The sequence below is a fragment of the Streptomyces sp. NPDC046900 genome (genome assembly GCF_040644975.1).
Taxonomy (GTDB): Bacteria; Actinomycetota; Actinomycetes; order Streptomycetales; family Streptomycetaceae; genus Streptomyces.
Genome location: NZ_JBEYXD010000019.1, coordinates 74,083 through 131,753 on the forward strand (window position 1 = coordinate 74,083; position 57,671 = coordinate 131,753).

Sequence of the window (57,671 nt, forward strand, 5' to 3'; positions counted from 1 at the left end):
GCCGTTCCCGTTCCCGTTCCCGTTCCCGTTCCCGTTCCCGTTCCCGTTCCCGTTCCCGTTCCCGTTCCCGTTCCCGTTCCCGTTCCCGTTCCCGTTCCCGTTGCCGTTCCCGTCGCCGTTGCCGTTGCCCTTGCTGTCGTTACTGCGGCCGAGCGGAGAGACAGCGGGACCGGCGGAAGTGGCGGCGACCTGCCAGGCCTCCGCACCGCCCCGCGCCGGCTCGGTGGCGGCGTACGTGATACCACTGGCCACGAGGGCCGAACCAGCCGCAACAGCGGCGGTTAGCGCGATGGAACACGTTGGCATGTCACCTCTCCTGTCTCAGACACCTCGGCTGTAAGCCGATGCGAGATTGACGGTACATAAGCGCGAAATAACCGTCATGTCGGACATGCAGACGATAATAAGAACAATCCCATTAGCGTAATGATCGCACTGACGGCGCGTCATGCCGCGCCGGCAACCCACACCAGTCCCCCGTCCCACCCCGCACACACAACCGACCTGACAGGCCGTACGACGTCGCAGCACCGGACGGGAGGTCCCGGGCGAGGGGGCGACGGGCCCGGCCGGGCGGGGCGCCGCCGTAGTCGGAGTGACGGTCGGCATACCCAACGAGCGAGCTCGACTCGCTTACCGCCAACCTCATTTAGGCGTCTCGCTTCCCCAACTCCCCGAGCCTGGCGTCACCTCCTGGCCGATCAGGGCGGCACCGGACATGCGGCGTCCCGCCTCGTCGGCCGGCATGCGGCACGCCGTGACCCGAGCGGCGACGACCACGCCGAGTGCGTCCCGCCGATCAACTCGTCCGGCCGACCGCCATGTCAGACCGAATGCGCACAACTACCGCTTCCTGATGATGGGTTGGGGCTCGAATCGCGCTCGGGACAACGACCCCCGACGAGTTAGTGATGCCCATCTCTCCCGTTCGGTGGGGGAAAGACATGTCTCGAGAGGAACAATTCATCTCCCGTCGTCCGTACTATCTGGACACCAGGGGATTGCCCAATGGTTACGCCCCTGCTACCCGGACACCGGGCACGGGAGCGCACACGCACGGCTCCCCGCATGTGTCACGGGTCCGTCAGCACAGCCAAAGAGGCGAGGAGAGGTCAGCACCATGTCGGAGACCAGCACGACCACCACCACGGAACTGACGTCGCAGTACACCGCCCAGGTGACCAGCGACCTGGAGCGCAACGCCAAGGAACAGGAGCGCGTCGGAGCGGAGATCGCCGCTCTGCAGGAGCAGTTGGCCACCCTCCAGGTCGACTACGCGGTGCTGGTCAACATGCAGCAGGCCCTCGGTGTCGCGCCCGCCCCGGCTCAGCCCGCGGCCGAGCCCGACAGCGCCACCGTGCCCGCTCCGCGCAGGAAGCGGTCCATCGGGGTCGGCACGAGCAAGCGGACGCGAGGGAAGAAGTCCGGTGCCGAGCAGGAGGACACGACGGCCGGGAAGAGGACCGGCGGGAAGGCCGCTGCCAAGAAGGGCGCGGGAAGGTCCGCTTCCGCGAAGGCGTCAGGGCCCACGCTGGTCGAACTGGTCCGCAGCCACCTCACCGGGCAGAGCGAACCGCGCTCCGCCGCAGAAGTCGCCGCCACACTCGGTCAGGCTCACCCCGAGCGCGGTATCAAGACCACCGTCGTGCGCACGACGCTCGAAGGACTCGTGGCCAAGAACCACGCCCACCGCACCAAGCAGGGCACGTCCGTCTTCTACACCGCTCCCGACGGCGCCGATGCGACGGCACGGTCCGAGGACGAGGCACTGCCGGACCAGGCCGGCTGAGGCCCCGGAGGGTCGCGCACTCCTCCGTCAGGCGCAACTCCCGGATGCCGTGGCTCCGGCGGGACGGACGACAGTTCACCCCTCGTGTTCCGCCCACCTCCGCGCCGGGAGACCGAGGAGTCGTGCGATCCCACTCACGTCCGGCAATGGACCGTGATCCCCGTCGCCTTGAGGGCCGAACCGGCGGTCATGGCCGGACCGGAGCGCGTGTCATGGTCTCACCCCCGCAGAAGGCCCGCGAGGAATCGCGCGGCGAAGGCGTCCCATCACCGACGCCACCGTCGTCCGCGGTGCCGGCACCGTGCTGCCGGACCTCCATCTGCTGCTGCGCCTGACCGGCGCGCACGGCGTACTGCCCAGCGAGACCACGTACGGGCGCTATCGCGACGCACACGACATGCGGGCCCTGAACCAGGGTCCGCGCACGCGGGTGTCCGAGGACATCACCGGCACGGACGACTCGGGTGTGCGGCACTGGTCACGGCGCGCCCGCGCAACCGGGGTGCGTCCGTGGCGGCCATGGTCCAGGGGTCGCTCCTCCACGCCGAGTCCGGTCAACGGGTGCTGCCGACGCGCTACAGCGGCAACTCGCTGTGGCTGCCGGCGGGCGAGTCCATAACGCTCACTCTGTCCCGGCCGGCCCATGCCCTCTCCGCGGGCCGGGCGGAACACCGCGCGGAGCGCTGCAACTCGCCCCGGGCCTCCGCCCGCGCGCACATGTGACGGTTCCCGCCAGCGGACGGCGCCGCTGACCGCACCGCGGTCGGGGACGCCGCAGTGCACCACCGGGCCGAGGGTGCGCGGCGGACAACGGCGCGCGTGTCGATGACGGGTCCATCGACGCGTGGCGCAGAGTTGTAACCCCGTCACCTCCTCCAAGGAAGTCAGCCATGGATGTTCGGCATCGGTTCGCGCAGGTGTCGGGGAGTCGGCTCTTCTACCGGGAGGCGGGCCCGGAGGAGGCGCCGGTCGTCGTGCTGCTGCACGGCTATCCCTCGAGTTCGCACATGTACCGCCATCTGATCCCGGCGCTGGCCGACCGATACCGCGTGATCGCTCCCGACCTCCTGGGCTTCGGGCAGTCCGACACCCCGGGCGTCCACGTCTTCGACTACAGCTTCGACGCACTGGGCCGCCTCACCGACGGGCTGCTGACCGAACTCGGCGTGACGGATTACGCGATGCTGGTGCAGGACTACGGCGCGCCCATCGGCTGGCGCCTGGCACTGGCACACCCCGAGCGCATCACCGCGATCATCTCCCAGAGCGGCAACGCCTACGAGGACGGGTTCGTGGAGCAGTTCTGGGCGCCGATCTGGGCGTACGGGGCCGAGCAGACGGCAGGGACGGAGGCGGCGCTGCGCCCGGCACTGGGCCTGGACGCCATCCGCTGGCAGTACCTGCACGGCGTACCCGACCCTGAGCTGGTCAGTCCCGACACCTGGACGCACGACCACGCGCTCATCCAGCGCCCGGGCAACGCGGAGATCCAGCTCGCCCTCTTCAAGGACTACACGACCAACCGGGTTCTCTATCCCAGGCTGCACGAGTACTTCCGGACCACGCAGGTTCCGCTGCTGGCCGTCTGGGGGCGCAACGACGAGATCTTCGCGGCGGCCGGCGCGGAGGCGTTCCGCAGGGATCTGCCCGACGCTCAGATCCATCTCATCAACGGCGGCCACTTCCTGATCGAGAGCCATCTCGACACCGTCGCCGGGTACGTCCGCGGCTTCCTCGGAGAACTGGCGAGCGGCTGAGGCCCGGCCGGAGGCCACGGAACCGGTCTGCCGTTCGGCCGTCCCCGCTGGCGCCACCCTCTCGACGGCGCGGCGAGGCCGGGGCGCGGCCGGTCACTCCTTCGGCGCATCCCGGCGAGCACGGCGCAGTACCGCCTTCGATGCTGGCGTGGGGGGAGACGACCGTCGTCCGCTGATGCCCCGCCGTTCGGGCGGTGCCCCGACGGACCTGGCCGCGGAAGGGGCGTGGCGTCGATGAGACTCGTCGTCGATCTCAACAAGTGCCAGGGATACGCGCAATGCGCGTTCCTCGCGCCGGACGTCTTCACCATGCACGGCGAGGAGTCGCTCGTCTACAACCCACGGGCCGGGGAGGAGCAGCGGGAGAAGGTGGCGCGCGCCGTCGCGGCCTGCCCGGTGCAGGCGATCACCGCCGACGGACTCGGCCACCCGGACGACCGGTCCGCCGTGGGGATGTCCGATGCCCGCTGAAGACTTCCTGGAGTGGCTCAGACGCGCGGGCCGGATCGTGATCGTCGGCGCGTCGCTGGCGGGTCTGCGAGCGGCCGAGACGCTGCGCGCCGAGAGGTTCGCCGGCTCTCTCACCATGATCGGGGACGAGCCGTACGAGCCGTACGACCGGCCCCCGCTGTCCAAGGCCGTCCTGCTGGGCCGGGCGTCCCCGCACGACACCGATCTGCCCAGCGCCGGGAGATCGACGCGAAGTGGCGTCTGGGGGTGGCGGCGACCGGCCTCGACCTGACGGCCAAGCGGGTCCGGCTGGCCGACGGGGACGAGGTGGAGTACGACCGGCTGCTGATCGCGACCGGCGTACGAGCCGCGCTTTCGCGCCTGGGTCGACCCGATCGTCGCCGGTCTGGATCCGGACACGGGCGACGACGGCGACGAACGCCGGCGCGCCGCGCAGGAGGCACGGCTGCAGTTGGGCATGTACCTGGCCGGTCTGGTCGAGCAGCGGAGCAAGAACCCGGGTGAGGACATGTTGTCCCAACTGGTTGGGGGGCCACGGCCCCGACGGCCCCATGACCACGATGGAGGTGCTCACCACCTCCGTACTGCTGCTGATCGCGGGCCATGAGACGACGGTCAACCTGATCACCAACGGCATGCTCACGCTGCTGCGCCACCCGGAGTACCTGCGGAAGCTGCGCGAGGACCCCGGACTGGCCGTCAACATCGTGGAGGAACTACTGCGCTACGAACCGCCCGTGCAACTCGTGCCGCAGCGCACCTGTATCGCGGACATCGAGGTGCGCGGGGTCACCATTCCGAAGGGCTCGCGCATCTGGCTCGTCCTCGCGGCGGGCAACCGGGACCCCGAGCGCTTCCAGGACCCCGACCGGTTCGATCCCTACCGTGGCGACATCCAGCACCTCGGCTTCGGCAGTGGCATCCATGCGTGCTTCGGCGCGCCGCTGGCCCGGCTGGAGGCGCAGATCGCGCTGTCCGAACTGGCCCGCCGGCTGGACAACCCGCGGCTGGCCGAGGATCCGCCGCCCTACCGGCAGAACGCGGTGCTCCGCGGCCCGCGCCATCTGAACGTCGTCTTCGACGGTCTGCGGCCCTAGTACGCAGCGCCCGTGGATCCCCGCGGCCCCGCCAGGGCCGGCCGCTGTGGACCGAGGGGACGCTACAGGCTCGCCGCGTGGTCGGGGACGTAGGTCTGCAGATCGCGGGGCGGGCGCTCGTATCCGGTCGACGGTGGCCGTTCGGGCAGTTCCAGCACCGGGGGCTGCACCTCGTGGTACGGGACCGAGCCGAGCAGATGGGCGATCATGTTGACCCGGGCCCGGCGCTTGTCATCGCTCTCCACGATGTACCACGGGGCATCCGCGATGTCGGTGTGCACCAGCATCTCGTCCTTGGCCCGTGAGTACGCCTCCCAGTGGGTGAGCGACTCCAGGTCCATCGGCGAGAGCTTCCAGCGCCGCAACGGATCCTGCAGCCGGCGCCGGAAACGCGCCTGCTGTACGGCGTCGCTCACCGAGAACCAGTATTTGCGCAGCAGGATCCCGTCCTCCACCAGCATCCGCTCGAAGATCGGGCACTGCCGCAGGAACAACTGGTACTCCTCCGCCGTGCAGAAGCCCATCACGTGCTCGACTCCGGCCCGGTTGTACCAACTGCGGTCGAACAGCACGATCTCCCCGGCCGCGGGAAGATGCTCGACGTACCGCTGGAAGTACCACTGGGTGCGCTCGCGCTCGGTCGGCTTGGGCAGTGCCGCGATCCGCGCCAGCCGCGGATTGAGGTGTTCCGTCACCCGTTTGATGGTGCCGCCCTTGCCCGCCGCGTCCCGGCCCTCGAAGATGACGACCAACCGGGCGCCCTCCGCCCGCACCCATTCCTGCAGCCGCACCAACTCGGTCTGCAGACGCAGCAGTTCCCGCTCGTACGTCTTGCGCGGCAGCGTTTCCGCATTGTTCCCGACCATGCCGCCTCCACCGGTCGATGACGTGCGGGCTCACCTGCCCGAATCCGTGCCCGCAGCCGGGCACCAGCCGCCACCGTACTGACCAGCGCAGTTCCGCGCACGTCCGCCGCCCTCGGCCCTGCCCCGAGTGTCGTGCACGGCGTTACGGTGACGGACCGCCGTACCGCACCGAGTTCAGCGCGCCCCGCCGTCCGTGGTCCCCTGCTGGAATGCCCGTCATGGAAACCGAGCCGATCACCCTGTCCACCCCACGCCCCGTGCGACGGCCCACTCTCGTGCAGGGCTGGCACGAACTGACCTTTGTGCACTGGCCGGTGGCGCCGGAGGAAGTGGCGGGGCTGCTGCCGGCCGGCACCCGGCCCGACACTCTCGACGGGGTCACCTACGTCGGGCTGGTCCCCTTCATGATGCGCGGCGCGGGCCTCGGAGCGGGGCCCGGACTGCCGTATCTCGGCACGTTCTGCGAAACCAATGTGCGCCTGTACTCGGTCGACGGGGAGGGCAGACGCGGCGTGGTGTTCCGGTCGCTCGACGCCGCCCGTCTCCTTCCCGCGCTCGTGGGCCGGCTGGGTGTCCGGCTGCCCTACACCTGGTCGGCGATGCACCTGCGCCGTGAGCACGATGTCATCACCTACGGCTGCCGCCGACGCCGCCCGCCGGAAACGGGGCCGGCCAGCCGGGCCGTGGTGCGCATAGGCCGGCGGATCACGGAACCCACACCGCTGGAGCGGTTCCTGACTGCCCGCTGGGGCCTGCATATGTCGTGGCACGGGCGCACCGTCCATCTGCCCAACGACCACCAGCCGTGGCCGCTGCACCGGGCGGACCTGCTGGACCTCGACGACGGTCTGGTCACCGCCGCGGGACTGCCTCGTATGACGCGTCCGCCGGTCAGCGTGCTCTACTCCCCCGGAGTCGCCGTGCGATTCGGGACCCCTTCCGTGCTGTCGCCGCTGCGCGGCCGGGGCCGGTAGCCCCGGCCCGAAGGGGGCGGACCGGTTGAGCGCCGGGGCCGGCGGTGCTCAGGAGGAGGATCGCCGCCGTGGCGAACACGCCCGCCGACGCGGTCCGCCGCCCCACGGACATGCCCGTCGTGCCGTGCCGTCCGCGGTCCCCTCCGCCCCCGCGGCCTCTGGTGGCACCTGTCCCGTCGGCATCTCTCACGACCGCGGCAGAACCTCCTGCCTCATTCGGCCATCTCCATGAGGGGGGCCTTGACGTCCCCGGGCCGTCCGCAGGAGACAGGAGCCGAAAGGAAGACGCGTGCCCGTCATCAGTCAGCGGGTCCACTTGGTGCTGCTCACCGCCTGGACAGTCGTCTGGTTCGCCGTGGTCGAGCGGCACGGAGGATTCTCCTGGCACTACCTGCGCACCGGCGGGCAGCTGCTCTACGAGGGCACGTCGGGCAGAGGCGACGGCGGTCTGAACCTGTACGCGCATCATCCCGAACTGCAGATGGGTCCGGTGAGCTTCCTGGTGGCGGGTCTCTTCAACCCGTTCGCCGAGGCCGTGGGACAGTTCCTGGCCGCCGCCCTGATGTCGGGGCTCGGCCTGGTGATCGTGGTTCTGGCCGGGCGCAGCGCCGCCTGGCACTTCCTGGGCACCGGTACCAATCACCAGCGGCTGCGGCAGCGTGTGCTGATCGCGGGCCTGGCCTTCATCCCGATGTGGATCGAGGTGTCGGTGCGCTTCGGCCATCTCGACGATGTCCTCGCGCTCTTCTTCACGGCCCTCGCAGTGCAGTCCCTGACCCGCGGCAACGCGGCCGCGACCGGCGTCCTCCTGGGCCTGGCCATGGACTCCAAACCGACCGCGCTGGCCTTTCTGCCCCTCCTGCTCGCACTGCCGAGGCCTCAGTGGTCGCGCGCGGGCCTGTGGTGCGCGGCCCTGGTCGCGGTCGTCTGGCTGCCGTTCTTCGTCGGAGCCCCGCACACGTTCGCCGCGGCCCAGTTCACCATCCCCAACCAACCGGCGTCCGCCCTGCGCTGGCTCGGCGTCGGCGATCCACAGACCCCTCCGTGGGACCGGCCGGCACAGGCCGCGCTCGGCCTCGCTCTCGGCTGTGCCGCCGTGTGGCGCGGCCGCTGGCCGGCGGTCGTCCTGCTCGGAGCCAACGCCCGGATCGTCCTCGACCCGAGCGTCTACACCTACTACACGGCGTCCGTCCTGCTCGGCACCCTGTTGTGGGACGTGATCGGGCAGCGGCGGCTCGTCCCCTGGTGGAGCTGGATCGGACTGCTCACCCTGTACGGCAGTGTCTTCGTCGTCCCCGACGACTCGGCGCGTGGCCTGATCCGCCTGGGCTTCGTGGCCGTGTCCACCGCGTACGTCCTCTTCTGGCCGCTGCGGGACCGGGGCGACCGGCGGCCCCGGTCCTCGGCCCGCCCCCGCGGTCCGGTCATTCCGCCGGCACGGCGAGGCGGGACGGAGTACTCGGCGGAGCGCATGCGCCCCGTACGCGAGCCCGTACAGGTCATGGCCTGAACCTTCGCCCGAGCACCTCGGCGGTGCTCATCTGCGCCTGCTTCCCGTTGATCGACCGCAGCCGCCCGTGGACCCCCGCGTGGATCCCGGCACAGCGCTCCGGGCAACCGGCGGGGAGCTGCTCAGCGCCGTGCTTCGGATCGTCCGGATCAGGCGGTGACGCGGGCGAGCGGTGGCCGCCGGACCGGCGGCGAGGCAGGGTGGAAGGCATGGGTTCCCGGCCGAGCCTTGGCAGCGGGCAGCCGTGGCAGTCGAGTCATGCGTTGCTTCTCCTTCCGATCGCGCTCATCGTGGTCATCACCGTGGTGGACATCCACTCCCCCGAGACCATCCATCTGGGCCCGACACTGGTCATGGCGCCCGCCCTCACCCCGTCGTTCGCCGGGGCGCGGCCGACCGCCCTGATCGGGGCGCTGGCGGTGGCGGCCCAGGCCATCATCGCCGTCCTCCATGGCGGGCTGACCACCACCAACCACATCGTGCAGATCGGCACCCTCGCCCTGCTCTCGGTCCTCTGCGTGATCTACTGCGCCATCCGGGACCGGCGCACCAAGCAGCTCGCCCAGGTCCGGTCCGTGGCCGAGGCGGCGCAGCATGTCCTGCTGTGGCCGCTGCCGGAACAGATCGGCCCTCTGCGGATCGCCTGCCTGTACCTGGCCGCCGAGGACGAGGCGCAGATCGGCGGCGACCTGTACGCGGCCACCCGCACCGAGCACGCGGTACGGATCCTGATCGGCGACGTACGCGGCAAGGGTCTGTCCGCCATCGGCGAGGCCGCGCTGCTGCTCGGTGCCTTCCGGGAGTCCGCGCACCGGCACGACTCCCTGCCGGAACTGGCCGCTTCCCTCGAGGACAGCGTGAGCCGGTATCTGGCCGACTTCGAGCCGGACGAGGAGAAGGGCGAACGCTTCGCCACCGCCTTGCTGGTGGAGATCCCCGACGGGGACGCGACCACGCGGATGACCAGCTGCGGGCATCCTCCCCCGCTGCTGCTCAGCCCCGGAAGCGCCGTCACCGTCCCGAGCCTGCACCCCGCACCCCCGATGGGGATCGGCAGGACGAGCCCGTCCGACTACACCCTGGACGTGTTCTCCTTCGAGCCCGGCGACACCCTGCTGCTCTACACCGACGGCGTCATCGAGGCACGGGACGGCGGAGGTAGTTTCTACCCGTTCACCGAACGCGTCGCCCACTGGACCCAGGCCAGCCCGGAGACGCTGCTGCACCACATCCGGCGCGACCTCTTCGAGCACACCGGGGCGCGCCTGGACGACGACGTCGCCCTCGTCGCCCTCCAGCGCATCCCCGCCGCCCCCCACGTCGTCCACCATCACGGTCGGCTCATCCACGGCAACGGGTTCCGCCACCGGTCCGGGTCCCAGCAGGGAAGCAGATGACGAACCCGCCGCCCCCGGCTCCACCGGCGGCGGGCCGGCGTCAGCCGGCGAGAATCCGGGTGAACCGGTCGGCGCTGATGTTGCCGCCGGAGACGATGACACCGACCCTGCGCGCGAGACGGTCGACACGGTGGGCCAGAAGCGCCGCCAGCGCGCTGGCGCCGCTCGGTTCGACGACGATCTTCATCCGCTCGAAGGCGAACCGCATCGCGTCACGGATCTGGTCGTCGCTGACCAGGGCGATACCGTCCACCAGCCGTCGGTTGACGGAGAAGGTGAGCTCACCGGGTATGTCCGCGGCCTGACCGTCGGCGATGGTCCGCGGCACCGGAACGGAGACGCGCCGGCCGGCCTCCAGGGACCGCTTGGTGTCGTCGCCGGCCTCCGGTTCGACGCCGATGACCCGGGTCCCGGACCGGAGCCCCTTGGCCGCCGTGGCGCTGCCGGCGATCAGGCCGCCGCCCCCGACGGGCACCACCAGGGCGTCCACATCCCCGACCTCTTCCAGCAGTTCGAGGGCCGCGGTGCCCTGCCCTGCGATGACATGCGGATGCTCGTACGGGGGGATGAGCGCCAGACCGCGGTCGGTGGCGAGTGCCTCGCCGATGGCGACCCGGTCGCCGGTGTACCGGTCGTAGGTGACGATCTCCGCGCCGTAGCCGGCGGTCGCCTCCATCTTGGAGCGCGGGGTGTCCTCCGGCATGAGGATCACAGCGGTGGTGCCGAGTTCACGCGCGGCGAGTGCGACGGCCTGCGCGTGGTTGCCCGAGGAGTAGGCCGCGATGCCGTTCGCCATCTGTGCCGCGGACAGCCGGGAGGCGGCGTTGTACGCGCCGCGGAACTTGAAGGCTCCGATCCGCTGGAAGTTCTCGCACTTGACGAAGACCTCGGCGCCGACCAGGGCGTCCAGGGTGCGTGACCGCAGTACGGGGGTGCGGTGCGCCACGCCCTTGATCCGCACGGCGGCGTCGCGGACGTCCTCCAGGGTGACGAACTGCGGGTCGGTCATGTGTGTTCTCCGTCCTGGTAGGTGCCGGCGGGCACGCTGACGTCCGCGCCGGGTGCGTCCGGCGAGGTCCTGGCCTCGGCGAGGGGTGCAGGCTCAGGTCCGTCAGATCCCCGGCCGTTCGGCGACCTGCCGCGCCGCTCCACGGTCGTGGAGGCGGGCTCAGCGCCGCGATGACGGCGTCCCCTCACCCAACCGGCGACTCCGTCCCGCCATCAGCCCCGGCAAGCGCCGGAATCTGTACGGAGAATCTAGATCGCCGGGCAGCAAATCCAAAGCCCCGCGCTCCTGGGTGGCCCGCCGGGGAGCGACGACCGTGCGCCGGACGGCCGAGGCGTGGGGCGGCGGCATTCATGGCCTGTTCATCCAAACGACAGGGAAAGTACCTTCACGAGGCACCCGAAACGCAAGGAAAGGGCCCATCGTCGGATATCGGACATCCGCAACATGAACAGAAAGCCATACCGACATGGGCCAGATACTTGCAGCCGTCGCGATGAAGATCGGTGTGGCGATCGCCGAGGCGATCGCCATGCGTCTTGCCTGGGAGCTGTGGGCCGCCTGCTCGCGCTACCTGCGTACGACCGCCACCCCCGCGGACGCCGTCTGACGTACGGCCGCCACCTGGGCCGCCCCTGACGTGCCGGCGTTCCGACCGCCGGGCGGCACTAGGCCGCCGCGACGACTCCGCCCGGCCCGCCGGGCCACATACCGACACGTCGACGCCCGGCAGTACACCACTGCCGGGCGTCGTGCTGTGCCGCGTCACATCTTGCCGACCGCGGCGGGGGACCCGGCATTACGCTCGGTCGTCTTGTCGCCGGCCTTGCGGGTTCTGCCACCGCGCAGCAGATAGGTGGCCCCGCCGACGGCCAGCGCGACGGGCCACTCCAGAGCCCCCGCGACCGTCATCGCTCCAAGTCCGCCGTAGAACACGAGATCCTTGGTCGACGGCATGCCGCCCGGCACTCGCGACGTCGCCGCCTTGGCCGTATGCGCCATGTCACCCCTGGTGATGTACGGAATCTTCAGCGAAGGGTGCAGGGTGCGCGTGTGCAGGTGCAGGCCCGCTCCCTCGTGGGACTCCCTCATGGACTGGTCCCGGTCTTGTGTGGTCCCCACTGTCTTGGCCATTCCCTGGCCTCCTCTCACGGAGTCGGTGTGGTGTCCCCCTCTTCCACCCTGGTGCGCGCCTTCTGAAATACGGCGTATACCCCCATAGGACCGGGTATCCGCACATAGCGGATTTGAATCGACGTTTTGTGGCTACTGATGCAAGCAAAGCCGAACGTCGGTCCGCCGGGAGCGGGTGATGCGCTGTGGCACTGCCGGGATGCGATCTGCTGCGTGCCGTCGTGTCGACCACCACAGGCGCGTTGTGGAACGGCAGCCGCCGGCGTGTACGGCACTTCGACGGGCGCCTCCATGTCGCCGTACGCGGTCTGCGCCAGGGCGAGATGCCCCACGCGGCCGCGACGAAGCTGGCCGCCGACGTGGAGCGTCGGCTCCGCGACGTGCCCGGGGTGGCGTGGGCCGTGGTGAACACGGCACTCGGGCACGTCTTCGTCGGCACCGACGACGGCACCGACCCCGAGGAGATCGCGTCGGTCCTGATCGACGTGGTCGAGGGGGTCGAGGAGGCGCACGACGTCGAGCACCCGCTGCCCGACCACCCGCTCTCCGGGGGGACGGCCCGGAGAGCGGCGTCGGCCGTGGCCGCGCACCTCGGGGCCATGCCCCTGGCCGCGGCGGTGGGACTGGCCCGGCGTGCCCCGCTGCCCGCCTGGGTCGCCTCCCTGGTCCCGATCGTCGAGTCCGAGCCGCGGCTCAGGTCTCTGGTGGAGAAGGCGGTGGGCCGCGAGACCGCCGGAGTGGTCATGGCCGGGCTCACGGCGCTCGGTCAGGCGGCCTCCGGCGGACTCCTCGGGGCCGGTGCCGACGCCGTGGCACACACCTTGCGGGTCATGGAGGCGAAGGCGGAGAGCGCCGCCTGGGCCGCGGCCGAGCCACGCCTGGCCGGTAGTCCGGAAGCCGGATCGAACGGCCCGGAACCAGCGCCCCCGCCCCGCGCGAAGGCCCTGAAGCGCGGACCGGTCGAGCGCTACGCCGACGAGGCGCCCCTGGTCGCCGCGGCGTCCTTCACCGGATCGCTTCTCATCACCCGGCGTCCCGGAAAGGCCGTCGCCGGCGCGCTGGCGGCCATCCCCAAGGCGCCGCTGCACGCCCGTGAGGGCTTCGCCTGCGCCTTCGGCCGGGGCCTGGCACACAGAGGCGTGCTCGTACCGTGTCCCGACGCCCTGCGCAGGCTGGACCGGATCGGCACCCTGCTCCTGGACACGGACGTCCTGGCCACCGGCTCCCATCTGCTGGCCGATCTGATCGCCCTCGACGAGGACGCGCCCGCGGGAGAGCTCGCGGCGAAGGCGCACCGGCTGTTCGACGGCTCGGAGCCCGAGAGGCTGTCCCGGGACGGCGAGTGGACGCTGGGCCCCATCGAGTCCCTCGCGCAAGGAGACGAGGCGGCCCAGGCCCAGGAGCGCCTTCAGCGAGAAGGCGCCCGGCTCGTGCTCGGGCTCGTGCAGGAGGACCGTCTGGTGGCCGTGATCAGCGCGCTGCCGCAGTTGCACGACGCGGCGGGCGCCTTCGTCCCCGCCGCCCATGCCGCCGGACTGACCGTGGTGGTCGCGGGCACGCACACCGCCGATCCTGCCGTGCGGGAGGCCGACGCGGTGCGCGACGCGGGCGAACGGCTGGTCGACTCGGTACGGGACCTCCAGCGCGGCGGCGACGGTGTGCTGCTCGTCTCACGGGACCGGACGGCGCTCCGGGCCGCGGACGTGGGCGTAGGCGTCGCCGACACGGACGGGATTCCTCCCTGGAACGCCGATCTGTACGTGGATCATGGTCCGGGTGGGGCCGTCCTGATCGTCCAGGCCTGCCGCGGCGCCCGGGAGAGTGCGCGGCGCGGGGTGAGGCTCTCCCAGGCGTCCGCGACGGTGGGCGCGACGGCGGCGGTTGCCGCGGACTCGCGGCAACCCGAGAGACGCGGCACGACGGCGTACAACGCCGCGGCCGCCCTCGGGACCGCCGCCGGGGTCTGGTCGGCGGCCCGGCTGCTGCGCCGGCCGCTGCCGCCGACCGCCGAGTCCCGTCAGCCCTGGCACGCGATGGACCCGGCCACGGCCCTCGCCCGGACGGGCAGCCGTGCCGAGGGGCTGACGAGCGAGGAAGCACAGAACCGGGGCACCATCCCCGAGCAGCGGGGCGGCACGTCCTCGCTCGTCCGTGCCTATCTGATCGAGATGGCCAACCCGCTCACGCCCGTCCTTGCCGCCGGAGCGGCCATGTCCGCCTCGGTGGGCGCCGTCCTCGACGCCATCGTCATCGTGGCGGTCACCGGGCTATCCGGATTCTTCGGCGGTTTCCAACGCCACCGCACCGAACGGGCGGTGGCCAAGCTGCGGCGCGAATCGGCCGTCATGGCCAAGGTGCTGCGGGACCGGAAGGAGACCACCCTGCCCGCGCAGCAGCTGGTGGTGGGCGATGTGGTGAAACTGAACGCGGGTGCCGTGGTGCCGGCCGACGCACGCCTGCTGGAAGCACACAATCTGGAGCTCGACGAGTCGGCGCTCACCGGCGAGTCGCTTCCGGTGGCCAAGGACGTGGCACCCGTACTGGCCTCGGACCTCGCCGACCGTACCTCCATGGTCTACGACGGCACCACCGTCGCGGCCGGGCGTGGCTGCGCGGTCGTCGTGGCGACCGGCAAGGCGACCGAGGCGAGCCGGGCCGCGGCGATCGGCCGGGGTGCCGCCCCCGCCGTCGGTGTGGAGCGCAGGCTGGCCCGGATCACCCGCAGCACCCTGCCCGTGGCCCTCGGTTCGGCCGCTGCCGTGATGGCCGCCGGAGCGTTGCGTGGGCGCCCGGTCCGGGACTCCGTCGGCGCGGGCGTGGGACTGGCCGTGGCCAGCGTCCCGGAAGGTCTGCCTTTCCTGGTCTCGGCGGCCCAACTCGCCTCCGCCAGAAGGCTTTCCGCACGGGGCGCCCTGGTCAGGGATCCTCGCACCATCGAGGCGGCCGGGCGCACCGACGTACTGTGCTTCGACAAGACCGGAACGCTCACCCATGGGCACATCTCCCTGGTCGCCGTGTCCGCCGACGGCGAGAGCCGGCTCCTGGAATCGCTGGGCGACGAGCAGCGCGCCGTACTGGCCGCCGCGCTGCGGGCGACACCGCGTCCGCACGGTGACGCGGGACTCGAGCACGCCACGGACGGCGCCGTCACCGACGGCGCCGAGGAGGCGGGAGTGCGCCGGACCATGGGAGCGCCGGGCTGGCAGCGCGAATCCAGCCTCCCGTTCGAGCCGAGTCGCGGCTTCCACGCCACCCTGAGCGAGTCCGAGGGAACGCACATCCTGTCGGTGAAGGGAGCGCCGGAGGAGGTCGTGGAGCGCTGTGCCACGCGTGAGGGACAGCCGCTGGACGAGGAGGGACGTGCGGACGTCCTCGCGGCCGGCGAGAAGCTGGCGGCCGAGGGCCACCGCATCCTCGCGGTCGCCGAACTCCGGGGCGCCACGGTCGACGAGCTCACCGAGGAGGCCGTGCGCGATCTGGAGTTCCTCGGCTTCCTCGCGTTCGCCGACCGGGTGCGTGGTGAGGCAGCGGACGCGGTGCGCCAACTGGCCGACGCCGGGGTGCACATCGTGATGATCACCGGAGACCACCCGAGCACCGCCGGCACGACCGCCGCCGAACTCGGCGTTCTGGACGGCAGACGCGTGGTGACAGGCGCCGAACTCGACGACCTGGACGACGACGCGCTCGAGCGGTTGCTGCCCGACGTGGGTGTCGTCGCCCGCGGTACCCCCGTGCACAAGGTCCGTGTCGTGCAGGCGTTCCAACGCCTGGGTCGTACGGTCGCGATGACCGGTGACGGCGCCAACGACGCGCCGGCGATCCGGCTCGCGGACATCGGCATCGCGTTCGGCACCCGGGCCACGCCGGCCGCACGTGCGGCGGCCGACCTCGTCGTGACGGACAACCGGTTGGAGACGGTGCTCGCCGCGCTTGTGGAGGGCCGCGCCATGTGGGCCTCGGTGCGGCAGGCCCTGGCGATCCTCGTCGGCGGCAACCTCGGCGAGATCGCCTTCACCCTCATCGGCGCCGCGACGACCGGCACCTCGCCGCTGACGGCTCGTCAACTCCTCTTGGTGAACCTCTTCACGGACCTCGCACCGGCGATGGCGGTGGCCCTGCGGCCGCCCCGTCCCGAAGCCACCGAGCGCATGCTCCACGAGGGACCCGAGGTCTCGCTCGGCACGGCGCTGACCGAGGAGACCGTCGACCGTGCCGTGGCCACCGCCCTCGGCGCCCTGGCCGGCTGGCTCGTCGCCCGGTTCACCGGCCGTGCCGTGCGCGCCCGCACCGTCGCCCTGGTGGCGCTGGTCGGCGCGCAACTCGGCCAGACCTTGCTGGCCGGGGGCCGCAGCATGCCGATCGTGCTGTCCTCCCTGGGCTCGATGGCGGCGCTCGCCGCCGTGGTCCAGACCCCGGTTCTCAGCCAGTTCTTCGGCTGTACGCCCCTCGGCCCCGTCGCCTGGGCGATCGCCCTGTCCGCGGCGGCCGGGGCGACGGTGAGTTCGCTGTTCCTCCCACCGGTCATCGGCCGCATCCGCAGCGCGGTGCTGCGACCGGCCGCCTCCACGGCATAGCGGCGGTCCGTGCTGGGGGCAAGACCTGAGACGCCAAGATGAAAGTCACAATTACGTATCGGACATTTGGCACTCCAACCTTCACGCCAGCCACACAAGTTGGCTAGGTTGTCGGCAGGCCGTACGACTCCCTCCGGCGAACCTCGCCGGGTCCAGCGGCCTCCGCCGAGCCCCGGTGCACCACCAGCACAGCGATGCCGGGGACCCAACCGGCCATGGGGTGAATCGGCCCGACTGCCCACCAGGGCAAGGGTCGTGGGGAACGCCTCCCGGATTCGTCCGCCGGCACCGCACAGGGCCTGAGCGGCCTGGGGGCACCACCCCCGTCGCCAGCTCGGCAGGCGGAGCACGGAAGGAGTACGTCTCCATGGCGCCGGAGCGAACCTCGCGCCCCGGAGGCTTCGGCCTCCCCGGTATGCCCGACTCCGACCGCACCGCCGCCGCATCGTCCCTGACGGGGAATGACGGGCCGAGCCGCGCCGAGGTCCAGCAGCGGATCCGCAACCTCTACGACCGGGCCGAGACCGACAGTGGGACCTTCAACGCCACCCGCGCGATGGCGGCGGGGACACGCAACCGCCCCGCCCCGGCCTTCAACGGGGAGCGCAGACGCGTCGATCCCGTCCTCGACGCCATCGCCAAGGAGTGGTTCGACGCGGCGCGCGAGAGCGTCGGTCCCACCGTCCCGGCAGCGCTCCCGGCCGACAGAATGCCGGACAGCGCGCCCGAGCCGCGGCCCGTGGTCCCGGCGCGGCGTCCGGCGGACGATCTCCCGGCGATCGAGTGGGACAGGAACGACCGCGCCCTCCCGGAGCTCACCGCCGGACCGGCCGGAGCTACCGCCCGGCCCTTGGAGCTCACCGCCGGGCCCGTCGCGGCGCTGCCCGCCGCGCCGCAGTCACGGCGGGAGACCGAGCCGCCCAAGGCCCTGCCCGCGCCCGCCGCCAAGTCCTGGCCCTCCCCGTTGACGGGCTCCAAGGGGCGGCACCAGCAGAAGCTGGCCGCTGCCCGCGAGATGCTGGCCCGGCACGCGGCGGCACTCCGCACGCCACTCGCGGCGATCGAGCCCCCGCGGCCCACAGCGGCGGGACAGACCGATGCCCCGGTCGAGGCGGCATGGCAGCAGCAACCGTCCCTCCCCGGCTTTGGGTCGTCGGCCGCGCCCGTGGGTCCGGGCCCCTCTTATCCCGGCCTTGAGTCGCCGGCCGCGCCTGCCGGAGCGAGCCCCTCCTTCGCGGCCCCGGTCGCCCCGGTCGCGCCACTCGGCAGCGGTGCCTTCGCGGCCACCGCCTCCTACGCCCCCATGGACCCGTACGCCGACGCCCTCGGACCCATGGACCCGTACGCCGACGCCCTCGGTCCCATAGACCTGTACGCCGGCGCCCTCGGTCCCACGGACGCGTACGCCGGTGCCGCCACCACCGACCCGTTGGCCGACACGACCGGCACCGGCACATTCGCCGCGGTGACCGGCATCGACCCCTTCGACGCCGCCACCAGCACCGGCGCATTCACCACGATGCCCCCCACCGACCCGATCGCCGGAGCCACCGCCGCCGACCCGTTCGCCGCCGCCACCAGCACCGGCACATTCGCCGTCGCGCCCGGCACCGGCACCGACTCCTTCGCCGTCGCGCCCGGCGTCGATCCCTACGCCGCCGCCCCCAAGATCGGTCCCCACGCCACCCCGGCAGAGGCTGGCTCCACGCCGGTGAGCGGGCACGACGTGAAGGCCGCGAAGGCCCTCGCCTTCGCCCGTGCGCAGATCGGCAAGCCATGCGTATGGGGTGCGAGCGGACCCGACTCGTATGACGCCGCCGGCCTCACCCAGGCCGCCTGGAGGGCAGCCGGGGTCGTCCTTCCGCGTGCCGCGCAGGAGCAGGCGGCCATGGGTACGGCGATCCCGCTGACCGACCTCCGGCCCGGAGACCTGATCTTCTTCTACGACACCGCCGACCACGTCGGCATCTACGCCGGCGACGCCATGATGGTCCACGCCTCCAGTCCCGGTTCCTTCATCCGCGAGGAGTCGATCTTCTTCGCCGGGAACTCGGCGATCCACGGCGCGGCACGCCCCGCATGACCTGGCATTCCGCCTCGCGTCCTGCGGGGCGGCGTCAGGCTCCCTGATCCTGCCCGGGTGCGCGACACACCTGGCAGCAGATATAGAAGTATCGCCGTGCCCGCGCCGACGTGCGGCGGGTGGCTTCGCGTAGGAATGTGGGGCTGTGCGAAGCATCAGTGCCATTCCGTGGCGCCGGGCAGGGGACCGGCGGGGGTGGCTGCGCGGCGCGCCGCCACCACGGTGGGTGCGGATCCTGCCGATCTTCCTGCTGCTGATCGTCGGCATCGTCACCCTGGTGAGCCCCCAACCACTCAACATCGGCTTCCTGCTCGGCGCTATCCCACCCCTTGCCGTGCTCTCCTACGGACCGGCGGCGACGGCCGTACTCGGCGCCCTGGTCATCGGTCTGCAGCACACAAGGGTCTTCCACCTGGACCAGCCCGGCAGCGCCGACCTGCTCACCATCAGCTTCGTCGCACTGCTGAGCGTGTTCGTGTCGTATGTCCGCAGCCACCGGGACGCCCAGCTCGATCTGGAACGCACCGTGGCCGAAGCCGCCCAGAACGCCCTCGCTCCCCCGCTGCCCGAGCAGGTCGGCCCCGTCCACTGCACCGGGCTGTACCGCGCGGCACAGCGCGGGACGCTCGTCGGCGGCGACTTCTTCGATGTGCGCAAGAGTCCCGGCGGGGTGCGGGCGGTCATGGGCGACGTACAGGGTCACGGGCTGTCTGCCGTGGCGACCGTCGCATCCCTGCTCGGCGCCTTCAGGGAAGCGGTGCTCGATCAGCCGGACCTTCCGTCGGTCGCCGCCCGAATGGACCGCAGGCTGGCCGTGGACTCGACCGAAGAGCGGCGACCGGAACTCTTCGCGACCGCGGTGCTCCTCGAGTTCACCCCCGACGCCCGCACCGTCCGGATCATCGTGTGCGGCAGTCCGCCGCCCCTGCTGCTCCAGGACGGCAAGGCCACCGAAGTGGAGGTCACACCCGGTACGCCGCTGGGGCTCGGCCTGTCTCCGGGAGGTACGTACGACGAGGTCGCCCTGCCGCTGGGGCGCGACGACCGGGTGTTCCTGGCGTCCGACGGCATCTGGGAGGCCAGAGACACCGACGGCACGTTCTACCCGCTGGTCGACCGGCTCCCGCAGCTGGCGGTCGAGGATCCGACCAGGACCGCGGAGAATGTGTGGGCGGATCTCGTCCGTCACTGCGGCACCGTCCGCGACGATGCCACCATGCTCCTCCTCGCCCCCGAGCCCGGAGGCGACGGATGAGCCGGGGCAGGGGCGGCATCGGCAGGTCCGGTCGGCCCGCGAGACGGTCGGCAGGGGAAGGGCACCCCCCGGATTTCAGCTCCCGCCTCTGCACATAACATGGCCTTATGAGGGCATAGACCGGACCCGAGTACCAGGTAAGGTTTGCCTTAGTTTAGGGTTTCCCGACGAGCCGCCTGTCACCGCTCGAAGGGAACCTGATCATGCCCCGCCCCCTGCGGGTAGCCATAGTCGGAGCCGGTCCCGCCGGTATCTACGCCGCCGACGCGCTGCTGAAGTCCGAGGTGGCCGCCGAGCCCGGTGTGTCCATCGACATCTTCGAGCGCATGCCGGCCCCGTTCGGCCTCATCCGGTACGGCGTCGCCCCCGACCACCCGCGGATCAAGGGCATCATCACGGCCCTGCACCAGGTCCTCGACAAACCGCAGATCCGGCTGTTCGGCAACGTCGACTACCCGGCCGACATCAGCCTGGACGACCTGCACACGTTCTACGACGCCGTGCTCTTCTCCACGGGTGCGACGGCCGACCGCGCCCTCGACATCCCCGGCATCGATCTCGACGGCTCCTACGGCGCGGCCGACTTCGTGTCCTGGTACGACGGGCACCCGGACGTGCCGCGGACCTGGCCGCTCACGGCACAGAAGGTCGCCGTCCTCGGCGTCGGCAACGTCGCGCTCGACGTGGCCCGCATCCTGGCCAAGACGGCGGACGAGCTCCTGCCCACCGAGATCCCGCCGAACGTCCACGACGGCCTCAAGGCCAACGAGGCGCTCGAGATCCATGTCTTCGGCCGCCGCGGCCCGGCACAGGCCAAGTTCAGCCCCATGGAGCTGCGGGAGCTGGACCACTCCCCCAGCATCGAGGTCATCGTCGACCCCGAGGACATCGACTACGACGAGGGCTCGATCGCGACGCGGCGCGGCAACAAGCAGGCCGACATGGTCGCCAAGACGCTGGAGAACTGGGCCATCCGGGACGTCGGCGACCGGCCGCACAAGCTGTTCCTGCACTTCTTCGAGTCGCCCGCCGAGATCCTCGGCGAGGACGGCGGGGTCGTCGGCCTGCGCACCGAGCGCACGGCCCTCGACGGCACGGGCAACGTCAGGGGCACGGGCACGTTCCGGGACTGGGACATCACCGCGGTCTACCGTGCCGTCGGATACCTGTCGGACTCCCTGCCCAAGCTGCCGTGGGACATCGAGTCGGGCACGGTGCCCAACGAGGGCGGCCGGGTCATCGAGGAGAGCGGCGCGCATCTGCAGTCCACGTATGTGACGGGCTGGATCCGGCGCGGCCCGGTGGGCCTCATCGGCCACACCAAGGGCGACGCCAACGAGACCGTGGCCTCACTGCTGGACGACCACGCGAACGGCCGCCTGCACACGCCCGCCTCCCCGGCGCCCGAGGCCGTGGACGCCTTTCTCTCCGAGCGAGACGTCCGGTTCACCACGTGGGAGGGCTGGTACCGCCTCGACGCGGCGGAGAAGGCGCTCGGGGAACCGCAGGGGCGGGAGCGAGTGAAGATCGTCGAGCGTGCGGACATGCTCCGGGCGAGCGGCGCCTGAACGCCGGCGCCGCCCGGCCGAGGAGGATCGAGCCACGGCCGGGCGGCGGCCCGCCGAGCAGGATGCCCTGCCCGGCGGTTCCCCCCGGGGGCAGGTCAGGCAAGCTGACCAGGTTCGCAACGTTCGTCGGGGAGTTCGATGGCCCGCCGCGGTCGGTCCCGGCCTGGACGGATGCCGGTTCGATCAGCCGGTGTAGGAGGAGAAGACGCGCGTGTAGTCCCAGGCCTGCTGGCTCACTCCGGAGCAGCTGTCGGCCGGGCCTCCGGTGCAGGGACGGTCGCGGTTGGCGGACCAGAAGGTCAGCCGTGCCAGGTGGTGCTGCTGCGCGTAGCCGAGGATGGTGCGGAAGTCGGCGACGGTGACGGTCTCGTTCTGGTCGGTGATGCCGTTCATCGACGAGATGCCCATGTCACGGTAGGCCTGGTCGTCGCTGTAGCCGTACGCGTTCTTCACCGCCGTCTTGAGGCCTTCGGCGGCCCGCAGGGTGAGCGTGCCCATGTTCTGACCGGCGCCGCCGAAGTCGAACGGCATGATGGTCCAGCTGTCCACGGTGAGGCCCGACGCGGCGGCCCGGTTGATCAGGCTTGTGTCAGGGCCGCTCTGGTCGGTGCCGATGGTGACGTACACCTTCAGGCCCGGGTTGTTCGCCTTCACGGTCTTCAGCGCGTCGACCGTGCGCTGCTGCACGGTCGCGTTGCTGTACGCGTCGGCCTCGATGTCGATGTCGATCGCCTTCAGGCTGTAGGCGTTGATCACCTTCTGGTACGCGGACGCGAGCTCACCCGCGCTGGAGCATGAGCTCTCCAGCTTGTTGCCGCTGTAGCCGCCGAAGGACGGGATCACATCGCCGCCGTTCGCCCGGACCGTGTTGACGGTCTGCTGGTCGACGCCGCCGGTGAGCGGACGGCCGCCGTCCCACTGCGCGTTGCAGTAGCCGTTGCTGAGCACGAAGGCCAGCGTGAACCACTTGACGCCGGTCGCGTTGGTGATGGTGGTCGGGCTCGGCGGGTCGCCCCAGCCGTTGTAGAGGTAGGGGGCCACGGCCATCGGGGCGGCGGGATTCGTGCCGCCGGACGAGGGCGCCGTCCACTTCTGGTTGGCGCCGCCGGTGCAGCTCCAGATCTGGGTCGGGGTGCCGTTGGCCGAGTTGTTGTCCACGACATCGAGGCACTTGTCGGCCTGCGGGTTGACGATGTCGTGCGCGGCGGTCACGGTCCACTTCTGGTTGGTTCCGCCGGTACACGACCACAACTGGATGCGGGCCCCGTTGGCGGTCGATTTGCCGGTCACGTCAAGGCACTTGCCGAGTGCGCGGATGGTGCCGTCGGTGCCGACCGTCCATTGCTGGGCGGCGGTGCCGTTGCAGTCGTAGAGCTGTACGGGGGTGCCGTCGGCGGAGTTGGCGCCGGCGACGTCGAGGCACTTGCCCGCGAGACCGGTGATGGCACCGGTGGCGGCGGCAGCGGGGGACGCGCTGAGCGCGGTGGCGGACAGGGCGAGCAGAGACACCGCGAGGGCGGCGCGAGCGGCGGTCGGGGAGCGCATGAATCTCCCTTTCTCGATGTGGGGGGAGACAGCGAAGTGGTTACTTCAGACCGCGATTTAAGAAGTGAACTAAGGGACTGTCAAGACTTTGGTACAGACCAGTGCCCGTTCTCCTCGAACCGGTCCCGGGCGCCCGCGGACAGCACGGAAAATGAGGGACTACGGCACCAGAACGTCCGCGCTCGCACGCGCCGCGAAGGTGCCGCAAGAAGGGTGCGGTTGGGCCGCGCGCCCTCCGTGCGGAGCAGTCCCGCGCGACAGGGAGGCGGGTGCGTACGAGGGTGGAGGTCATGATTGAGGCCCACTCCCTGACCAAGCGCTACGGAGCACGCACCGCCGTCGACGGCCTCGGGTTCACCGTGCGCCCCGGCATCGTGACCGGGTTCCTCGGGCCCAACGGGGCCGGGAAGTCCACCACGATGCGCATGCTGCTGGGGCTGGACGCGCCCACCTCGGGCCGGGCCGTCGTCAACGGCCGCAGCTATGCCCGGCACAGGGCGCCGCTGCACGAGGTGGGCGCGATGCTGGAGGCACGCTCCGTCCACACCGGGCGCAGCGCGTACCACCATCTGCTGGCACTCGCCGCGACCCACGGCATCTCCAAACGCCGGGTGAACGAGGTGATCGACCTGGTCGGACTGCGTGCGGTGGCGAAGAAACGGGTCGGCGGCTTCTCCCTGGGAATGGGCCAGCGGCTCGGTATCGCCGGCGCACTGCTCGGCGACCCGGCGACGGTGATCCTCGACGAGCCCGTCAACGGCCTGGACCCGGAGGGCATCCTGTGGATCCGCAACCTGCTCAAGGGACTGGCCGCCGAGGGCCGCACGGTACTCGTCTCCTCCCATCTGATGTCGGAGATGGCGCAGACCGCCGAACACCTCATCGTGATCGGGCGCGGGCGGCTGATCGCGGACACCTCGGTGGTGGAGTTCGTCGCGCGGGCCGCGAAGGACGTGGTGCGGGTGCGTACCGACAAGGCGGAGAAGCTGTCCGGACTGCTGGCAGGTCCGGACGTGTCGATCGCCCCGCAGGAGCCTGGCGTGCTGGAGGTGACCGGCCTCGGCAGTGAGCGCATCGGGCGGATCGCGGCCGAGCACGGCATCGCGCTGGCCGAACTGACGCCGCAGCAGGCGTCGTTGGAGGACGCCTTCATGGAACTGACGCGGGACGCAGTGGAGTACCAGGCACCCGCGCCACAACTCATCGGCGCGGGCGGCGGAGGACTGGCGGCATGACGACGGCATCGCCGATCCCCGCCGCGGAGCGGGGCCATGTCACTCAGCTGCGGGTGATCCGCTCCGAGTGGATCAAGTTGTGCTCCCTGCGGTCCACGGTGTTCGCCCTGCTCGCGGCCGTCGTCGCGATGATCGGCCTGGGCTTCCTGTTCAGTTACTTCACCGCCGCGCGCTGGGACCGTCTGCCACCGGAGGAACGGCTCGTCTTCGATCCGACGATGGTGAGTCTGCGCGGCCTCTACCTCGCCCAACTGGCCATCGGCGTGCTCGGCGTACTGGTCGTCAGCGGCGAGTACGCCAGCGGAATGATCCGGGCCTCGCTGTCCGCGGTGCCGCGCCGGCTTCCGGTGCTGTGGGCGAAGGCCCTGGTATACGCCGCAGTCGCTTGGCTGTTGATGACGTGCGCCGCACTGGCGGCGTTCCTGCTCGGCCAGACCGCCCTGGCCGGCCATCATCTCCAGACCTCGCTGAGCAGTCCCGGCGTGCTGCGCGGGGTCCTCGGCACCGGTCTGTATCTGACGGTCGTGGGCCTGATCGGTGTGGCGCTGGGCGCGCTGCTCCGCAGCACCGCGGGCGGCATCACCGCCGTCTTCGCCCTGCTGCTGGTGCTGCCGGTGCTCGCCCAGGCACTGCCGTCGTCCTGGTACGACACGATCAACCCCTATCTGCCGAGCACCGCCGGGCAGAGCCTCATCCACGTCCAGCAGCAGCCGCACACAGCGGCACCGTGGACGGGATTCGCGGTGTTCTGCCTCTACGCGCTGGCGGCGCTGGTGTGTGCCGCGGTGGCACTGAAACGACGGGACGCCTGAGCCGGGGTGACGCCTGCACCCTGCGCCGCACCGGCTGGCGCTCGAAATCCCGTACGGCCGATCCGGGCCACCAATCGGTGCAACGGGGAACGCGCTCAGCAGCCCTGACGGGCAGTCAGCCTCAGGGAGACGCGGACGGCGCCCGCCGACGGCGGGTGCGGCAGGTGCGGCAGGTGCGGCAGGTGCGGCAGGTCCAGGGCATCCCGCCCCGTACGGTGCCCGGGACGGGATGCCCTCACCCTCCGGCCGACCGGGGGCGGATGCCCGGCCTACTGGAAGTCGCAGCCGGGATTCGGCGCGTCCTCGGAGAACGGCGCGCCGTGCGGCAGCGCATAGAGCACGTCCAGGACGACGGGGGTGGTGCCGAGGTTCCGGCCGATGTGGACGTGGCCGGGACCGCTCGGCTCGGTGATCGTGCTCCCGGCCCGGTAGACGCCGTCGGAGGCGCAGGTGGAGTCGAAGTGGCTGAGGGTGCCCTGCTTGACGTATCCGTACAGGGGGCCGTCGTGGTAGTGCCAGCCGGTGCTCTGCCCGGCCGGGACGGTTATCTCGCGCAGGATGTAGTCCGTTCCGCCGACGGTCCTCTGGGCGAGGACGACGCCGGTCACACCGGGACCCGGTGGGGTGGCTCCGGCCGTGCCGGACAGGCCGGCCACGCCCAGGGCCGTGGCGGCGGCTCCCGTCAGCGCTCTTCGGAACATCACATGCATGCGTCCTCCAGGGTCGGGTGACTCGGTGCGCGGCGCGCCCCGGGAGCCTTCCCAGGCCCCTCCCGTTTCACGTCCGCCGCCACGGCCCGCACGGCACCGCTCTCCCTTCACACGCGCGCAATGATCACCTGCGAGAATCGAACACAGAACCGGCGTACGGCAGACACGCCACTGATCCTGGAGGAGCCCCGTGCCCCCGACCTCGAAACCGCTGCAGAAACTGGGCTTCCTGACCATCGGCCTGTTCGACGAGGCGGATCCGCGCCGCGGGCACGAGTCGACGCTGGAGATCATCGAACTCGGTGAGCGGCTCGGCTTCGACAGCGCATGGGTGCGCCACCGACATCTGCAGTACGGCATCTCCTCGCCCGTCGCGGTGCTCGCCGCCGCGTCCCAGCGCACGAGCCGGATCGAACTGGGCACGGCGGTCATCCCGTTGGGCTGGGAGAACCCGCTGCGGCTGGCCGAGGACCTGGCGACCGTAGACGTCCTCTCCGGGGGCCGGCTCAACCCCGGGATCAGCGTCGGCCCGCCGATGCACTACGACCATCTGAAGCAGGCGCTCTATCCCCACACGGCCGATGCGGAGGACTTCGGCTACGACCGCGTCCAGCGGCTGCTGGACTTCGTGCGCGGAAAGCCGGCCACCGACTTCAGCGGGGTCGAGGGCTTCGAGGTGTTCTCACAGCGGGTGCAGCCGCACTCCCCCGGCCTGGGCCGGCGTATGTGGTACGGCGGAGGCAGCCTGCGTTCGGCGCAATGGGCGGGCGAACACGGGATGAACCTGCTGACCAGCAGTGTGGTGAAGGCGGAGGAGTCGGAGGACTTCGCCGAGGTTCAGCTCTCGCACATCCGCAGGTTCCGCGCCCACCACCCCGACGGTGAGCGCGCCCGCGTCTCGCAGGGGCTCGTCGTCATCCCCACGGACAGCGCCTCGTCCGGACAGCGCGCCAAGTACGAGGCGTACGCGGCGCAGCGGATGCCGCGTACCGCGTCGCCGCAGGGCCCGGCGCGGATGATGTTCGCGCCCGACCTCGTCGGCCCGTCCGGGCAGATCGCCGAGCAGCTCCACGCGCACGCCGCGTTCCGCGAGGTCGACGAGGTGGCGTTCGCGCTGCCGTTCACCTTCGAGCACGAGGACTACGTGCAGATCCTCACGGACATCGCCACCGCCCTCGGCCCGGCGCTGGGCTGGCGGCCGGCCGGCTGAACGCCCGCTGACGGAGGGAGACCGTCAGCGGCGCCCGGGCCGTGGCCGGTCGGCGGCGGCCCGGTCCCACACGGCGAGCAGCCCGCGCCCCAGCCAGTCCGAGGCGTCCTTCACACCGGGCAGGGCGAAGAAGTAGCGGCCCCCGGTCGGCGATACGTAGTCGACGAGGGGCTCGTCGATCAGCCGGGTCTGGGTGGCCTCGAACTGGCGTTGCACATCCTGCTGGTAGCAGCAGAACACGAGCCCCATGTCGAGGTTCCCGACGTTGTCGACGCCCCGGTCGTAGTTGTAGCCCCGGCGCAGGATGCGCGAGTTGTCCGTGCCGGCCGTGCGGGGGTTGGCGAGGCGGATGTGGGCGTCGAGCGGGATCGCCGTGCCCTGCGGATCCTTGGCGTAGTGCGGGATGTCGGTCTCCTTGGCGCCGTCCAGCGGGGCGCCGGTGTCCTTGCGGCGGCCGAACATCTTCTCCTGTTCGGTCAGCGAGACCCGGTCCCAGAACTCGACGAGCATGCGGATGATCCGGATGACCTGGTAGCTGCCACCCGTCGTCCAGGCGGGCTCGCCCTGCCCCTCACCGACCCAGATCAGCCGGTTCGTCTCACGGGCCGAGGTCACGTCGGGGTTGGCGATACCGTCCTTGAAGCCGAGCAGATTGCGCTGGGCCCCGGTCGGGCGGGGCGTGTTCTGGAAGCCGTCGATGCGCCACTTGATCTGCATCGCGCCCTGGGTGTGCCGCGTGATGTCGCGCAGCACGTGCAGCACGGTGTCCTGGCGGGCTGCGCAGATCTGCAACGACAGGTCGCCGTGGCACTCGGCGGCCTGGAGGTTGTCGTTGGGGAACGTGCGCATCGGGGTGAGCAGGCGCGGCTTGACCGCGGCGAGGCCGTAGCGGTCGTCGAAGAGGGAGGCGCCGACGCCGACCGTGACGGTGAGTCCGTCGGCGGGCACCTCGGGGCCGAGGATGCCGTTGTCGGCGGGCGGGGCGCCGACGCCCAGGTCCGCGGGGGTACCGCCGGAGGTGAGGAAGCGGGCCCGCTCGGTGATGGTCTTGAAACAGTGCGGCGAGTTCCTCGCGTCCCTCGGCTATCACGTGGAAGGAGACGAAGGTCGCCGCCGCCGGTGCGGGGGCGATGATGCCTGCCTGGTGGATGCCGTGGAAAGCGACCTTCACGGCGTCGGCGGTGTGCTGCCCGGGCCTCGGTGGCGCCGGTCTGGCTGAGGGCGAAGCCGCCGCCGGCCAGGGCCGCGCCCGCGGCTCCGGCACCCAGTGCCGTCTTCACGAACGAGCGGCGGCCGTGGCCGGCGGGGCAACCGCCCTGGGCGGCGGACGTTTCGACGGACGGCATGGGATTCCCTTCGGTGCGCGCGTTCTCGGCGCGCTGTGCGGTCATCACGCGGACTTCCGGATCTCAAGGAGGTCCGGAACGGGTGCGAGGTCCTCGAGGAGCTGTCCGGTGGCTCCGTCGAGGCGGGCCCGGGTGGTCTCGTCGAGCCGCGCCACGGGGGTCCAGGTGCCGCCCTGGTGGGCGGCGTCGAGCAGCTGCTGCAGCCGGGCGATGTCCGTGTCGACGGTGCTGCGCAACTGCGGAGCCCGGGTGGTGAGGAGGGGCTGGAGGACGGTGAGCAGCTCCCGTGTGCCAGCCAGGTTCGCGTCCGCGGTGGCCAGTTCGGTGCCGCTGCCCTGGTCGGCGTCGCCCGTCAGCTCGAACTGAAGGGTGTTCTCGAGGATCTCGTGGGTGCGCAGGGGCAGGTCACCGGGGTCGAAGTCCTGGGTGGGGAAAGCCTTCTGCAGACCGGTGACCGCGTCGGCGAGCTGGGCGGCGGGAGCCTTCAGCGCGTCGGCGGGCTGTCCGTGCCACAGCCCGTACTCGACGCGGTGGAAGCCGGTGAAGTCCTTGTCGTCGACGCCGCCCGGCAGACCGTCGGGCCGGCCGTTGATCTTCTGGTCGAAGTCCTCGAACGTGCCGTAGGCGGCACCCAGCGAGGCATAGGTCCGGTGGGCGGTGAGCCAGTCCGTACGGGCGTCGTCCAGGTGGCCGCCCGCGATGTCGTCACCGAGTTTCCGGGTCTGGGTGACCAGGGTCGTCAGGCCCTGTTCGACATACGCCTTGTACGCCTTCAGGGGTCCGGCGAGGTCGCTCTCGGAGACGGGGGCGACGGGCTTGGCGCCGCTGCCGCCGGTGACGCGGACCGCCCGGGAGGTGACGGCCTTGCCGCCCGTGGGCACACAACGCCAGGCGTAGGAGCCGCCGGAGACGGTGGCGACCAGGTCGCGGGTGGTACCGGGGGCCAGGCCCTCGATCTCGCCGTAGACGGCGTCGGTGGCCGGGTCGACGAGGTACACCTCGGAGGTCTTGTCGCCGGTGTTGTGCATCTGGAAGGTCTGGCGGCCCGTCCTGGGCGCGGTGAATCCCTTGCCGCAGTCGGTCTCGGACACGGCCACGGTCTGGGCACCGGCGGGCTTGGCGCCGCCGAGAGCCACGACCAGCCCGGCGACGACGGCCGGTACGGCGACGACGGCGACGGGGACCACCCAGACCGGGCGGCTGCGCGCGCGGGCCGGCCGCGACTGCGATGCCTTCGGGGCGGGCTCGTCCTTGGCCGCTGGGCTGCGGGTGGCCCGCAGGCCGCGCACGAACAGCGTCATGACCACGGCGAGGTAGGCGGCGTAGCCCACGACCTGAAGCCATGTCATCGTGGGCGTCAGGTTGAGCACGCCCTGGACGAGGGTGCTGTACCAGGACCCGGCGTCGACGCTGCCGCTGAGGTCGACGGCATACGCGGTCCTGCCGGACAGGACACCGCCCTCCTGCAGATCCCGCAGTCCGTAGCCGAGCACCCCGGCGGCGATCACGATCAGGACGGCACCGGTCGCGGTGAAGAACTTCGTCAGATTGATCTTCAGGACCCTGCGGTACAGGCCCCAGCACAGGCCGGTCGCGAGCACGAGGCCGATGCCGGCGCCGGTCAGGGGCCCCGCGGACTCGCCGGCCGCGCGGGCCGTCGTCCACAGGAACAGGGCGGTCTCCAGGCCCTCGCGGCCCACCGCGAGGAACGAGGTGACGATCAGCATGCCCGCGCCGGTGGCGAGCGCGCCGGTGACCTTGTCCTTGATCTCTCCGGACAGGCTGCGCGCCGAGCGGCGCATCCAGAACACCATCGCGGTGACGAACGCCACGGCGATCACGCTGAGGATGCCGCCGAACGCCTCCTGAGCGGTGGCGGACAGCGAGGCGGCGGTGAAGGTCAGCACCGCGCCGAAGCTCATGGCGAGCGCGATCGCGGCGAGCACGCCCGTCCACACCTGCGGAAGCCGGGATCTGGCGCCCGCCCGTACGAGGGTCGCCACGAGGATGGAGACGATCAGTCCGCCTTCGAGCCCTTCCCTCAGTCCGATGAGAAAGCTCGGAAACGCGTCATCCCACATACGACCCTCCCCGGCAGCCCCCGCCGATGGACGTGCAGGTTAGCCAAGGCATGCCTTACTCGCGCGAACCATAATGACTACAAACATGTAGTCATCCGGTCATGGAGAGGCAACGAGAAGGCAGAAGCACCGGCGCCAGGGAGCTCTCCGGCCGCCCGCCTGCTGCCCATGCGATCTTTCGCACCGGCAGCAGGCGGACGATGCTTGCCCTCAGGGAGTCCGCACGCACGGCGGACGGACCCACGACGGACGGAGCCGGTATGACGACGGACAGCGGTACCGAGGTCGAGGTGAGGCCCGTCGCCGGCCACATCGGCGCGGAGATCATCGGGGTCGACCTCGCCGCCGGCCTGGACGACGCGACGGTGGCCGCGATCCGGTCGGCGGTGCTGCGCTGGAAGGTGGTGTTCTTCCGGGGCCAGGAACTGGACCACGCCGCGCACATCGCGTTCGCACGGCGATTCGGCGAACCCGTCGTCCTCGGCAAACGCGGAAGTGTCTCCCCGCCGGGCTTCCCCGAGATCGAGACGACGGCCGACCGGCTGGAGCTGGGCGGGCGCTACGGCATGGACCACGAGGAGTGGCTGCGGCGCCGGCGGTACTCGCTCCTGCGGGGCTGGCACTGCGACCACGGCGCCCGCGTCGACCCACCCGCCGCGACCATCCTGCGGGCCGAGACCGTGCCGCCGTACGGCGGGGACACCCAGTGGTCCAATCTGGCCGCGGCGTACGCGGGCCTATCGCAGCCGGTACGGACGTTCGTGGACGGACGGCGCGCCGAGCACCGGCTGGGCGTCGGGTACCAGGCGCGGCCCGGCGACGACGCCTACCTGCGTCATCTCCTGGACCACCAGGTCGCCGCTGAGCACCCGCTGGTCCGGGTGCACCCCGAGACGGGCGAACGCGTGCTGTTCGTCAACGGCTACTACGTCGAGCAGATCGCCGGCCTCTCGCGCGCCGAGAGCGCGCACATCCTGCAGATGCTCCTGGAGCAGGCCACGCGATCGGAGTACACGGTCCGCTTCCGCTGGGAACCGGGCAGTGTCGCCTTCTGGGACAACCGGGCCACCATCCACCTGGCCCCGAGCGACCTCGTCACGCCCGGACAGTCCCGGATCATGCACCGGGTGATGCTCGCCGGAGACGTCCCGGTGGGACCGGACGGCACGCCCTCGGCGCCTGTGACCGGCACGGAACCGGGCCGCTGGTGACACGGGGCACGGCACGCGGACCACGGGAGACGAACGACCGCCGGCACCCCAACTGATTGTCCGGAACCCGCTGTTGCCAATTCGTGAGAATTGCTTGTCCATTTCCTGCACGCTCGGTCACCGGCTGGGCTACATTCGTGCCCGCCGATCCCGTATCCATCGGCGACGTCGCAGGAGAGGCTCGGGGGCGGCGCATGCGCGACATGGGAAACGCCCGGGCGATCGCCCCGGACACGGCGGGATGGCCCGCGATGACCGGAGGGCTCGCCGACAGCGTCTTCGACACGGCGAACCGCGACTCCGGCCTGCCGATGATCGCCCGCCGGTCCGAGCGGGGCGACGGCACATGGAACACCATGACGGCAGGCGAACTGCGCGACGAAGTGGTCGATCTGGCCAAGGGACTCGTCGCCTCGGGCATCCGCCCCGGCCACCGCGTGGCCGTCATGGCCCGCACCCGCTACGAGTGGACCTTGCTCAGCTGCGCCCTGTGGGCGGTCGGCGCCGAGGTCGTGCCGGTCTATCCGACGTCCTCGCACGAGCAGGTCGAGTGGATCCTGCGGGACTCCGGCTGCGTCGCCGTCGTCGTCGAGGACGAGCACGGGGTGATGACCGTCGGGTCGGTGTGCGCCTCGCTGCCCCTGCTGCGCCACGTGTGGCAGTTGGACGCCGGCGCGCTGGCGACGCTGGTGGAGCGCGGCCGACCGGTGCCGGCCACGACCATCGACTCGCTGCGCCGTATCGTGCTGCCGGACTCGACCGCGGTCGTCGCCTACACCTCGGGTACGACCGGACACGCCCGTGGCTGCGCGCTCAGCCACCGCAATCTGGCGAGCCCCTGCGACACACTGCTGGCCGGCTGGGGGCACACCGGGGCACCGCCCGGGGAGCAGCCCGCCGTCCTCGCCTTCCTGCCCTTCTCCCATGTCTACGGGCTGATGATCCAGGGGATGTGCCTGCGCGGCGGCCTGCTCATGGCCCATGAACCGGACCTGCGCGCGGACACCCTGGCCGCATCGCTGCTGAGCTTCCGCCCGACGTACCTGTACGCCGTCCCGTTCGTCTTCGAAAGACTCTTCAAGACGTTCCTCCGCACGGCCCAGCAGGCGGGGCGGGGCGCCCTGTTCGAGAAGGCGGTGCGCACGGCTCAGGACTACGCCCTGGCGGTCGAGCGGCACCGGCTGGGCACCGGGCACGGTCCCGGCCTCGACCTCAAGCTCCAGCACGCGCTGTACGACAAGGCGGTGTACCGCAAGGTGCGCGCCGCACTCGGCGGGCGGGTGTGCGGCGCCGTGTCCGGCGGATCGTCGCTGAACCGGGAACTCACCCTGTTCTACGCGGGGATCGGGATCTCCGTGCACGACGGCTACGGCCTCACCGAGACGAGCGGGGGAATCACCGCGCAGCCGGTCGGGCGGGAGAAGTGGGGCACCGTGGGGCGCCCCCTGCCGGGCGTCGAGGTACGGATGGCCCCGGACGGGGAGATCCTGGTACGCGGCCCCTCGGTCTTCCAGGGGTACGTCAACGACGACCTGGGCACGCACTCGGCACTGCGCGAGGGCTGGCTGGCCACGGGCGACCTCGGGCACCTCGACCCCGAGGGCTATCTGTCGATCACGGGCCGCAAGAAGGACACCATCGTCACGAGCGGTGCCAAGAGCGTCTCCCCGGCGGCCCTCGAGGAGCGGCTGCGGATGCATCCGCTCATCCACCAGGCGGTGGTCGTGGGTGACAACCGGCCCTGCGTGGGCGCTCTGATCACCCTTGACCCTGAGTTCCTGGCGCACTGGCGGCGCACCCTGTTCGCGCAGGGGGACGCGCCCGGACGCGAGGCCCGGGAGGAGAACGCGCTGCGGCAGGAGGTGGCCCGCGCCGTCGCCGCGGCCAACACCACGGTGTCGCGATCGGAGTCCATCCGGGTCTTCCGGGTGCTGCCGGAGCTGTTCGACGTGTCCAACGGGCTGCTGACGCCGTCGATGAAGCTGCGCAGGGACGTCATCGCGCGCCGGTACGCGGGGGAGATCGAGGCGATGTACCAGTCCGCGTCCCGCATCCCGCGCGAGCGCAGGCTGGACGAGCATGCGACCTGGGACGAATCCGACGACGTGTTCCGGCGCGCGCGGTGAGCCGGAGACGGCCCGGCGGTCTCCTGGCCGGCTTCCGAGCCGAGCGGGGCGGGACCTGCGGGGCCCGGCACGGAACACCCGCCTGACCCACGTCCGCCCTGTCAGCGGCGGCGGCCTGGTCCGCCACGCCGCTTGATTCACCCGGTGCGGTGGTCGCTGCCTCCGCACTGACCTGTCCGGATGCGCATCCGGGCCGATACGGCGCATTCTTGCTGTGATACCCACCCGACGGCCCGGGACGAGGGCAGACCGATGCAAGGCAGCGCCGAGCGCGCGCAGAGCGCACCCGGGACGCCGACCGCCGTGCTGACCGGCGCCGTGGCGGACGCGATCCACGCCGTCGGCGGCTTCGCGGGCGGCGTGTACCTGCGCTCCGGCACGCCCGCGGTACTGCGCCTGGCCGTACTCACCGGCCTTCCGGGCCCGCTGTTCCGGCCATGGTGGCGGCTGCACACGGAGCGCCAGTTCCCGGTCGCGGACGCCTACCGGCACGGCAACCCGGTCGTGCTCACCGACTCCACGGAGACCATGCGGCGCTACCCGCAACTGGCTGCGGGGCTGCCGTTCCGGTTCGGCTCGGTCTGCATGCCCGTGTCGGACGGTACGACCAGGTACGGCGTGCTGACGGTGCTGCGGCCTCCGGCCTCGGACGTCTCCGAGGCGCTGCCCGAACGGGCCCGGCTGACCGCGGTGGCGGATCGTCTGGGCGACGCCCTGGGTGCCCTGGAGGCCGGAGGGGATCCCGTGATCTGGGACCGCGAGCCGCTGTGCGTACGGCCACCGGTGAGCGGGCCGTCACAGGGGTCGATCGGGCACTTCGTCTGGGACCCCGCCGACGCCACGGTGACCGCCGACAACGTCTTCTGGGAGCTGACGGGCGGTACCAAGGAGGACATCGCCCGTTCGCCCGAGACCCTGGCCGCGGCCATCTCCCCCGATGACGCGTGCCGGGTGCTGTGCGCACTGCGCGACTCGGCCGCCGGCTCCCCGCCCGTGCGTCCGCTGCGGGTCCGGGCCGCGAACGGCAGCCGGCGCATGCTGGAGTTCTGGCCCGAGGCATCGACGGGACGGGAGCACAGGGTGGGCGGCCTCGTCGTCGACCCGGGCCCCGGACCTGCGGCGGAGGAGGCAACGGACCTCCTCCCGGACGGCGTGTTCGCGTTCGACCGGCTGGGACTGATCACCTACGTCAACCCGCGTGCCGCCGAACTGCTGGGCCGGACGCAGGCGGAGCTCGTCGGCCGGCCCCTGTGGGAGGCCGTCCCCTGGCTCGAACAGCCCGCCTACGAGGACTATCTGCGCGCGGCTCTCATCTCGCCGGAACCGGTGCACTTCCAGGTCCGGCGTCCCACGACGGAGTCCGAGAACGAGGGCGAAGGCGACTGGCTCACCGTCTCGGCCCATCCCGGCCCGGATGTCGTGAGCTGCCGGGTGGTGCCGCTCGGGCACACCGTGGAGGCGCCCTCACTGGGCGAGTCGCCGGCCTCGGCCACGGGAGTGCTCGGTACACCGGACCCCTCGGCCCCGGTGTACCGCCCCATCGTCCTGGCGATCGCACTGTCCGAGGCCATGACGGCACGTCAGGTGTCCGAGGTGGTGATGCGGGAGCTGCTGCCCGCGTTCGGCGGGCGCCGGCTGGCGATCTATCTGCTGCAGGAGCGGCATCTGTACGTGGCCTGGGAGACCGGCTTTCCGCCGGGGTACCTCGCCCAGTTCGAAGGCGTCGGCCTGGACGCCAAGCTGCCGAGCGTCGAGACGCTCACCACCGGACGCCCTCTGTTCTTCGAGTCGATGCAGCAGGTCGAGGCCGCCTATCCGGGCCTCTCGCTGGACACCGAGTCGGGCTCACGGGCCTTCCTGCCGCTGATCGCCTCCGGCCGGCCGGTCGGCTCGTGCGTCCTCGGCTTCGAACGGCCGCGCACCTTCAGCGCCGGGGAGCGCACCGTGCTCACCGCGCTCGCGGGTCTGATCGCCCAGGCCTTGGAGCGCGCCCAGCGCTACGACTCCGAGGCCGCCCTCGCCCGTGGTCTGCAGGAGGCCCTGCTGCCGCACCGGCTGTCCGACCATCCGCTGGTGGAGACCGCCGGCTGCTATCTGGCCGGCACACAGGGCATGGACGTGGGCGGCGACTGGTACGACGTCGTCGAGGCCGGCGACGGACTCGCCCTGGTCATCGGCGACGTACAGGGACACGGAGTACAGGCGGCCGCCACGATGGGCCAACTGCGCAGCGCGGTCCGGGCGTTCGCCCTCGGCGACCACGCCCCGCACCAGGTGATGAGCAGCACCAACCGGCTGCTCATCGACCTGGATCCGGGCCAGTTCGCCAGCTGCTGCTACATCCGGCTGGACCCGGACACGGGATACGCGCGGGCCGTACGGGCCGGGCACACACAGCCCCTGCTGCGCCATCCCGACGGTCTGACCGAGGTCCTGGACCTGCCCGGCGGACTGGTGCTCGGGGTGGATCCGCAGGCCCGCTATCCGGTGACGCATCTGTCACTGGAACCCGATGCCGTCCTCGCGCTGTACACCGACGGGCTGGTCGAGCGGCCCGGCACCGACATCGACGAGGGCGTCGACGTCCTGCGCGCGGTGCTCGCCCGCGCGGGGGAAGGCATGGACAGCGTCGGCAGGCCCAGCCTGACGGACATCGCGGACCGGCTCATGGAACGGGCCCGGCGCACCCTCGACCGACCGGACGACATCGCACTCCTGCTGGCGACACGGCACCACCGGCCGCCCTACGAGGTCGGCGGCGACCACGGTGCCGACGGCGAGCGGCCCGGCGGCCGGGTGTCCGACGGCGCGCCGACCAGCACCGCCCGGCCGGGCCGGGAGAAGCTCGCCGATCCCGGGGAGCAGGAGCGGCCCGTACCGCCGTCCGCGTGAACACCCGGCGGGCCCGCACCCTGAGCCGTGCGTCCTCGATGACGATCCCCAGGCGAAGGGCTCACAGGCGGCGTTGCGATGATGGCGCTCCAAGGCCCGGCCGCCCCGCCACCGGCCGGATGTCGAAAGGCAGGAGTACAGCACATGACCTCCATCCGTGGGACGTCCCTGGACATCCCCACCCAGGACGGCACGGCCGATGCCTACCTGGTCCACCCCGACGACGACAGCCCCCACCCCGCGGTCCTGCTCTACATGGATGCCTTCGGGCTGCGGCCGTCCCTGAAGCGGATGGCCGACCACCTCGCCGAGCACGGCTACACCGTCCTCGTGCCCAATGTCTTCTACCGGCGCGGCCGGGCTCCCGTGGTCGACCTGCCGGACTTCATCGACCCGTCCGCGCGCCCCGAGCTGTTCCAGCAGATCATGCCGCTCATGCAGGCCCTGACGCCCGAAGCGGTGGAACGCGACGCCGACGCCTATCTGCGCCGGCTCGCCGACCTCCCCCAGGCCGCCGACGGGCCGATCGGCATCACCGGCTACTGCATGGGCGCCAGGCTGGCCCTGCGCACCGCCGGCGCGTACCCCGAGCGGGTCGCCGCGATCGCCGGGTTCCACGGCGGGCGTCTGGCGACCGACACCCCCGACAGCCCCCACCTGGTGGCCGACCGCGTCACCGCGGAGGTCTACTTCGGCCACGCCGACCAGGACTCCTCGATGCCCCCCGAGCAGATCGAGCTGCTCGACAAGGTGCTCACGGAGGCGGGCGTGCGCCACCGCAGCGAGGTCTACCCGGGCGCGCACCACGGCTACACCCAGGCCGACACCGCGGCGTACGACGCCGAGGCGACGGAACGCCACTGGACGGAGCTGCTGGCACTCCTGGACCGCACTCTGCGGGGCAAGGGCAGCGCGTCGTAGGCCGGAGGGGACCGTCCCGGTCACCGGGCGCCGGCGGAGTCGTCAGCCGGCGCCCGGAACCTCGCTGAAGATGTCTCCCCGGCCGCGGCGGGCCGGGGAGACGGGGCACGTCCGCGGTCAGGCGGGCGGCACGACCGCCACCGGGCAGGGCGCGTGGTGCAGCAGCGCGTGCGCCACGGATCCGATGCGCGGGCCCACCGGCCGGGAGGCGTGCCGCCCGACCACGACCAGCTGGGCGTGGGCGGCCGCGTCGAGCAGTACCTGGCCCGCGCTGCCCATCTCAACGTGCTCGGTCACCGGCACCTGCGGATAGCGGTCCCGCCAGGGCCGCAGCGCCTCGTCGAGCGCCTTCCGCTCGTACGGCTCCATCCCGCCGGCCTCGTCGAGCAGCTTCATCGAGCCGGGGCTGTAGGCGAACACGGGCGGCAGGCTCCAGGCCCTCACGACCCGCACGGCGGCACCCCGCGCCGCGGCGGTGGCGAACGCGAATCCGAGCGTGGGCGCGCTGTCGTCGGGCCCCCCGTGCTGTCCGACGACGACCTCGCGTCCCGCCGCCTCCGCGCCGGGCCGGTCGTCCGACCGTACGAGCACCACCGGCCGGGCGGACTCGGCGATGACCTGCTGGCCCACCGAGCCGAGCAGGAACCCCACGACCGCCCCGTGGCCCCGCGAACCCAGGACGAGCAGCTCGGCGGCGTCCGCCTCGGCGGCCAGCGTCCCGGCGGGCGCCCCTTCCAGGGCCTCGGCGGTCACGGGCAGCTCCGGATGGCGCTCCGCGACGGCTCGCCGGGCCCCGTCCACCATCTCCCGCGCCCATCCCGCCTGGGCGTCCCGGTCGGCGGCCGGGGCCACTTCGTACGGCCGCCACTGCCAGGCGTGCACGATCCGCAGTGGCAGGCCCCGGCGCACCGCCTCACGCCCCGCCCAGGCCGCCGCGGCCTCGCTCTCCGGTGATCCGTCCACTCCCACGGTGATGGGGCGGGTCATAGGGCTGCCTCCCTGTTCCTGATCCGGGTCCATGATCGGCGGTCACACGTTACCGATCCGGACGGTCACCGGGTTCCGGAGCGAAACCGGACGATCGAACATACGATGGGCGGGACGCCGACTGACTGGGGTGGGAGACCTGATGTCACAAGCGGCCGCCGCAGCGGCACGGACCGTCATCCTGACCGTGGACGACGACCCGGGGGTGTCCCGCGCCGTGGCACGCGACCTGCGCCGACGGTACGGCGAGTCGTACCGCATCGTGCGTGCCGAATCCGGCCGGAGCGCGCTGGAGGCACTGCGGGAACTCAAGCTGCGCGGTGAACTGGTGGCGGTCATCGTGGCCGACTATCGGATGCCCGAGATGAACGGCATCGAGTTCCTGGAACAGGCCCTGGACGTCTACCCGGGGGCGCGCCGGGTACTGCTGACCGCCTACGCGGACACCAGCGCCGCCATCGACGCGATCAACGTCATCGATCTCGACCACTACCTCCTCAAGCCATGGGATCCGCCGGAGGAGAAGCTGTACCCGGTCCTGGACGACCTGCTGGAGGCATGGCGGGCCTCCGACTACAAGTCGGTCCCCACCACCAAGGTGGTGGGGCACCGCTGGTCGGCCAGATCGTCGGAGGTCCGGGAGTTCCTCGCCCGCAACCAGGTGCCGTACCACTGGTACTCGGTCGACACGCCTGAGGGACAGCGGCTGCTGGCGGCCGCCGGCCAGGACGGGGTGCGGCTTCCGCTCGTCGTCACCCCGGACGGCACGCCGCTGATCGAGCCGGAGGACGCGGAGCTCGCGGGACATGTGGGGCTCGCGACGACACCGACCTCGGACTTCTACGACCTCGTCGTCATCGGCGGCGGGCCCGCCGGGCTCGGGGCCGCCGTCTACGGGGCGTCGGAAGGGCTGCGGACCCTGCTCGTGGAGCGGTCGGCGACCGGCGGGCAGGCCGGGCAGAGTTCCCGGATCGAGAACTACCTCGGCTTCCCGGACGGCGTGTCGGGCGCTCAGCTGACGACCCGGGCGCGCCGCCAGGCGAAGAAGTTCGGCGCCGAGATCCTCACCGCACGCGAGGTGTCCGCACTCGAGATCAACGGGGCGGCGCGCATCGTGCGCTTCTCCGACGGTTCGGCGATCGCCGCGCACACCGTGATCCTGGCGACCGGAGTGTCGTACCGGCAGCTCCGGGCGCCCGGTCTCGAGGAGCTGACCGGGTGCGGGGTCTTCTACGGTTCGGCGCTGACGGAGGCACCGGCCTGCTCGGGGTACGACGTGTACGTCGTCGGCGGCGCCAACTCCGCGGGCCAGGCGGCGATGTACCTGTCCCGGGGCGCCAAGTCGGTCACCCTGATCGTGCGGGGCGAGTCACTGTCCGCGTCGATGTCGCACTACCTGGTCCAGCAGATCGCCGAGACGTCGAACATCAACGTGCGCACGCGCACCGTCGTGGACGCCGCGCACGGCACCGAGCACCTGGAGCAGCTGACGCTGCGGGACATGGCGACGGGAGTCATCGAACTCGTCGACGCGCAGTGGCTGTTCGTGTTCATCGGGGCGGCCCCGCTGACCGACTGGCTGGAGGGGACCGTGCTGCGGGACGAGCACGGTTTCATCCCCACCGGTCCCGACATGACCTGCGACGGGCAGCCACCGCCCGGCTGGGAACTGGAGCGGCCCCCCTATCACCTGGAGACCAATGTCCCCGGCGTCTTCGTGGCGGGCGACGCCCGCGCCGAGTCCGCCAAGCGGGTCGCCTCCGCGGTCGGCGAGGGAGCCATGGCCGTGATGCTCGTCCACCGGTATCTGGAGCAGTCATGAACCCACAGTTCGGGGAGCGGTCGTGAGCAGCCGGCCGATGTCCTGCGACAAGAGTGAGCTGAGGACGCTCTTCCTGTTCGAGAAGCTGACAGACGACCAGCTGGCGCGGCTGTGCCTCGAGGGGCGGGTGGAACTGTTCGACCCCGGTCCGGTGTACACCGAGGGGGATCCCGCCACGTGCTTCTTCGTCCTGATGGAGGGCACCGTGGTGCTCTCGCGCCGGGTCGGCGCCGACGACGTGGAGATCTCCCGGACGTCGCAGCGCGGCGTGTACGCGGGCGCCTTCCAGGCGTATCTCGGCGACTGGGCGCGGGGGGCGACGTACAACGGCTCGATGCGGGTCACCGAACCCTCGCGATTCTTCGTCCTGCCCGCCTCGACCTTCGCCGCGATCATGCGGGACTGGTTCCCGATGGCGGTGCATCTGCTGGAGGGGCTGTTCTTCGGCTCCAAGAACACGCAGCAGGTCATCAATCAGCGCGAGCGGCTGCTGGCCCTCGGCTCGCTGTCGGCGGGCCTCACCCACGAGCTCAACAACCCGGCCGCCGCGGCCGTGAGCGCGACAGCGGCGCTGCGCGAGCGCGTCGCCGGGATGCGGCACAAGCTGGGCATGATCGCCGCGGGCCGGTACGAGCCTGAGACGCTGCGGACGCTGGTCGACATCCAGGAGAGGACCGCGGAACAGGTCGCGAAGGCCGTTCCGGTCAGCCCCCTGGATGCGTCCGACCGCGAGGACGAACTCGGCGACTGGCTCGACGACCACGGCATCCAGGGCGCCTGGCAGATCGCTCCGAACTTCGTACAGGCCGGGCTCGACACCGACTGGCTCGACCAGGTGGCGGCGGCCGTCGACGAGCAGACCCTGGAAGGCGCGATCCGCTGGCTCAACTACACGGTCGAGACCGAGTTGCTGATGAACGAGATCGAGGACTCGACCACCCGGGTCTCCACGCTCGTCAACGCGGCCAGGCAGTACTCGCAGCTGGACCGGGCGCCGTTCCAGAACTCCGATGTGCACGAACTCCTCGACAGCACCCTGCTGATGCTCTCCGGCAAGATCGGCAAGCGGATCACCGTCGTCAAGGAGTACGACCGCGGCCTGCCGCCGATTCCCGCCTACCCCGGCGAGCTGAATCAGGTGTGGACGAACCTCATCGACAACGCGGTCTCGGCCATGAACGACGGGGGTGGCGAGGGCACGCTGACCGTGCGGACCGCTCTCGACCGCGACCGGCTGCTGGTCGAGTTCGGCGACACGGGCCCGGGCGTGCCGCCGGAGATCCGCAACCGCATCTTCGACCCCTTCTTCACCACGAAGCCGGTCGGCCAGGGCACCGGACTGGGCCTGGACATCTCCTGGCGCATCGTCGTCAACAAGCACCACGGCAGCCTGGACGTCCGGTCCGTGCCCGGCGACACGCGGTTCCAGGTGCGGCTGCCACTGACCGCCGCGGAGTCCGATGCCGACGAGCCGGACATCGAGCCGCAGCGGGTTTCCCAGACCTCACCGGAGGCGTCATGACGTCAGTCGAAGGCATTGAGCCCACCGTCCCGCCGAGCGGCACCGGCTGTGCCGAGTGCGACGAGGCGGGGGGCTGGTGGTTCCATCTGCGGCGCTGCGCGCAGTGCGGGCACATCGGCTGCTGCGACGACTCGCCGGCCAAGCACGCCACCGCCCATTTCCACGCCAGCGGGCATCCGGTGATCCGCAGTTTCGAGCCGGGCGAGGGCTGGTTCTGGGACTACACCACGTCGCAGCTGTACGAGTCGGGGCCCGAGCTCGCTCCCCCGGCCTGCCATCCCGAGGACCAGCCGGTGCCGGGGCCGGCGGGCCGGGTGCCGGCCAACTGGGCGCAGGCGCTGGGCTAGCGGAGCGGCCGTCCGGGTGCGGGGTCGGTCACCGACCGACCGCCGGTCTCCCCGTCTCCCCTGTCACGGAGCCCGCACGCCATCGCCCCGCCATGGAGTGCGGGCTCCGGTTGACACGCCTGAGGCGGGTGGGAGGGTGGAGAAGTAGGGAGGGTGCGGCCGTTCGCATGCTCACCACCAGCGGCATGGCGCACATGCCGGAACGGGGTGATTCGCCGCGCGCCCTCCGGCCGCCCGGCGCTGTCCTTCGCTGTGTCCGCCCCGGAGAGCAGGCCGACGGCGGCCGAGCAGGGGTCCGGCCGGCCGCGCCCGCCATACGGCCGATCGCTCAGCGGAAAGGCAGGAACCACCATGGCACAGGCACTGCGTGACCGGAGGGTCGCGATCCTGGCCACCGACGGTGTGGAGCGCGTGGAGCTGGAGGAACCCCGCGGAGCCCTCTACGGCGCCGGCGCCACCAGCGACATCATCTCGATCCACCCCGGTGAGATCCAGGCCAGACAGTTCGACATCAACGCGGCGGGCACCCTGCCCGTCGACCGGCTCGTGGCCGACGCCTCCGAGGACGACTACGACGCCCTGCTCCTTCCGGGCGGCACCATGAACCCGGACCAACTGCGCATGAACAAGGACGCGGTCGCCTTCGTCAAGGCCTTCGCCGCCAGCGGGAAGCCGATCGCCGCGATCTGCCACGGCCCCTGGACCCTGGTGGAGGCCGGCGCCGTGCGCGGCCATCGCATGACGTCCTGGCCGAGCATCCGCACCGACCTGCGCAACGCGGGGGCCGAGGTCGTCGACGAGGAAGTCGTCATCGACGGCCAGTTCACCACCAGCCGCTCACCCGCCGACCTGCCCGCATTCTGCGAGGCCATCATCGAGCAGTTCAGCAAGGCCCCGAGCAAGGCCTCCTGAGAGCACCGCCAGGCCTTGGACGGGGGCCTGGACGGGACGCCCTGGACCGCAGGAGCACCCCGCCTCGTCACCCGCCTGTTGCGCCACCCTTCCGAGCGGTGCGGGGCGCCCGCTGGCGCCGCAACGGGCCGCCGTGCAGCGGTGTGGTGTGCCAGCGGGCCGTGAACGTACCGTCGTTCAGGGCACAGGTGACCGTCAGCCGGTGCGGCGTCTCCAGGAACAGGACGTCCAGGCGAAGGGTGTCCGGATCGGTCCAGCCACCACTCACCGCGGTGGGGACGGGGTCCTCCTGTACGGCCCAGGAGGCTCCTGGAAGCGGCAGCGCGAGACGCTCGTCGCCCTCCACGAGGGTCACCGTCCAGGTACCGTCCGCCGCGGTGACCTCGGCCGCCGTCAGTGTCGGCTGGTCCGAACGGCCCTCCCCGGGCGTGAAGCGGGCGCCCTGCCAGCGGCCGGAGTCCGCCACGGGCCCGGAGTGCGCGGGAACCGCGGGCAGAGCGAGGCGGTCGAGACGCTCCTGGAGTGCCTTGTCGTCGTCGGCGCGGTCCGCGAGGGGCCCCGATGCGAACGCGGGCAGCAGATGACGCCACATCGCGTCGAGCAGTTTCTGCATCTCCATGGTCGCCGCGGTCGTCGCGATCACGGCGTCGTGCTCGGGCAGGACGACGCAGAACTGGCCGTACGCCCCGTCGCCGCGGTACCCGTGCCGCGACATCCAGAACTGGAAGCCGTACCCCTGCTGCCAGTCCGACACGGCGCCCTCGGCCGTCCCGTCGGCGTTCGAGATGTGCGGGCGGGTCGCCTGGGCCACCCAGGAGGACGGCAGCAGGCGCCTGCCCTCCCAGACGCCGTCCTGGAGGTACAGCAGACCGAGGCGGGCGATCGCGTCCGTGGTGGCGTGCAGTCCGGTGAAGCCGAGGTCGCGGCCGCGCGGATGCTGGGTCCAGCTGACCTCGCCGATGCCGAGCGGGTCCAGGATCCTCGGGCGCAGGTACTCGCTGAGCGACTGGCCGGACAGCCGCTGCACGAGCGCGGCCAGTGTGTACGTCGTGGGCTGGTTGTACGCGAAGACCGTGCCGGGGTCGCGGTCCGGAGGGATCAGCAGGAAGCCGCGTACGGGTTCCGCCCGGTCGAGCCCGAACGCCTCGGCCTGGGTCTCGGCGAGGTGCCCGCTCGCCATGGACGCGACGTGCCGGACCAGCATGGCGCGGCTGCGCGGGTCGGTGATGTCCGCCTCGAACTCCGGGAAGTACGACAGCACGGGCGCGTCGAGGTCGAGCAGTCCCTCGGTGACGGCCGCTCCGGCGGCCGTCGAGGTGAAGCTCTTGCTGAGCGAGTACAGCAGGTGGAGGCGGTCGGCGCTGTAGGGCGCCCACCAGCCGGAGGCGACCAGACGGCCGTGGCGCAGGATCATGAGGCTGTGCGGCTCGATGTCCGGTGCCGCCCCGACCACATCGAGGAACGCCTGGATCCCGCGGGCGTCCACCCCTTGCTCGGCGGGTGTGCTGACGGGCAGCGGACGGGCGCTCATCCTGTGGGCCTCCTGGGGCGATACGGGCGGGCGATCGGGACCGGGGCTCGCGGCAAGCACCATCCTTCCGCCGCGCTCCGGGGAATGTCCACGGCCGGGCCCAGGCGGATCCCCCTGCCTGTTTTCCCGTTTCCCGAAGGGGAACCCGCGCTTTATGGTGCAAATCGGGTATACGATGATGACCGAACAGGCGGGCCCGCGCGAACTCGTCGACCATGTGGTGCGGGCCGAGGAGGCGGGGTTCGACTTCTCCGTGACCTCGGACCACTACTTCCCCTGGCTGCGGTCCCAGGGGCACGCGCCGTACGCATGGAGCGTGCTGGGCGCCGCCGCGCAGGCCACCTCACGCATCCCGCTGATGACGTACGTGACCTGCCCGACGTTCCGCTACCACCCAGCGGTGGTGGCCCAGAAGGCCGCGACGGTGCAACTGCTGTCGCAGGGCAGGTTCCGGCTGGGTCTCGGCGCCGGCGAGAATCTCAACGAGCACGTGGTGGGAGAGGGTTGGCCGTCCGTCGAGGTGCGGCACGAGATGCTGGAAGAGGCGGTCAGCATCATCCGCGAGCTGTTCGGCGGAGGCCATGTCAGTCGCCGGGGCACGTACTTCGGCGTGGACTCGGCGCGGCTGTGGGACCTGCCGGACGAGCCGCCGCCGATCGGCATCGCCGTCTCCGGGGAGCGGTCCTGCGCCCTGGCCGGCCATCTCGCCGACCTCGTCATCGCCGTCGAGCCGAAACGGGAACTGCTCACGGCGTTCGACCGGCACGGCGGCGAGGGCAAACCCCGGGTGGGGCAGCTGCCGGTCTGCTACGACCGGGACCGGGAGGCCGCCGTCCGCCGCGCACACGAACAGTTCCGCTGGTTCGGCGGTGGATGGAAGGTCAACTCCGAGCTGCCGCACCCGGATTCGTTCGACTCTGCCACCCGGTTCGTCAGGCCCGAGGACGTGGCCTCCTCGATCCCGTGCGGCGACGATCCCGCCGACTTCGTCGAGGCCGTACGGCCCTACGCCGAGGCCGGGTTCACGGAGATCGCGCTGGTGCAGGTGGGCGGCGACACCCAGCCCGAGTTCGTCCGGTGGTCGGCGAAGGAGCTGCTGCCGGCCCTGCGGAAGGCACTGCACTGACCCCAACGCGGGTGCGCCGACGGGGCGTTGACGTGATGTGGCCATAATGACCCGGTGATCGCCTCCCCACATCCGGCCGCCCCTCCGTCCGAGCAGCGCGTGCCCGTCGCCATCATCGGCGCGGGCCCGGCCGGGCTGACCCTGGCCAACGTCCTGAGAGACGCCTCGGTGGACTGCGTCGTCCTGGAGTCCGAGAGCCGGGAGTTCATCGAACGGCGGCCCCGGGCGGGGTTCATCGAGGAGTGGGCGGTGCGGGCGCTGGAGCGGCATGGGCTGGCCGGGGGGCTGCTGGAGCGGGCCCAGACGCACACCGAGTGCGAGTTCCGCCTCGGCGGCCGGCGGCACCGGTTCCGCTACACGGAGATATCCGGGCACCACCACTTCGTCTATCCGCAGCCGTTGCTCGTCACCGATCTGGTGCGGGAGTACGCGGACGCCAAGGGCGGCGACATCCGGTTCGGAGTGCTGGATGTCGAGCTGCACGACATCGACACCGAGCATCCGTCGGTGTCGTACACCGATCCCGGCTCGGGCGAACGGCGGCGGATCGCCTGCGACGTGATCGCAGGGTGCGACGGCGCCCGCGGCGTGACCCGCGCTTCGCTGCCGCCGCAGCGCGCGCACGTCGCGCGGCTCGACTACGGGGTCGGCTGGCTCGCCCTCCTCGCCGAGTCGCCGCCTTCGTCGGACTGCGTCGTCTTCGGGGTCCATCCCCACGGGTTCGCGGCGCACATGGCCCGCAGCCCGCAGGTCACCCGCTACTACCTCCAGTGCCCGCCCGGCGACGACCCGCAGAACTGGCCGCACGAGCGTGTCTGGTCCGAGCTGCACGAACGGCTGTCCGCCTCGGACGGGGCGCCGCTGACCGAGGGGCGCCTGATCGAGAAGCGTGTCCTGGACATGCACAACTACGTGGTCCAGCCCATGGTGCACGGACGGCTGTTCCTGGCCGGTGACGCCGCCCATCTCGTCGCCCCGATCGCCGCGAAGGGCATGAACCTCGCCCTGTACGACGCCCTGGTGCTCGCGGACGCGCTGATCACGTACTACCGCTCGGGCGACGCGGCCGGCCTGCGGGGCTATTCGGCCACCTGCCTGCGCCGTGTGTGGGAGTACCAGGAGTTCTCCCAGTGGTTCGCCGAGTTGCTGCACGGACCGTCCTCGGGCGATCCGTTCCGCGCGGGCAACGCCACCGCCCGGCTGCGGCGGCTGTTCGACTCCCCGGTCGCGGCGGCCGCGTTCGCCGAGTCGTACATCGGCTCGGACGGAAACAATAACCGAGGGTAACTTACTGACGAGTAGACCATGGCGATGTTTTCGCACGTGTGAGCGGTGCAAGGCTAGTTGAAGAAAATCCCGTCGGCGGAAATCCCCTTTCTTTGAACACCCACCGTCACGCCCGCCGTACATCCCTGAAACGGGACAGTCCGGGGCGCAGCGAGGGATGACGATGGACCATGACCAGGTCTCCGCACGGGAGTTGATCGCAGGAAGATACCGGGCGCTCGAGGTCGCCCACGAGGAGGAGGGCCGGGCCGTCCGGCTCGGTGAGGACCTGGAGTTCGGGCGCCCCGTCACGCTCACCGCGTCCCGGCTCACGGCGCTGCGGCCCGCGGTCACTCCGCGCCGCACGGTCGCCCGGATCCTGCGTGAGTCGGAGGCCATGGAAGTGCTGTGCCCCGGCCGGGTCGCCACCGTCCTCGACGTCGTCGACGACAACGGCGTCCTGTGGACCGTGGCGGAGCGGATCCCGGGCACACCCCTCGGAGTGCTCCTGGCCCGCGGCCCGCTGAACTATGTGCGGGCCGCCCGCATCGGCCTCGGCATCCTCGATGTGCTGGAGGCCGCCCACCGCCGGGGGGTGACGCACGGCGACCTGAGCCCCGGGCAGGTGTTCGTCCAGGAGGGCGGCGAAGTCGTGGTGACGGGATTCGGGCTGATCGGCACGTCCGTCACCCAGCGGGTCACCGCGCCGACGTACGCCTCCCCCGAACAGGCGCGTGGTTCGAGCGCGGGCCCGGCGGCGGACCAGTGGGCACTGGGGGCGCTGCTGTACGCGATGGTGGAGGGACGTCCGCCGTTCAAGGACCGGGGCCCGGTCGAGGCGACGCTGCGCGCCGTGGACCGGCTGCCGCTGCGCGCCCCCACGAACGCCGGCCCGCTCGCCCCGGCCATCACGGGGCTGCTGCGGCGCGACGCCCTGGAACGGGTGCCGGAGCCTGTGGTGCGCGCATCGCTGACGCGCATCGTGAACGACGACTTCGACGCGACCGCTGCGGAGACGCTGATGCCGCGCTTCCAGGGCGCGTGGCAGTTCGCCCACCGGGCCGGGCGGGCGTGGGGCACGCCGGTGGTGCGCCGGTCGGTGCTGGCGGGCGCGGGCCTCATGGTCGTCGCCTCGTCGGTCGCCGTCCTCGTCGCGGCGGGCCAATCGGACGGCGGCCGTACGTCCGCGTCCGGTACCCAGCCGTCCCGCTCCGGCGCGCCCTCCGCCTCGGCCGACCGCACCGGTCGCAACACGCCTCCGCCCGGGACGGCTCCGGCTCCCTCCTCCGGCACCCCCCGGGACCCGAACGCCGGCTTCACCCCCTACGCCGCGCCCGAGGGCTTCTCCATCCTTCTGCCGCAGGGTTGGCAGCGCGTCAACACGCAGAGCGCCGCCGAGGGCACCTACCGCGCGACGTTCGGAACGAGCGGGGACCCGCGCACGCTGACGGTCACCTCCGGCGTGCGACTCGGTCCGGATCCGGTCGCGATCTGGGAGGCCCTGGAGCCGTCCCTCAAGGACACCTACACCGGCTACACACGGGTGGGCGACATCAGACGCCTCACCTACCAGGGCCGCAAGGGCGCGGACATGGAGTGGCTGTCCACGGTGGACGGCGTCCGGGTGCACACCTTCGGCCGGGGCTTTCTGACCGGCGACGGCCGGGGCTACTCGCTGCGCTGGACGACCCCGGTCGCCGACGCGGGGAACGCGGAGAACCAGCGGGCGCTCGACGTGTTCCTGCGGACCTTCCGCCCCATGCCTTCCTGACGGCGCGCCAGATCACCGGAAGAGGAGCATCCGCAGCCCGGTCCGCGCCCCCGTGCGGACCGGACCGCGGATGGGGTGACGGCCTGGTTCAGGCCACCACCGGACGCCGGCTGTTCACCGGCGGCTCTAGGACGCGCGACGGTCCGTCGTGCGTTGCGCCAGCCACAACCCCACCGCCTCCGCGATCGGCTGTCCGGTGTGCAGTTCCACGAAGCCGAACTGCCCGCCCTGGTTGCACTCCAGGAACCACCACAGCCCGTCCTCGTCCTCCGCGAAGTCGAAGGCGGCGTAGGCGAGTCCCGCCAGCGCCAGATACGCGTGGACGGACTTCACGATGCGGTCGGGCACCACCGTGGTCTCCCAGGTGTAGCCGGTGTCGCCGTACCGGCCGTCGACCTGCCCGGGCGCGGTCCTCTTGCGGGCACCGAAGAGACGGGGGCCGACGCAGGTCAGGCGGATGTCGGCGCGCTTGGGGATGTAGCGCTGCAGCAGGGCGGGACCGGCCGCGACGGCGGAGAAGTCGGCGTCGGGTCCGATGCGCGTGGTGGGCAGCGCCAGCGCCGGGTCCTCGGGCGGCGGTCCCGAGGCCACCTTCACGACGACGTCCCGGTACTCCTCGGCGAACTGCTGGGCCACGCGCGGCGCGGTGGTGATGACGGTCGGCGGGACGGCGAAGTCGCTGAGGTGGGCGATCCGCAGCTGCCACGGTTTGTGGCGGGCCTGCTCGGCGTTGCGCGGGTGGTTCATCCACCGCGTCGAGGCCGAGTACAGCATGCCGTACAGCGCCTGACGGGTCTCCGCCGTCAGCCACGGCGAGGACCGGGCGGCGTGTGCGGCCGGTTCACCGGGCCGGCGCACCCACACCGAACGCAGGCCCGCCATGCTCAGGACGTGCCCGTTGACCGAGAGGTGGCCGTCGAAGTCGCCGTGGGCGTAGGCGGCGGACAGCACCACCTTGCCGGGCACGTCGGCCGGGTCCAGGCGCACCACGGGAACGCCCCGCTCGTGCAGCACGGCCACCACCATGTCGGCGGTCACGTCCTCCTCGGACGTAAGGATGAGGACCGTCATGCGCGTACGGGCCGTCAGTCGTCGAAGTGCGTCTGGGAACCGGCGGTGGACGTCGTCGTGCCGGCCGCCATCAGCAGCTCGCGGTCGCTCACGGCGGGACGGCCGTCGGGGAGCACGTTCAACTGACGGGAGGAGTCGAAACGGTACGGCGTCACCACAGCCGGAAGGCCTCTGGGTCGGGCATAGTTGAGAGTGAACGGTCGCACGGGAAACCTCCGCGTTCTTGAGGCGGCTCTTCCCAACCCCTTACGCATTCCTCGCGTAAGGAATTCATCACTTTCCGCCACATCAGGGTGAAGGTCATCACATCGGCGGTGGACAACCGGCCGGTGCGGCAGGGCGTCCCACAAGCCGGATGCACGTTGTCAGTGCCCTCGGCAACAATGCGGGTAGAGATCATCTTGTCCCCGGACAAGACACCGTCCGCCCATGCCCCGAAAGGCTGACCGACCATGACGCGCCCTCGGCTCAGTTCCCGTGCTGCCGAAGTGCTGCGCCTGATCACCGACGAGCGCGCCCCGGTCTTCCTCACGGTGCAGGGCAACGGGCGGCGGCGCTGGGGCTGTTGGCAGTCCGGGGGCCGTCCCGTGGCACTGCCCACCGACGAGTGCGACGCGCTGTACGCCGCAGGACGGATCGTGCTCGGCGACCCGGTCGTCGACCGGGCCAAGACCATGTACCGGGTGCGGGCCGCCGCTCGGGGAGCGTCCCGCTCGGCACGCTCCGCTCTGACGGTCTAGCGGCCTGGCTGTCTGACGGCTCCGGCATGCTGACGGTCCGTCCGGGACGGACCGCCGCACAGTCGCCTCCCGGTGCCTACCAGCGGCCCTCGACCTGCTCCTTGATCCGCCGGTCGTACAGCTCCCGGACGGCGTCGAGCGTCTCCTGCGGGAGCGGCGGCATCTTGGCGACCGCCGCGTTGGCGCGAGCCTGGTCGGCGGACCGGGCACCGGGGATCACCGTGGTCACCCCGGGCTGCTGGACGATCCAGGCGAGCGCCAGCTGGGCCGGGGTGAAGCCCTCAGGGGCGAGCGCCGCGAACTCGGCCGCCGCCTCCACACCCGTCCCGAAGTCGACGCCGGAGAACGTCTCGCCCTGGTCGAAGGCCTCGCCGTGCCGGTTGTAGGAGCGGTGGTCGTTGGCGGCGAAGACCGTGTCCTTCGTGTACTTGCCCGACAGCAGGCCGGAGGCCAGCGGCACCCGCGCGATGATGCCCACGCCGGCCTCCTGTGCGGCCGGGAGGACCTTGCGCAGCGGCTTCATCCGGAACGGGTTGAGGATGATCTGCACGCTCGCCACGTTCGGGCGGGCGATCGCGGTCAGCGCCTCGTCACAGGTCTCCACACTCACCCCGTAGGCGGCGATCCGGCCCTCCTCGACCAGTGTGTCGAGGGCGTCGTACACCTCGTCGGAGGAGTAGACGGGCGTCGGCGGGCAGTGCAGCTGGACCAGGTCGATGCGGTCGACGCCGAGGTTGCGCCGGGAACGGTCGTTCCAGGCACGGAAGTTGTTCAGGACGTAGTTCTGCGGGATCTGGTCGAGGCGGCGGCCCATCTTGGTCGCCACCAGCACGTGCAGATCCGGCCTGCCGAGCAGGAAGGCCGCGATGGTCTGCTCGCTGCGTCCGTCCCCGTACACGTCCGCGGTGTCGAAGAAGGTCACGCCCGACTCGGCCGCCGACTCCAGCACCTCGTGGGCGTCCTTGTCGTCGACGTCACCCCAGTCCGCGCCCAGTTGCCAGGTGCCCAGGCCGATGACCGACGCGTGCTGTCCCAACCTGCGGAATTCTCGCTCTTCCATACGGCCAGTTTGTCATCCGCGCTCGCCCGGGAACGGAATACCCCGCCCTGCGCGCCGCCAGGGGGACGCGATCACCGGCCGGCTCCGGCGCGACCACTCGCGCCGACTAGATTGATGGCCGCCGACCGAGGAGAAGCCAGCCATGCCCGCCCGCCCCCGCCTCCTGTACGTGACCGACCTGGCCTACGAGGCCCGGGGCCGGCGTTACTGCGACGAGGACATCGCGCTCTCCTCCCGGTTGCGCGCGGACTTCGACATCGCCCTGTGCCATCCGCTGGACGCGGAGGCGCTGATGGACGGCTACGACGCCGTCGTGGTGCGCAACAGCGGACCGGTGCTGCACTACCAGGAGCAGTACGACTCCTTCCGCGCCCGGACCGCGGCATGCGGGACCCGTGTGTACAACCCGCTGACCGGACAGGCCGACATGGCCGGCAAGCAGTACCTGCTCGACCTCACGGCTGCCGGGTACCCGGTCATACCCACCGCCGACCGGCCCGAGGACCTGGTCCGGCTGCCCGCGAGCGATCTGTACGCGGTCAAGCCCAAGGCCGGCGCGGACTCCATCGGTCTGGAGTTCCTGCCATCCGACCGGCTCGGGACCCTGTCCTGGGGCGACGCCCTGGTCCAGCCGCGCATCGACTTCCGCTACGAGGTGTCGTTCTACTACGTCGACGACGCCTTCCAGTACGCGCTCCACGCCCCGGATCCCGGCCGCCGCTGGGATCTCGTGCCCTACGAGCCTTCGGTCGCCGACCTGGCCTTCGCCCGGCGCTTCATCGACTGGAACACCCTCGAGCACGGCATCCAGCGTGTGGACGCCTGCCGCACCCGGGAGGGGGATCTCCTGCTGGTCGAGCTGGAGGACCTCAACCCCTACCTGTCCCTCGACCTCGTCCCCGCCGAGACCCGTGACGCCTTCGTCGCGGCGATGACGGCCTCGCTCCACGGGCATCTGCGGACGGAGCCCCGCGTCTGAGGTCCTCTCCCGACCGCCGTCCCGGGACGGTCGGCCGGCGGCGGGCGGTGCGGGGCACGCCCTTCGGGGCGGGCCCCGGTCCGGGTCAGGCGCGCAGCAGGCGTCGCAGCCAGCGCGCACGGGCCGTCCGGGCCTCCTGGGAGAGCCGGGCCTGCGGGACGAAGCCGTCGAAGCCGTGGAAGCCGCCCGGCCACACATGGAGTTCGGCGACCCCGCCCGCCTGCCAGATCCCGGTGGCGTAGGCGACGTCCTCGTCCCGGAACGTCTCCGCCGAGCCGACGTCGATGAAGGCGGGCGGCAGGCCCGACAGATCGTTGGCGCGGGCCGGGGCGGCGTACGGTGAGACGTCCGGGCCGCCGCGGGTGTCGCCGAGCAGCGCGCCCCAGCCGGTCGCGTTGGCGGTGCGGTCCCACGCTCCGTGCCCCGCCATCTGGCGGGCGGAGTACGAGTCGTTGCGGTCGTCGAGCATCGGGCACAGCAGCATCTGGCCGAAGAGGGCGGGACCGCCGCGGTCCCTTGCGAGCAGGGCCAGTGCCGCGGTGAGGCCCCCGCCCGCGCTGCTGCCGGCGACGACGATCCGTTCGGGGTCGACGCCGAGTTCCTTCGCCTGCCCGGCCGTCCACACCAGTCCGGAGTAGCAGTCCTCGACCGGGGCCGGGTGCGGGTGCTCCGGGGCCAGCCGGTATTCCACGGAGACCACGACGAGCCCCAGCTCCTCGGCCAGGTCGAGCATCTCGTCGACGCCCATCCGGTTGTTGCCGACGATCATTCCGCCGCCGTGCGTGTGGTAGACGGCCGGCAGGGGGGCGCTCGCATGGGCGGGCCGGCAGATGAGCAGGGAGACCTCCGGCGCACCGGCCGGGCCGGGCACCGGCCGTTCCTCGATCTCGAAGGCGCCACCGCGGCGCAGGTGGTCGTCCGTGGGCGGCGGCAGGAGCATGCTCGCGCGGACCTCGGGGATCGCCTCGGGCGGGAAGCCCGGTGGCAGCGCTTCTGGGGTGAGGTCCAAAGCCGCCGCCAGCTCCGGATCGAAGGGCGGAGGAGGAAGGACCGGACCGTCGTCCGCGGCTGCGGAGGAGGCCCCCGGCTCGGCGGTCATGGCTGCTCCTCGCGTCGTGGCCAGGCCCCTGCGGCCGGTGCGTTCACGGTGCCCACGGGGCCGTCGTCCCGGTACACGCTGTGCGCGGGAGTCCCTCGCCGCACAGCGGGAACCCGACGACCCTCCGGGTCTGTACCCCGGCGGCCTTCGTCCATGACACCTGCCGTCCGCTCGCGGCCGGCCGCGAGGGCGCCGGCCCCGCCCTGACGGAAGTGCGTTCCCGGCGGACCGGGGCCGGCTCGCCTTCTCAGGCGTGTGCCAGGCTCTCCAGACGCAGCTCTACGTCGACCTCCTGGTCGCCGGCGACCACGCCCAGCTGGTGGACGTCGTACATCGCGTCCAGCGCTTGACGGAGTCGCTCCACCGCCAGGGGCTCGCCCTGGAGTTCGAGCTTCACGGGGCCCGAGAGGGAAGGCGGCGACATCTGCTCGGAGGGGCCCGAGGTGGCCGATGTGTCGAACGTCCCGGTCCACATCGTGGGCCTGGACCCTTCGGTCTCATGGGGCACGTCCTCGGCACTGCGGTCCGAGCCGAAGCGCCGGCACAGTTCGGCGAACAGCCTTCCGGCATCCGACGCCGAGCAGTCGCTGACCACCACTTCGACCTGTGGTGCGTGGGCTACGGGCGAGTTCACGGCCGCTCCTCTCCTTCGCTGACCGACGCGGGTACCCCACCCCCGACACCCCCATGCACGACGGTACGGCCGAAGCGGCGGGCGCGCCTGTCGGAGTCGCGTGCGCCCTGGTGGAGACAAGGCCCCTGGTCAGCGCCGCGGGTGAGCTATGTTGAGGTTCCCGGGACATGAAGGAGGCGGTCCGGTGTCGTCCCCGCAGAAGGCACGCGCGCAGGCGGCTGCGATCACTGCGGGCAAGACGGTCCCGGAGGCAGGTGCTTCCCCGACGTCCCAGCTCAGAGAGTTGTTCGACGGTCCTCGGCTGTCCCCCGGGCATCGCCGGATCGCCCAGTATCTGATCGAGCACATCACCGAGGCCGCCTTCCTGTCGATCACCGATCTCGCCGAGCGGGCGGGGGTCAGCCAGCCCTCGGTGACCCGTTTCGCCGCGGCCGTGGGCTTCAGCGGCTACCCGGCGCTGCGGGAGAAACTCCAGTCCATCGCCCTGAGCACACTGGGCAGCCCGGGCACGCCGCCGGAGTCCCGCACCAACGAACTGCAGGCGGCCGTGGACGCCGAGATCGAGAACCTGGAGAACCTGCGCCGGGACTTCGCCGATCCCGACGAGGTCATCCGGGTCGGTCGCGCGCTGTCGGAGTCGACGCCACTGACCGTGATGGGGCTGAGGATCTCCGGATCGCTCGCCGAGTACTTCGCGTACGGGGCCCGGCGCATCCACCCGGACGTGCGGCTGGTGACACGCGGGGGCACGGTGGCCTACGACGCGCTGCTGCAGTCCCGCGAGGCAGGCGGTACCTGGGTGCTGGCGTTCGGGATGCCCAGGCACGCCCAGGAGACCCTGACCGCGGTGCAGGTGGCACGGACCGCGGGGCTCAAGGTCGCGCTGATCACGGATCTGGGGCTGGGGCCGCTGGCCGACGATGCCGACGTCGTCTTCGCCACGGGCACCGGGTCGCGCCTGGTCTTCGACTCGTACGCCGCGCCCGGCCTGATCGCCGCGGCCCTCCTGCAGGCCATGACGGACGCCGACCCGGAGCGGACGCAGGCCCGCCTCGAGGAGTACGAGCAGATCGCCGACCAGCACCAGTTCTTCCTCAAGGACTGACCCGCCCCCCTCGAGGACCGGCCTACCGGGGATGGCGTCCGCGCTCCGTGCGGCTCCTTGTCCCGGCCTCCTCTTGCACAGAAGGCCCGCAGTCCGCCTCGACTCGATCACAAGACGGGATCGTTCTCCACAAATCCTGGGTGAATTTTTTCATGTCCTTGCGTATCCGGCGGTATATATAAATACTGCTCGCGGATCGCGACCCGGACCCCCGGGCCACGCCGTACGGACTCCCGGGCGTCCGCTCCTACCCACGGACTCCTGGTGTCCGGCCGGGCCCCGCTGCGCGGGCGTCCATGGCGGCGGCTCCGGTCCTCCCCTAGGCCGGGGTCGCCCCCAAGTCGCCGTACCACCCTGAGCCGACGTGACCCGGAAGCGAAGATCATGGCCTTGACGACGTACTCGCCGATCAGCTCGGACTGGCCGTGCCAGGTCAAGACACCCGGCAGCTACGACTGGGAGCGTTCGGCGGCCAAGTGGCTGCGCGACCTCGTACCGGCGCGCTACGCCAGCTATCCGGCCCTGATCCGCCATCCGGTCCTGCTCGCCCGGCACGCCCAGATCCAGGTGCAGCAGGAGGTGCGGGTGGCCCGGACGGCGCTGCAGACGGCCCGCGCCGAGCTGCCCGCTCTGGGTCTGCCCGAGTCGGTCATCGAGCACACCATCAGGCTGTACGCCGCCGAGATCATGCAGCTCCAGCACATCGCGCGCAGCGTACGGGCGGTCAGCCAGGCACTGCTGGAGAGCAGTTCCACCCGCGCCGGTCACTGAGGGAACGGGCCCGCGCCCCTCCTTCCGCATCCGTGCGGGGCATTGTGCCCCGGCGAGGGCACTGCCCGCCGCGAAGCCGGGCATCCGTAGCATGGGACGACTCCTACGGATGCCCGGAGCTGTGCATGGACTCCACCACCTGGATCCTGATCGCCGCCGTCGCGCTCCTCGCGGCGGTGGTGCTCGGCGTGGCGCTCGCCCTGCTGCGACGGCTGGTCCGCACCCGTCGTGATCTGCGCCGGGCCGGACTGCCCACAGGGCCCCGCTGGGTCTTCTGGGGTGCGGTCCTGTACTTGGTGCTGCCCACCGATCTGCTGCCCGATCCCGTCTATCTGGACGACATCGGCGTGCTGCTGCTCGCCCTCAGGTCGATGCGTGCCGCCGTTCCGGTGCGGGAACCCGGGCGCGGCGGCGGCGCGTTGTCCGACTGACGGGCGGCGGCCGCGCGGCCGCACGCGTCCTGGCAGCGGCACGGACGAGCGGACGGCACGATGAACGAGCTGGTTCCCGGGGGCAATCTGGCCCTCCCGGACGGCACCCTGACGCTCCGGGTGCCCGGACCCTTCGACGTTTCCGCGCTCCTCACCGACGCCGGCGGAAAGGTGCGCGGCGACGCCGACTTCGTGTTCTACAACCAGCCGTCCGCGCCGGGCGTCCGGCTGCTCGACGGGGAACTGAGCGTCCGCCCCGCCGGGTTCAGGACCGGCGCCGAACGCGTCACCGTGGTGGTCAGTCCCGCCGACCCGTCCCTGTCCCTGAGCGCCCTGCTCGCCCCCACGCTGTACGTCACAGGACCCGGTGGCCGCGCCGTCGCCCGCTTCACCCCGCCACGCCCGCGGCAGGAGACCGTCCTGCTGCTCGCCGAGATCTACCGCCGGGGCGCGGGCTGGAAGCTGCGCGCGCTGGGGCAGGGGTATGCGGACGGACTGGCGGGCGTGGCCCGGGACTTCGGCGTGGAGGTGGCGGACGACCCGGCACCGGCATCCCCCCTCGCCCCCGCGCCGATGCCGTTGCCCGCTCCCGACGGCTTCCTGGCCCTCGTCAACTCGGCCCGCGCCCGGACCGGTTCACCTGCCGTCTCCCTCGACGCGCGACTCACGGCGGCGGCGCACGCGCACGCCGCGGGGATGGCCGCCCGTGGCGCTCTGGCCGGCGAGAGCGCGGACGGCGTCTCCGTGCACCAGCGCATCACCGCGACCGGGTACGCGTATCTGACGGTCGGCGAGCACCTGGTCTCCGGTCCGCGCGACCCGGCCGAGTTCGTGGACTACTGCCTCGGCGACGAGCGGTCGCGCCGTACCCTGTGCGAGCCCTCCTTCACCCAGGCAGGTGTGGCGTGCGTGCCCGGTCCGCGC

45 protein-coding genes and 3 pseudogenes (1 of these 48 running past the window's edge) are annotated in these 57,671 nt (G+C 71.6%); 33 read left to right on the top strand and 15 right to left on the bottom strand.

Annotation, left to right across the window (positions count from 1 at the left end; genetic code table 11):
• Positions 1-252, bottom strand: a pseudogene (locus ABZ904_RS20745) (hypothetical protein); the annotation flags it as partial.
• An 868-nt stretch (positions 253-1,120) separates the two neighbouring features.
• Between ABZ904_RS20745 and ABZ904_RS20750 the strand changes: the two are divergent.
• The 5 genes and pseudogenes from ABZ904_RS20750 to ABZ904_RS20770 all read left to right on the top strand — a co-directional run.
• Positions 1,121-1,789, top strand: a complete 669-nt coding sequence (locus tag ABZ904_RS20750; protein ID WP_359397688.1) for a hypothetical protein — start codon at positions 1,121-1,123, stop codon at positions 1,787-1,789.
• A 519-nt stretch (positions 1,790-2,308) separates the two neighbouring features.
• Positions 2,309-2,512 (top strand): hypothetical protein, encoded by a 204-nt coding sequence (locus ABZ904_RS20755; RefSeq protein WP_361824982.1) that lies wholly within the window; start codon positions 2,309-2,311, stop codon positions 2,510-2,512.
• A 167-nt stretch (positions 2,513-2,679) separates the two neighbouring features.
• Positions 2,680-3,546 (top strand): alpha/beta hydrolase, encoded by an 867-nt coding sequence (locus ABZ904_RS20760; RefSeq protein ID WP_361824926.1) that lies wholly within the window; start codon positions 2,680-2,682, stop codon positions 3,544-3,546.
• A gap of 234 nt (positions 3,547-3,780) precedes the next feature.
• Positions 3,781-4,017, top strand: coding sequence for a ferredoxin (locus tag ABZ904_RS20765; protein ID WP_359397684.1), 237 nt, complete (start codon positions 3,781-3,783; stop codon positions 4,015-4,017).
• Positions 4,007-5,111, top strand: a pseudogene (locus ABZ904_RS20770) (FAD-dependent oxidoreductase); the annotation flags it as partial. The gene ABZ904_RS20765 and the pseudogene ABZ904_RS20770, both read left to right, overlap by 11 nt.
• Before the next feature lie 65 nt (positions 5,112-5,176).
• Here the strand turns inward: ABZ904_RS20770 and ppk2 are convergent.
• Positions 5,177-5,980, bottom strand: a complete 804-nt coding sequence (gene ppk2 / locus ABZ904_RS20775; protein ID WP_361824928.1) for a polyphosphate kinase 2 — start codon at positions 5,978-5,980, stop codon at positions 5,177-5,179.
• A gap of 218 nt (positions 5,981-6,198) precedes the next feature.
• On the opposite strand from ppk2, the gene ABZ904_RS20780 reads away from it, so the two are divergent.
• The 3 genes from ABZ904_RS20780 to ABZ904_RS20790 all read left to right on the top strand — a co-directional run bounded on the left by ABZ904_RS20780 (position 6,199) and on the right by ABZ904_RS20790 (position 9,861).
• Positions 6,199-6,954 (top strand): DUF2071 domain-containing protein, encoded by a 756-nt coding sequence (locus ABZ904_RS20780; protein WP_359397680.1) that lies wholly within the window; start codon positions 6,199-6,201, stop codon positions 6,952-6,954.
• 289 nt (positions 6,955-7,243) lie between these two features.
• The gene (locus tag ABZ904_RS20785) at positions 7,244-8,464 is read left to right on the top strand and encodes a hypothetical protein (RefSeq protein WP_359397678.1); all 1,221 of its coding nucleotides are present in this window, start codon (positions 7,244-7,246) and stop codon (positions 8,462-8,464) included.
• A 209-nt stretch (positions 8,465-8,673) separates the two neighbouring features.
• Positions 8,674-9,861, top strand: coding sequence for a PP2C family protein-serine/threonine phosphatase (locus ABZ904_RS20790; protein ID WP_359397676.1), 1,188 nt, complete (start codon positions 8,674-8,676; stop codon positions 9,859-9,861).
• A 40-nt stretch (positions 9,862-9,901) separates the two neighbouring features.
• Here ABZ904_RS20790 and ABZ904_RS20795 read toward each other — a convergent pair whose 3' ends face one another.
• Complete coding sequence (locus ABZ904_RS20795) at positions 9,902-10,870, bottom strand: pyridoxal-phosphate dependent enzyme (RefSeq protein ID WP_360998857.1); 969 nt, start codon at positions 10,868-10,870, stop codon at positions 9,902-9,904.
• Positions 10,871-11,336: 466 nt separating this feature from the next.
• On the opposite strand from ABZ904_RS20795, the gene ABZ904_RS20800 reads away from it, so the two are divergent.
• On the top strand, positions 11,337-11,477 hold the full coding sequence (locus tag ABZ904_RS20800; protein WP_360998859.1) for a hypothetical protein: 141 nt from the start codon (positions 11,337-11,339) through the stop codon (positions 11,475-11,477).
• A gap of 155 nt (positions 11,478-11,632) precedes the next feature.
• On the opposite strand, the gene ABZ904_RS20805 is transcribed toward ABZ904_RS20800, so the two are convergent.
• Positions 11,633-12,001, bottom strand: a complete 369-nt coding sequence (locus ABZ904_RS20805; RefSeq protein ID WP_359397670.1) for a hypothetical protein — start codon at positions 11,999-12,001, stop codon at positions 11,633-11,635.
• A gap of 185 nt (positions 12,002-12,186) precedes the next feature.
• Between ABZ904_RS20805 and ABZ904_RS20810 the strand changes: the two genes are divergently transcribed.
• The 4 genes from ABZ904_RS20810 (at position 12,187) to ABZ904_RS20825 (ending at position 21,484) form a co-directional block, all read left to right on the top strand.
• The gene (locus ABZ904_RS20810; RefSeq protein ID WP_361824931.1) at positions 12,187-16,578 is read left to right on the top strand and encodes a cation-transporting P-type ATPase; all 4,392 of its coding nucleotides are present in this window, start codon (positions 12,187-12,189) and stop codon (positions 16,576-16,578) included.
• A 367-nt stretch (positions 16,579-16,945) separates the two neighbouring features.
• Positions 16,946-18,661, top strand: a complete 1,716-nt coding sequence (locus ABZ904_RS20815) for an NlpC/P60 family protein (RefSeq protein ID WP_361824933.1) — start codon at positions 16,946-16,948, stop codon at positions 18,659-18,661.
• Positions 18,662-18,806: 145 nt separating this feature from the next.
• Positions 18,807-19,916 carry a PP2C family protein-serine/threonine phosphatase gene (locus ABZ904_RS20820; protein ID WP_359397664.1) on the top strand — a complete coding sequence of 370 codons (1,110 nt, stop codon included), beginning with the start codon at positions 18,807-18,809 and terminating at the stop codon, positions 19,914-19,916.
• A gap of 203 nt (positions 19,917-20,119) precedes the next feature.
• Entirely contained in the window at positions 20,120-21,484 is a 1,365-nt protein-coding gene (locus tag ABZ904_RS20825) for an FAD-dependent oxidoreductase (RefSeq protein WP_360998863.1), read from the top strand.
• 183 nt (positions 21,485-21,667) lie between these two features.
• Here the strand turns inward: ABZ904_RS20825 and ABZ904_RS20830 are convergent, their stop codons facing one another.
• On the bottom strand, positions 21,668-23,029 hold the full coding sequence (locus ABZ904_RS20830; RefSeq protein WP_359397660.1) for a lectin: 1,362 nt from the start codon (positions 23,027-23,029) through the stop codon (positions 21,668-21,670).
• Between the two features lie 290 nt (positions 23,030-23,319).
• Here ABZ904_RS20830 and ABZ904_RS20835 point away from each other — a divergent pair, with 290 nt between their 5' ends.
• Positions 23,320-24,264 (top strand): ATP-binding cassette domain-containing protein, encoded by a 945-nt coding sequence (locus tag ABZ904_RS20835; RefSeq protein ID WP_359397659.1) that lies wholly within the window; start codon positions 23,320-23,322, stop codon positions 24,262-24,264.
• A complete protein-coding gene (locus tag ABZ904_RS20840) occupies positions 24,261-25,076 on the top strand; it encodes an ABC transporter permease subunit (protein WP_361824936.1) in 816 nt (271 codons plus the stop codon). The genes ABZ904_RS20835 and ABZ904_RS20840 overlap by 4 nt, the downstream gene beginning before the upstream one ends.
• A gap of 269 nt (positions 25,077-25,345) precedes the next feature.
• Here ABZ904_RS20840 and ABZ904_RS20845 read toward each other — a convergent pair whose 3' ends face one another.
• Entirely contained in the window at positions 25,346-25,786 is a 441-nt protein-coding gene (locus tag ABZ904_RS20845) for a cupin domain-containing protein (RefSeq protein WP_360998869.1), read from the bottom strand.
• Positions 25,787-25,976: 190 nt separating this feature from the next.
• Here ABZ904_RS20845 and ABZ904_RS20850 point away from each other — a divergent pair, with 190 nt between their 5' ends.
• Positions 25,977-26,996, top strand: a complete 1,020-nt coding sequence (locus ABZ904_RS20850) for an LLM class flavin-dependent oxidoreductase (RefSeq protein WP_360998871.1) — start codon at positions 25,977-25,979, stop codon at positions 26,994-26,996.
• A gap of 24 nt (positions 26,997-27,020) precedes the next feature.
• Here ABZ904_RS20850 and efeB read toward each other — a convergent pair.
• Both efeB and efeU read right to left on the bottom strand, forming a co-directional pair.
• Positions 27,021-28,342, bottom strand: a pseudogene (gene efeB, locus ABZ904_RS20855) (iron uptake transporter deferrochelatase/peroxidase subunit).
• A gap of 44 nt (positions 28,343-28,386) precedes the next feature.
• Positions 28,387-30,423, bottom strand: coding sequence for an iron uptake transporter permease EfeU (gene efeU, locus ABZ904_RS20860; protein WP_360998873.1), 2,037 nt, complete (start codon positions 30,421-30,423; stop codon positions 28,387-28,389).
• A gap of 260 nt (positions 30,424-30,683) precedes the next feature.
• Between efeU and ABZ904_RS20865 the strand changes: the two genes are divergently transcribed.
• The 4 genes from ABZ904_RS20865 (at position 30,684) to ABZ904_RS20880 (ending at position 37,573) form a co-directional block, all read left to right on the top strand.
• Positions 30,684-31,634 (top strand): TauD/TfdA family dioxygenase, encoded by a 951-nt coding sequence (locus ABZ904_RS20865; RefSeq protein WP_360998875.1) that lies wholly within the window; start codon positions 30,684-30,686, stop codon positions 31,632-31,634.
• Between the two features lie 194 nt (positions 31,635-31,828).
• Positions 31,829-33,760, top strand: a complete 1,932-nt coding sequence (locus tag ABZ904_RS20870; protein WP_361824938.1) for an AMP-dependent synthetase/ligase — start codon at positions 31,829-31,831, stop codon at positions 33,758-33,760.
• 252 nt (positions 33,761-34,012) lie between these two features.
• Complete coding sequence (locus ABZ904_RS20875; protein ID WP_361824940.1) at positions 34,013-36,652, top strand: SpoIIE family protein phosphatase; 2,640 nt, start codon at positions 34,013-34,015, stop codon at positions 36,650-36,652.
• Positions 36,653-36,796: 144 nt separating this feature from the next.
• On the top strand, positions 36,797-37,573 hold the full coding sequence (locus ABZ904_RS20880) for a dienelactone hydrolase family protein (RefSeq protein WP_359397644.1): 777 nt from the start codon (positions 36,797-36,799) through the stop codon (positions 37,571-37,573).
• Positions 37,574-37,690: 117 nt separating this feature from the next.
• On the opposite strand, the gene ABZ904_RS20885 is transcribed toward ABZ904_RS20880, so the two are convergent.
• The gene (locus ABZ904_RS20885) at positions 37,691-38,560 is read right to left on the bottom strand and encodes a universal stress protein (RefSeq protein WP_361824942.1); all 870 of its coding nucleotides are present in this window, start codon (positions 38,558-38,560) and stop codon (positions 37,691-37,693) included.
• A gap of 142 nt (positions 38,561-38,702) precedes the next feature.
• On the opposite strand from ABZ904_RS20885, the gene ABZ904_RS20890 reads away from it, so the two are divergent.
• The 4 genes from ABZ904_RS20890 (at position 38,703) to ABZ904_RS20905 (ending at position 43,163) form a co-directional block, all read left to right on the top strand.
• A complete protein-coding gene (locus ABZ904_RS20890; protein WP_359397639.1) occupies positions 38,703-40,382 on the top strand; it encodes an FAD-dependent oxidoreductase in 1,680 nt (559 codons plus the stop codon).
• A gap of 22 nt (positions 40,383-40,404) precedes the next feature.
• Entirely contained in the window at positions 40,405-41,904 is a 1,500-nt protein-coding gene (locus tag ABZ904_RS20895; RefSeq protein ID WP_361824944.1) for an ATP-binding protein, read from the top strand.
• Positions 41,901-42,251, top strand: coding sequence for a UBP-type zinc finger domain-containing protein (locus ABZ904_RS20900; protein WP_359397633.1), 351 nt, complete (start codon positions 41,901-41,903; stop codon positions 42,249-42,251). The genes ABZ904_RS20895 and ABZ904_RS20900 overlap by 4 nt, the downstream gene beginning before the upstream one ends.
• A 351-nt stretch (positions 42,252-42,602) precedes the next feature.
• Positions 42,603-43,163: a type 1 glutamine amidotransferase domain-containing protein gene (locus ABZ904_RS20905; protein WP_359397631.1), complete on the top strand. Its 561-nt coding sequence runs from the start codon at positions 42,603-42,605 to the stop codon at positions 43,161-43,163.
• 67 nt (positions 43,164-43,230) lie between these two features.
• Here ABZ904_RS20905 and ABZ904_RS20910 read toward each other — a convergent pair whose 3' ends face one another.
• Positions 43,231-44,694, bottom strand: a complete 1,464-nt coding sequence (locus ABZ904_RS20910; RefSeq protein ID WP_361824947.1) for a serine hydrolase domain-containing protein — start codon at positions 44,692-44,694, stop codon at positions 43,231-43,233.
• A 154-nt stretch (positions 44,695-44,848) separates the two neighbouring features.
• Between ABZ904_RS20910 and ABZ904_RS20915 the strand changes: the two genes are divergently transcribed.
• The 3 genes from ABZ904_RS20915 to ABZ904_RS20925 all read left to right on the top strand — a co-directional run bounded on the left by ABZ904_RS20915 (position 44,849) and on the right by ABZ904_RS20925 (position 48,857).
• Entirely contained in the window at positions 44,849-45,820 is a 972-nt protein-coding gene (locus ABZ904_RS20915; protein ID WP_361824948.1) for an LLM class F420-dependent oxidoreductase, read from the top strand.
• Positions 45,821-45,874: 54 nt separating this feature from the next.
• Positions 45,875-47,107 (top strand): 4-hydroxybenzoate 3-monooxygenase, encoded by a 1,233-nt coding sequence (locus tag ABZ904_RS20920; RefSeq protein WP_361824950.1) that lies wholly within the window; start codon positions 45,875-45,877, stop codon positions 47,105-47,107.
• Between the two features lie 163 nt (positions 47,108-47,270).
• Entirely contained in the window at positions 47,271-48,857 is a 1,587-nt protein-coding gene (locus ABZ904_RS20925) for a serine/threonine-protein kinase (RefSeq protein ID WP_361824954.1), read from the top strand.
• A gap of 126 nt (positions 48,858-48,983) precedes the next feature.
• On the opposite strand, the gene tgmB is transcribed toward ABZ904_RS20925, so the two are convergent.
• Both tgmB and tgmA read right to left on the bottom strand, forming a co-directional pair.
• Positions 48,984-49,928 (bottom strand): ATP-grasp ribosomal peptide maturase, encoded by a 945-nt coding sequence (gene tgmB, locus ABZ904_RS20930; RefSeq protein ID WP_361824956.1) that lies wholly within the window; start codon positions 49,926-49,928, stop codon positions 48,984-48,986.
• 14 nt (positions 49,929-49,942) lie between these two features.
• The gene (gene tgmA, locus ABZ904_RS20935) at positions 49,943-50,134 is read right to left on the bottom strand and encodes a putative ATP-grasp-modified RiPP (RefSeq protein WP_359397615.1); all 192 of its coding nucleotides are present in this window, start codon (positions 50,132-50,134) and stop codon (positions 49,943-49,945) included.
• A 246-nt stretch (positions 50,135-50,380) separates the two neighbouring features.
• Between tgmA and ABZ904_RS20940 the strand changes: the two genes are divergently transcribed.
• On the top strand, positions 50,381-50,668 hold the full coding sequence (locus tag ABZ904_RS20940) for a hypothetical protein (protein WP_361824958.1): 288 nt from the start codon (positions 50,381-50,383) through the stop codon (positions 50,666-50,668).
• A 76-nt stretch (positions 50,669-50,744) separates the two neighbouring features.
• Here the strand turns inward: ABZ904_RS20940 and ABZ904_RS20945 are convergent, their stop codons facing one another.
• Entirely contained in the window at positions 50,745-51,728 is a 984-nt protein-coding gene (locus ABZ904_RS20945) for an aldo/keto reductase (RefSeq protein ID WP_359397610.1), read from the bottom strand.
• Positions 51,729-51,870: 142 nt separating this feature from the next.
• Here ABZ904_RS20945 and ABZ904_RS20950 point away from each other — a divergent pair, with 142 nt between their 5' ends.
• Complete coding sequence (locus tag ABZ904_RS20950) at positions 51,871-52,707, top strand: hypothetical protein (RefSeq protein WP_361824960.1); 837 nt, start codon at positions 51,871-51,873, stop codon at positions 52,705-52,707.
• 85 nt (positions 52,708-52,792) lie between these two features.
• On the opposite strand, the gene ABZ904_RS20955 is transcribed toward ABZ904_RS20950, so the two are convergent.
• Both ABZ904_RS20955 and ABZ904_RS20960 read right to left on the bottom strand, forming a co-directional pair.
• Complete coding sequence (locus tag ABZ904_RS20955) at positions 52,793-53,806, bottom strand: alpha/beta hydrolase (RefSeq protein ID WP_360998897.1); 1,014 nt, start codon at positions 53,804-53,806, stop codon at positions 52,793-52,795.
• Positions 53,807-54,053: 247 nt separating this feature from the next.
• Positions 54,054-54,440: a hypothetical protein gene (locus tag ABZ904_RS20960; protein WP_359397604.1), complete on the bottom strand. Its 387-nt coding sequence runs from the start codon at positions 54,438-54,440 to the stop codon at positions 54,054-54,056.
• Positions 54,441-54,624: 184 nt separating this feature from the next.
• Here ABZ904_RS20960 and ABZ904_RS20965 point away from each other — a divergent pair, with 184 nt between their 5' ends.
• The 4 genes from ABZ904_RS20965 to ABZ904_RS20980 all read left to right on the top strand — a co-directional run.
• Complete coding sequence (locus ABZ904_RS20965) at positions 54,625-55,545, top strand: MurR/RpiR family transcriptional regulator (protein ID WP_361824962.1); 921 nt, start codon at positions 54,625-54,627, stop codon at positions 55,543-55,545.
• Positions 55,546-55,929: 384 nt separating this feature from the next.
• Entirely contained in the window at positions 55,930-56,316 is a 387-nt protein-coding gene (locus ABZ904_RS20970; RefSeq protein ID WP_359397599.1) for a hypothetical protein, read from the top strand.
• A 125-nt stretch (positions 56,317-56,441) separates the two neighbouring features.
• The gene (locus ABZ904_RS20975) at positions 56,442-56,747 is read left to right on the top strand and encodes a YkvA family protein (RefSeq protein WP_359397597.1); all 306 of its coding nucleotides are present in this window, start codon (positions 56,442-56,444) and stop codon (positions 56,745-56,747) included.
• Between the two features lie 60 nt (positions 56,748-56,807).
• A protein-coding gene (locus tag ABZ904_RS20980; RefSeq protein WP_361824965.1) for a CAP domain-containing protein crosses the window boundary here: on the top strand, positions 56,808-57,671 show its 5' portion. 438 nt of this gene lie beyond the right edge of the window; only the first 864 of its 1,302 coding nucleotides appear in the window; it begins with the start codon at positions 56,808-56,810; its stop codon lies beyond the right edge, outside the window.

What these genes read in the sequence shown, in the direction of transcription:
- efeU (WP_360998873.1), bottom strand. Translation starts at nt 30,423, where the DNA reads ATGTGGGATGACGCGTTTCCGAGCTTTCTCATCGGACTGAGGGAAGGG.
- ABZ904_RS20875 (WP_361824940.1), top strand. Translation starts at nt 34,013, where the DNA reads ATGCAAGGCAGCGCCGAGCGCGCGCAGAGCGCACCCGGGACGCCGACC.
- ABZ904_RS20760 (WP_361824926.1), top strand. Translation starts at nt 2,680, where the DNA reads ATGGATGTTCGGCATCGGTTCGCGCAGGTGTCGGGGAGTCGGCTCTTC.
- ppk2 (WP_361824928.1), bottom strand. Translation starts at nt 5,980, where the DNA reads ATGGTCGGGAACAATGCGGAAACGCTGCCGCGCAAGACGTACGAGCGG.
- ABZ904_RS20905 (WP_359397631.1), top strand. Translation starts at nt 42,603, where the DNA reads ATGGCACAGGCACTGCGTGACCGGAGGGTCGCGATCCTGGCCACCGAC.
- tgmB (WP_361824956.1), bottom strand. Translation starts at nt 49,928, where the DNA reads ATGACGGTCCTCATCCTTACGTCCGAGGAGGACGTGACCGCCGACATG.
- ABZ904_RS20780 (WP_359397680.1), top strand. Translation starts at nt 6,199, where the DNA reads ATGGAAACCGAGCCGATCACCCTGTCCACCCCACGCCCCGTGCGACGG.
- ABZ904_RS20890 (WP_359397639.1), top strand. Translation starts at nt 38,703, where the DNA reads ATGTCACAAGCGGCCGCCGCAGCGGCACGGACCGTCATCCTGACCGTG.
- ABZ904_RS20915 (WP_361824948.1), top strand. Translation starts at nt 44,849, where the DNA reads ATGGTGCAAATCGGGTATACGATGATGACCGAACAGGCGGGCCCGCGC.
- ABZ904_RS20870 (WP_361824938.1), top strand. Translation starts at nt 31,829, where the DNA reads ATGCGCGACATGGGAAACGCCCGGGCGATCGCCCCGGACACGGCGGGA.
- ABZ904_RS20885 (WP_361824942.1), bottom strand. Translation starts at nt 38,560, where the DNA reads ATGACCCGCCCCATCACCGTGGGAGTGGACGGATCACCGGAGAGCGAG.
- ABZ904_RS20840 (WP_361824936.1), top strand. Translation starts at nt 24,261, where the DNA reads ATGACGACGGCATCGCCGATCCCCGCCGCGGAGCGGGGCCATGTCACT.
- ABZ904_RS20800 (WP_360998859.1), top strand. Translation starts at nt 11,337, where the DNA reads ATGGGCCAGATACTTGCAGCCGTCGCGATGAAGATCGGTGTGGCGATC.
- ABZ904_RS20940 (WP_361824958.1), top strand. Translation starts at nt 50,381, where the DNA reads ATGACGCGCCCTCGGCTCAGTTCCCGTGCTGCCGAAGTGCTGCGCCTG.
- ABZ904_RS20825 (WP_360998863.1), top strand. Translation starts at nt 20,120, where the DNA reads ATGCCCCGCCCCCTGCGGGTAGCCATAGTCGGAGCCGGTCCCGCCGGT.
- ABZ904_RS20945 (WP_359397610.1), bottom strand. Translation starts at nt 51,728, where the DNA reads ATGGAAGAGCGAGAATTCCGCAGGTTGGGACAGCACGCGTCGGTCATC.
- ABZ904_RS20900 (WP_359397633.1), top strand. Translation starts at nt 41,901, where the DNA reads ATGACGTCAGTCGAAGGCATTGAGCCCACCGTCCCGCCGAGCGGCACC.
- ABZ904_RS20835 (WP_359397659.1), top strand. Translation starts at nt 23,320, where the DNA reads ATGATTGAGGCCCACTCCCTGACCAAGCGCTACGGAGCACGCACCGCC.
- ABZ904_RS20765 (WP_359397684.1), top strand. Translation starts at nt 3,781, where the DNA reads ATGAGACTCGTCGTCGATCTCAACAAGTGCCAGGGATACGCGCAATGC.
- ABZ904_RS20795 (WP_360998857.1), bottom strand. Translation starts at nt 10,870, where the DNA reads ATGACCGACCCGCAGTTCGTCACCCTGGAGGACGTCCGCGACGCCGCC.
- ABZ904_RS20950 (WP_361824960.1), top strand. Translation starts at nt 51,871, where the DNA reads ATGCCCGCCCGCCCCCGCCTCCTGTACGTGACCGACCTGGCCTACGAG.
- ABZ904_RS20845 (WP_360998869.1), bottom strand. Translation starts at nt 25,786, where the DNA reads ATGCATGTGATGTTCCGAAGAGCGCTGACGGGAGCCGCCGCCACGGCC.
- ABZ904_RS20865 (WP_360998875.1), top strand. Translation starts at nt 30,684, where the DNA reads ATGACGACGGACAGCGGTACCGAGGTCGAGGTGAGGCCCGTCGCCGGC.
- ABZ904_RS20925 (WP_361824954.1), top strand. Translation starts at nt 47,271, where the DNA reads ATGGACCATGACCAGGTCTCCGCACGGGAGTTGATCGCAGGAAGATAC.
- ABZ904_RS20910 (WP_361824947.1), bottom strand. Translation starts at nt 44,694, where the DNA reads ATGAGCGCCCGTCCGCTGCCCGTCAGCACACCCGCCGAGCAAGGGGTG.
- ABZ904_RS20955 (WP_360998897.1), bottom strand. Translation starts at nt 53,806, where the DNA reads ATGACCGCCGAGCCGGGGGCCTCCTCCGCAGCCGCGGACGACGGTCCG.
- ABZ904_RS20975 (WP_359397597.1), top strand. Translation starts at nt 56,442, where the DNA reads ATGGACTCCACCACCTGGATCCTGATCGCCGCCGTCGCGCTCCTCGCG.
- ABZ904_RS20755 (WP_361824982.1), top strand. Translation starts at nt 2,309, where the DNA reads ATGGTCCAGGGGTCGCTCCTCCACGCCGAGTCCGGTCAACGGGTGCTG.
- ABZ904_RS20790 (WP_359397676.1), top strand. Translation starts at nt 8,674, where the DNA reads ATGGGTTCCCGGCCGAGCCTTGGCAGCGGGCAGCCGTGGCAGTCGAGT.
- ABZ904_RS20815 (WP_361824933.1), top strand. Translation starts at nt 16,946, where the DNA reads ATGGCGCCGGAGCGAACCTCGCGCCCCGGAGGCTTCGGCCTCCCCGGT.
- ABZ904_RS20830 (WP_359397660.1), bottom strand. Translation starts at nt 23,029, where the DNA reads ATGCGCTCCCCGACCGCCGCTCGCGCCGCCCTCGCGGTGTCTCTGCTC.
- ABZ904_RS20805 (WP_359397670.1), bottom strand. Translation starts at nt 12,001, where the DNA reads ATGGCCAAGACAGTGGGGACCACACAAGACCGGGACCAGTCCATGAGG.
- ABZ904_RS20750 (WP_359397688.1), top strand. Translation starts at nt 1,121, where the DNA reads ATGTCGGAGACCAGCACGACCACCACCACGGAACTGACGTCGCAGTAC.
- ABZ904_RS20880 (WP_359397644.1), top strand. Translation starts at nt 36,797, where the DNA reads ATGACCTCCATCCGTGGGACGTCCCTGGACATCCCCACCCAGGACGGC.
- ABZ904_RS20970 (WP_359397599.1), top strand. Translation starts at nt 55,930, where the DNA reads ATGGCCTTGACGACGTACTCGCCGATCAGCTCGGACTGGCCGTGCCAG.